Annotated in this window: 37 protein-coding genes and 1 pseudogene (1 of these 38 running past the window's edge); 22 read left to right on the forward strand and 16 right to left on the reverse strand. The window is 63.1% G+C overall.

Features of this window, described 5'->3' with window-relative positions:
- The coding region (locus AU197_RS12265) for an IS30 family transposase (RefSeq protein ID WP_064403010.1) at positions 1 to 1,166 on the reverse strand (1,166 nt) is incomplete at its 3' end.
- Between the two features lie 142 nt (positions 1,167 to 1,308).
- Between AU197_RS12265 and AU197_RS12270 the strand changes: the two genes are divergently transcribed.
- Both AU197_RS12270 and AU197_RS12275 read left to right on the forward strand, forming a co-directional pair.
- Entirely contained in the window at positions 1,309 to 2,745 is a 1,437-nt protein-coding gene (locus tag AU197_RS12270; RefSeq protein ID WP_156434391.1) for an MFS transporter, read from the forward strand.
- Complete coding sequence (locus AU197_RS12275) at positions 2,735 to 3,151, forward strand: MarR family winged helix-turn-helix transcriptional regulator (protein WP_064402982.1); 417 nt, start codon at positions 2,735 to 2,737, stop codon at positions 3,149 to 3,151. The genes AU197_RS12270 and AU197_RS12275 overlap by 11 nt, the downstream gene beginning before the upstream one ends.
- Here AU197_RS12275 and AU197_RS12280 read toward each other — a convergent pair.
- Entirely contained in the window at positions 3,148 to 4,716 is a 1,569-nt protein-coding gene (locus AU197_RS12280; RefSeq protein ID WP_082696639.1) for a phytoene desaturase family protein, read from the reverse strand. The two genes, AU197_RS12275 and AU197_RS12280, sit on opposite strands and share 4 nt — an antisense overlap.
- A complete protein-coding gene (locus AU197_RS12285; RefSeq protein ID WP_064402984.1) occupies positions 4,713 to 4,961 on the reverse strand; it encodes a DUF2630 family protein in 249 nt (82 codons plus the stop codon). The genes AU197_RS12280 and AU197_RS12285 overlap by 4 nt, the downstream gene beginning before the upstream one ends.
- A gap of 30 nt (positions 4,962 to 4,991) precedes the next feature.
- Between AU197_RS12285 and AU197_RS12290 the strand changes: the two genes are divergently transcribed.
- Positions 4,992 to 5,366: an FKBP-type peptidyl-prolyl cis-trans isomerase gene (locus AU197_RS12290; RefSeq protein ID WP_064402985.1), complete on the forward strand. Its 375-nt coding sequence runs from the start codon at positions 4,992 to 4,994 to the stop codon at positions 5,364 to 5,366.
- 1 nt (position 5,367) lies between these two features.
- Here the strand turns inward: AU197_RS12290 and AU197_RS12295 are convergent, their stop codons facing one another.
- The 6 genes from AU197_RS12295 to AU197_RS12320 all read right to left on the reverse strand — a co-directional run bounded on the left by AU197_RS12295 (position 5,368) and on the right by AU197_RS12320 (position 10,820).
- Positions 5,368 to 6,711: a HAMP domain-containing sensor histidine kinase gene (locus AU197_RS12295; RefSeq protein ID WP_064402986.1), complete on the reverse strand. Its 1,344-nt coding sequence runs from the start codon at positions 6,709 to 6,711 to the stop codon at positions 5,368 to 5,370.
- The gene (gene prrA, locus AU197_RS12300) at positions 6,711 to 7,424 is read right to left on the reverse strand and encodes a two-component system response regulator PrrA (protein WP_064396416.1); all 714 of its coding nucleotides are present in this window, start codon (positions 7,422 to 7,424) and stop codon (positions 6,711 to 6,713) included. The genes AU197_RS12295 and prrA overlap by 1 nt, the downstream gene beginning before the upstream one ends.
- A gap of 88 nt (positions 7,425 to 7,512) precedes the next feature.
- Entirely contained in the window at positions 7,513 to 8,307 is a 795-nt protein-coding gene (locus AU197_RS12305) for a hypothetical protein (protein WP_156434392.1), read from the reverse strand.
- Between the two features lie 64 nt (positions 8,308 to 8,371).
- The gene (locus tag AU197_RS12310; protein WP_064402988.1) at positions 8,372 to 8,860 is read right to left on the reverse strand and encodes a DUF6197 family protein; all 489 of its coding nucleotides are present in this window, start codon (positions 8,858 to 8,860) and stop codon (positions 8,372 to 8,374) included.
- A gap of 23 nt (positions 8,861 to 8,883) precedes the next feature.
- On the reverse strand, positions 8,884 to 9,528 hold the full coding sequence (locus AU197_RS12315; protein ID WP_064402989.1) for a response regulator transcription factor: 645 nt from the start codon (positions 9,526 to 9,528) through the stop codon (positions 8,884 to 8,886).
- A complete protein-coding gene (locus AU197_RS12320; RefSeq protein WP_064402990.1) occupies positions 9,516 to 10,820 on the reverse strand; it encodes a sensor histidine kinase in 1,305 nt (434 codons plus the stop codon). Before AU197_RS12320 ends, AU197_RS12315 begins: the two co-directional genes overlap by 13 nt.
- Before the next feature lie 587 nt (positions 10,821 to 11,407).
- Here AU197_RS12320 and AU197_RS26270 point away from each other — a divergent pair.
- The 5 genes from AU197_RS26270 to AU197_RS26015 all read left to right on the forward strand — a co-directional run bounded on the left by AU197_RS26270 (position 11,408) and on the right by AU197_RS26015 (position 18,649).
- Positions 11,408 to 11,635 (forward strand): hypothetical protein, encoded by a 228-nt coding sequence (locus AU197_RS26270; RefSeq protein WP_156434393.1) that lies wholly within the window; start codon positions 11,408 to 11,410, stop codon positions 11,633 to 11,635.
- 326 nt (positions 11,636 to 11,961) lie between these two features.
- Positions 11,962 to 12,357 (forward strand): MmpS family transport accessory protein, encoded by a 396-nt coding sequence (locus AU197_RS12325; RefSeq protein WP_231744908.1) that lies wholly within the window; start codon positions 11,962 to 11,964, stop codon positions 12,355 to 12,357.
- Positions 12,354 to 15,236 (forward strand): MMPL/RND family transporter, encoded by a 2,883-nt coding sequence (locus AU197_RS12330; RefSeq protein WP_064402992.1) that lies wholly within the window; start codon positions 12,354 to 12,356, stop codon positions 15,234 to 15,236. The genes AU197_RS12325 and AU197_RS12330 overlap by 4 nt, the downstream gene beginning before the upstream one ends.
- A 40-nt stretch (positions 15,237 to 15,276) precedes the next feature.
- Positions 15,277 to 18,153: an MMPL/RND family transporter gene (locus AU197_RS12335; protein ID WP_064402993.1), complete on the forward strand. Its 2,877-nt coding sequence runs from the start codon at positions 15,277 to 15,279 to the stop codon at positions 18,151 to 18,153.
- 157 nt (positions 18,154 to 18,310) lie between these two features.
- A complete protein-coding gene (locus AU197_RS26015; protein WP_082696641.1) occupies positions 18,311 to 18,649 on the forward strand; it encodes a hemophore-related protein in 339 nt (112 codons plus the stop codon).
- A gap of 116 nt (positions 18,650 to 18,765) precedes the next feature.
- Here the strand turns inward: AU197_RS26015 and AU197_RS12340 are convergent, their stop codons facing one another.
- On the reverse strand, positions 18,766 to 20,505 hold the full coding sequence (locus tag AU197_RS12340; protein WP_064402994.1) for an AMP-binding protein: 1,740 nt from the start codon (positions 20,503 to 20,505) through the stop codon (positions 18,766 to 18,768).
- Between the two features lie 356 nt (positions 20,506 to 20,861).
- On the opposite strand from AU197_RS12340, the pseudogene pks2 (AU197_RS12345) reads away from it, so the two are divergent.
- Positions 20,862 to 27,086 (forward strand): annotated as a pseudogene (pks2, locus tag AU197_RS12345) (sulfolipid-1 biosynthesis phthioceranic/hydroxyphthioceranic acid synthase); the annotation flags it as partial.
- A gap of 1,607 nt (positions 27,087 to 28,693) precedes the next feature.
- On the opposite strand, the gene pks2 (AU197_RS12350) reads toward pks2 (AU197_RS12345), so the two are convergent.
- Positions 28,694 to 34,912 carry a sulfolipid-1 biosynthesis phthioceranic/hydroxyphthioceranic acid synthase gene (gene pks2 / locus AU197_RS12350; protein ID WP_231744911.1) on the reverse strand — a complete coding sequence of 2,073 codons (6,219 nt, stop codon included), beginning with the start codon at positions 34,910 to 34,912 and terminating at the stop codon, positions 28,694 to 28,696.
- A gap of 75 nt (positions 34,913 to 34,987) precedes the next feature.
- Between pks2 (AU197_RS12350) and AU197_RS26770 the strand changes: the two genes are divergently transcribed.
- Entirely contained in the window at positions 34,988 to 35,113 is a 126-nt protein-coding gene (locus tag AU197_RS26770; protein ID WP_286145560.1) for a hypothetical protein, read from the forward strand.
- A gap of 302 nt (positions 35,114 to 35,415) precedes the next feature.
- The gene (locus AU197_RS12355) at positions 35,416 to 37,155 is read left to right on the forward strand and encodes an AMP-binding protein (protein ID WP_064402995.1); all 1,740 of its coding nucleotides are present in this window, start codon (positions 35,416 to 35,418) and stop codon (positions 37,153 to 37,155) included.
- A gap of 40 nt (positions 37,156 to 37,195) precedes the next feature.
- Here AU197_RS12355 and AU197_RS12360 read toward each other — a convergent pair whose 3' ends face one another.
- Complete coding sequence (locus tag AU197_RS12360; protein ID WP_156434394.1) at positions 37,196 to 37,960, reverse strand: aspartyl/asparaginyl beta-hydroxylase domain-containing protein; 765 nt, start codon at positions 37,958 to 37,960, stop codon at positions 37,196 to 37,198.
- Between the two features lie 269 nt (positions 37,961 to 38,229).
- Here AU197_RS12360 and AU197_RS12365 point away from each other — a divergent pair, with 269 nt between their 5' ends.
- Positions 38,230 to 39,498 (forward strand): glycosyltransferase, encoded by a 1,269-nt coding sequence (locus AU197_RS12365; protein WP_064402996.1) that lies wholly within the window; start codon positions 38,230 to 38,232, stop codon positions 39,496 to 39,498.
- A 445-nt stretch (positions 39,499 to 39,943) separates the two neighbouring features.
- Positions 39,944 to 40,552 (forward strand): methyltransferase domain-containing protein, encoded by a 609-nt coding sequence (locus AU197_RS12370; RefSeq protein ID WP_064402997.1) that lies wholly within the window; start codon positions 39,944 to 39,946, stop codon positions 40,550 to 40,552.
- Between the two features lie 492 nt (positions 40,553 to 41,044).
- On the opposite strand, the gene AU197_RS12375 is transcribed toward AU197_RS12370, so the two are convergent.
- Positions 41,045 to 42,427: a hypothetical protein gene (locus AU197_RS12375; protein ID WP_064402998.1), complete on the reverse strand. Its 1,383-nt coding sequence runs from the start codon at positions 42,425 to 42,427 to the stop codon at positions 41,045 to 41,047.
- 547 nt (positions 42,428 to 42,974) lie between these two features.
- Between AU197_RS12375 and AU197_RS12380 the strand changes: the two genes are divergently transcribed.
- The 3 genes from AU197_RS12380 to AU197_RS12390 all read left to right on the forward strand — a co-directional run bounded on the left by AU197_RS12380 (position 42,975) and on the right by AU197_RS12390 (position 46,247).
- Positions 42,975 to 43,910 carry a sulfotransferase family protein gene (locus AU197_RS12380; protein ID WP_197415527.1) on the forward strand — a complete coding sequence of 312 codons (936 nt, stop codon included), beginning with the start codon at positions 42,975 to 42,977 and terminating at the stop codon, positions 43,908 to 43,910.
- 753 nt (positions 43,911 to 44,663) lie between these two features.
- Positions 44,664 to 45,356: a rhamnosyl O-methyltransferase gene (locus AU197_RS12385; RefSeq protein WP_064403000.1), complete on the forward strand. Its 693-nt coding sequence runs from the start codon at positions 44,664 to 44,666 to the stop codon at positions 45,354 to 45,356.
- A 141-nt stretch (positions 45,357 to 45,497) separates the two neighbouring features.
- Positions 45,498 to 46,247, forward strand: a complete 750-nt coding sequence (locus AU197_RS12390) for an O-methyltransferase (protein WP_156434395.1) — start codon at positions 45,498 to 45,500, stop codon at positions 46,245 to 46,247.
- A 72-nt stretch (positions 46,248 to 46,319) separates the two neighbouring features.
- Here AU197_RS12390 and AU197_RS12395 read toward each other — a convergent pair whose 3' ends face one another.
- Both AU197_RS12395 and AU197_RS12400 read right to left on the reverse strand, forming a co-directional pair.
- Positions 46,320 to 47,903: an MFS transporter gene (locus AU197_RS12395; RefSeq protein WP_082696644.1), complete on the reverse strand. Its 1,584-nt coding sequence runs from the start codon at positions 47,901 to 47,903 to the stop codon at positions 46,320 to 46,322.
- Between the two features lie 14 nt (positions 47,904 to 47,917).
- The gene (locus tag AU197_RS12400; RefSeq protein WP_197415526.1) at positions 47,918 to 48,988 is read right to left on the reverse strand and encodes an IS110 family RNA-guided transposase; all 1,071 of its coding nucleotides are present in this window, start codon (positions 48,986 to 48,988) and stop codon (positions 47,918 to 47,920) included.
- Between the two features lie 580 nt (positions 48,989 to 49,568).
- On the opposite strand from AU197_RS12400, the gene AU197_RS12405 reads away from it, so the two are divergent.
- The 5 genes from AU197_RS12405 to AU197_RS12425 all read left to right on the forward strand — a co-directional run bounded on the left by AU197_RS12405 (position 49,569) and on the right by AU197_RS12425 (position 55,658).
- A complete protein-coding gene (locus AU197_RS12405) occupies positions 49,569 to 50,372 on the forward strand; it encodes a TylF/MycF/NovP-related O-methyltransferase (protein ID WP_197415528.1) in 804 nt (267 codons plus the stop codon).
- 49 nt (positions 50,373 to 50,421) lie between these two features.
- Entirely contained in the window at positions 50,422 to 51,690 is a 1,269-nt protein-coding gene (locus AU197_RS12410) for a glycosyltransferase (RefSeq protein ID WP_064403002.1), read from the forward strand.
- A 178-nt stretch (positions 51,691 to 51,868) separates the two neighbouring features.
- Positions 51,869 to 52,834, forward strand: a complete 966-nt coding sequence (locus AU197_RS12415) for an FkbM family methyltransferase (RefSeq protein WP_231744912.1) — start codon at positions 51,869 to 51,871, stop codon at positions 52,832 to 52,834.
- A gap of 460 nt (positions 52,835 to 53,294) precedes the next feature.
- Positions 53,295 to 54,557, forward strand: coding sequence for a glycosyltransferase (locus AU197_RS12420; protein ID WP_064403017.1), 1,263 nt, complete (start codon positions 53,295 to 53,297; stop codon positions 54,555 to 54,557).
- A 93-nt stretch (positions 54,558 to 54,650) separates the two neighbouring features.
- Positions 54,651 to 55,658: a Gfo/Idh/MocA family protein gene (locus AU197_RS12425; protein ID WP_502687876.1), complete on the forward strand. Its 1,008-nt coding sequence runs from the start codon at positions 54,651 to 54,653 to the stop codon at positions 55,656 to 55,658.
- Positions 55,659 to 55,699: 41 nt separating this feature from the next.
- Here AU197_RS12425 and AU197_RS12430 read toward each other — a convergent pair whose 3' ends face one another.
- Positions 55,700 to 57,340 carry a GMC oxidoreductase gene (locus AU197_RS12430; RefSeq protein ID WP_064403005.1) on the reverse strand — a complete coding sequence of 547 codons (1,641 nt, stop codon included), beginning with the start codon at positions 57,338 to 57,340 and terminating at the stop codon, positions 55,700 to 55,702.
- A gap of 159 nt (positions 57,341 to 57,499) precedes the next feature.
- Here AU197_RS12430 and AU197_RS12435 point away from each other — a divergent pair, with 159 nt between their 5' ends.
- Positions 57,500 to 57,671, forward strand: partial view of a glycosyltransferase gene (locus AU197_RS12435; RefSeq protein WP_064403006.1) — the start only. It continues 1,097 nt past the right edge of the window; 172 of the gene's 1,269 nt are visible here — the first part of the coding sequence; its start codon is at positions 57,500 to 57,502; its stop codon lies off the right edge, out of view.

The raw sequence follows: 57,671 nt of genomic DNA on the forward strand, positions 1-57,671 counted from the left end.
GCGGGGGTGTCGAGGTTCAGGGTGGGTCGGGGTCGTTTGTTGAGGGTGTCTTGGATGCGTTGCAGATCGGCCTTGGAATGCACGCGCAGGTCGGTGCCCTTTTCGAACCAGAACCGTAGGAGCCGGTTGGTGTTCTCGTTGCTGCCACGCTGCCAGGGCGAATGGGGATCGCAGAAGTAGACCGGTGCCTGCAGTTGCAGGCTGATGTCTTGCCAGCCGGCCATCTCTGAGCCGCGGTCCCAGGTGATGGTGCGGCGCAGCGCAGCCGGCAGCTGGCTCATCGCCGCGATCATCGCGGTGGCCACCGATTCGGCGGTGTGATCGTTGGGCAGGTGCAGCAAGATGGTGAACCGGGTACTGCGCTCGACCAGCGTGCCGATCGCACTGCCACAGCCGCTGCCCAAGATGAGGTCGCCTTCCCAGTGCCCGGGTACGGCCCGATCATCGACTTCCGGGGGACGCTTGCTGATGGTGAGCACATCGCTAAACGGTGGGCGTCGCGGCGCGGCATCGCGTGATTTACGTGCCATACGTTTGGTCGAGAGCCGCTTGTGCAGATCAGCGCGCAGCTGCCCGCGGCCTTGGACGTAGAGGCACTTGTAGATGGTTTCGTGACTCACCCGTGCCAGCCTGTCATCGCGGTGATCGCGGGCCAACACGTCGGCGATCAGCTTGGGGCTCCACCCCTGGTCCATCCACGTGTGGACCTGGGCGCACAACCTGACGTCGTTGAGCTTGAACCCTTTAGGCCGCTTGGCGTTGTGCGCTGCACGGCTGTGCGCCATGCGGGCGTGGTAGTCCCCATCAGCATTGCGGTTGCGGCGCCTTTCGCGCCACACAGTGCTGCGATCACGGTCGATCTGCTCGGCAATGGCAGCATCGCTGAGCCCGGCATCAAGGCCACGCATGATCGCGATGCGCTCATCCAAACTCAGGCGATGTCCTTTACCGCCTGGCCCATCAGGATCACCTGGATCAACCACGCCATGGCCAGCACGATTGTTACCCCTCACTAGCTGCATCGCTCCAGCTTCGCGCCACCACAACGTCGCCGCGGTCGTTGACACGCCCATCTCCCGGGCTGCACGCTCCACTCCCACGCCCTGACACACCCGATCAAACAACTCCCGACGCGTCGACCGCGGATGCGGATAACCACTTGGCATATGCAACCTCCAAATCCAGGGATGTTGCACTGACCGTATGAATCCGCGGCGCCCGGAGCGTGACGTAACCCCACACTCGACGTCGCGTATCTCACTGCCAGCTGCCTTGCCGGCCGAACAGTTGTAGTTTCACAATTGTTGGGTGAACGAAACCGTCGTCCGGTCAATGAGCGCTCGGCGCAAGGCCATCATCCTGGTGACTTGCTGCCTGAGCCTGCTGATCGTGTCGATGGACGCGACGATCGTCAACGTCGCGATCCCCAACATCCGCGCCGACCTCAACGCCACCGGGTCCCAGCTGCAATGGGTGATCGACATCTACACGCTGGTGTTGGCGTCGTTGCTGCTGCTGTCCGGTGCGGCCGCCGACCGGTTCGGTCGGCGAGGCACATTCCAACTCGGGCTGACGGTGTTCGCGGTCGCGTCGCTGCTGTGCAGCCTGGCGCCGAACATCGAGACGCTGATCGCCGCGCGCTTCCTGCAGGCGATCGGTGGCTCGATGATGAACCCGGTCGCGATGTCGATCATCACGCAGGTGTTCACCGGGCGGGTGGAACGAGCCCGGGCCATCGGAATCTGGGGCGGGGTCGTGGGCATCTCGATGGCCGCGGGGCCGATCGTCGGTGGTGTGCTCATCGAGTGGATCAATTGGCGCGCGGTGTTCTGGATCAATCTGCCGATCTGCGCGTTGGCGATTCTGCTGACGGTCATCTTCGTTCCGAGATCCAAGTCGCTGACGATGCGCGACGTCGATCCGGTCGGACAGGCCCTCGGCATGGCGTTCCTGTTCGGGCTCGTCTTCGTACTCATCGAGGGCCCGGTCATGGGGTGGACAGACGCTCGTACAGTCGCCGTGGCGGTCGGCGCGGTCGCCGCCTTCGTCGGCTTCCTGGCTTATGAGGCGCGTCGGCGGGATCCGTTCATCGATTTGAGGTTCTTCCGGAGTATCCCGTTCGCATCGGCGACGATGATCGCGGTGTGCGCGTTCGCGTCGTGGGGTGCCTTCCTGTTCATGATGTCGCTGTATCTGCAGGACGAGCGCGGCTTCTCGGCGTTCCACACCGGGTTGATCTATCTGCCGATAGCCGTTGGCGCGCTGGTGTTTTCACCGTTGTCGGGCCGGATGGTCGGGCGGTTCGGGGCTCGGCCGTCACTGTTGATCGCTGGGACACTGATCACGGCGGCGACGGTCATGCTCGCTCAGCTGTCGGCGACGACGCCGGTGTGGCAGCTGCTCGTGATCTTCGCGGTCTTCGGCATCGGGTTCTCGATGGTCAACGCGCCGGTGACGAACGCGGCGGTCAGCGGCATGCCGACCGACCGGGCGGGCGCCGCGTCGGCGATCGCGTCGACCAGCAGGCAGGTCGGCGTGAGTATCGGTGTGGCGCTGTGTGGTTCGGTTGCGGGCGGCGCGCTGGCAGCGACGGGTCCCGGCTTCGCGCAGGCCGCCCGACCGCTGTGGCTGATCTGCGCTGTGCTCGGGGTGGTGATCATCATCCTCGGCTTCTACTCGACCTCCGGACGAGCGTTGCGGTCGGCCGATCGGCTGGAACCGTTGGTGGCGCCCGATGTCCGGTAATCGAGCGGCCGACGAGGCGTGGCGAGCGATGGCTGCCTTCGTCATCGAGAACCACGACAGCTGGAAGCGGGCGGTCGTCGAGCAGTCCGGTCTGCCGTTCAGCAGAGTGCGCATCTTGCGGCGGTTGAGCCGACGGCCGATGACGGTCAAGGAGTTGGCGCACGCGGCGACCATCGACGCGCCGGCCGCCACCGTCGCGGTCAACGACCTGGAAGGGCGCGGCTTGGTGGTGCGTCAGGTGGATCCGGCCAATCGCCGGTGCAAGCGGGTATCGCTCACCGATGCCGGACGCGCCATGGTGGCCAAGATCGACGCGATCGAGGACCCGGCGCCGGAAGCCATGGCGAATCTGGACCAAGCTGAAATCATGGCGCTTCGTCGCATTGTGACCAAGATGCGCTCTTAGCTTTCCAACACCGCCATCGCGGCATTGTGGCCGCCGATCCCCGAGACTCCGCCACCACGACGTGATCCCGACCCGCACAGGAGGATTCGGTCATGCGCGGTCGCCACACCCCAGCGTCGAGCCGGAGTGTCGAGCGGCTCGTCGTCCTCGGCGAACGGCCACGTCAGCCCACCGTGAAAGATGTGCCCACCAGTCATACCGAGCGAGTGCTCGAGGTCGACCGTCATCTTCGCCTCAATGCACAGCCGGCCCGCCGAGTCCTCCATCAGGACATCGTGAATGGGTTCGGCCAGAACGGAATTCAATGAACTGAGCACCGCCGATGTCAATGTGTCCCGCATTCGGTCGGGGTCACCTGACGACACCAGGTGGTGAGGAGTGTGCAGACCGAAGACCGTCAGCGTCTGCGCACCGGCAGCGCGCAGTTCATCGGACAGAATCGACGGGTCGGTCAGCGAGTGACAGTAGATCTCGCACGGCAGCGGGTCCGGTACCGCGCCGTCGACAGCTCGCAGATATGCCGAGTCCAACTGGCTGAACATTTCGTTGATGTGAAACGTCCCGCCGAATGCCTGCTCCGGTGTGACGGTCTGGTCGCGCAACCGCGGTAGGCGCCGCAGCATCAGGTTCACCTTGACCTGCGCACCCGGCGTCGACTCCGACGGCTGCTCACCCAGCAAGCCCACCAACACCGTGGGCGTCACGTTGGCCAGTACCACCTCCCCGCGTACGGAGTGGTCGATGCCATCGCAGTGGTACCGCACTTCACCCTCTGGGTCGAGAGCGTATACCTCAGTGCCGCAGGTTATTTCGGCACCATAGCCGGTGGCGGCAGCAGCCAGCGCACCGGTGACGGCGCCCATCCCCCCGATCGGTACGTCCCAGTCGCCGGTTCCGCCGCCAAGCAGGTGGTAGAGAAAGCAGACGTTCTGAATCAGTGACGGGTCATCGAGGCGGGCGAAGGTTCCGATCAACGCGTCGGTGGCCATCACACCGCGCACGACGTCGTTGTCGACGGCGGAGGAGATCGCGTGCCCGATCGGCTCGTCGACCATCGACCGCCACGCGGTCTCATCACCGACGAGATGTCGCGCCTCGCTGCGGCGGGGCAACGGTTCCAGCAGCGTCGGCCAAATTTGCTCGACGAGGCCACCACACCGGCGGTAGAACTCGGCGAATCGCGGCCCATCGTCGGCCGCGCCGATCGCACCGAACGTTGACGTGGGACCGATCAGCAGTCCAGTGCGTCCGCCGGTCGCTGGATCGGGCGTGTAGGACGAGTAGCGACGACGCACCAAGCGCACCCGCGCGCCGAGGTCGTCGATGATCCGTCGGGGCAACAGGCTGACGAGGTAGGAGTACCGCGACAAGCGGGCGTCGACTCCCTCAAAGGCGTGCGCGGACACCGCCGCACCGCCGACATGGTCGAGGCGCTCCAGTACCCGTACCCGACGGCCCGCCTTGGCCAGGTAGGCAGCCGCAACGAGCCCGTTGTGCCCGCCGCCGACGACGATGACGTCGTATGTCGCCGCCGGAGCGGCTCCGGCGGCGTAACGCGAACTCAGTTGAGGTAGCCCTCGACCTCGTCCGGCGGACGCACTTCGGCTTCCCGCGGGTCACCGCCGGTCTCCCGCAGAGCCCGCCGCTGCCGCAAGAGATCCCAGCACTGGTCGAGCTGCACCTCGACGGCCTTGAGCCGCTTGTGCTCCTCGGACTCGTCGATCTCGCGGTTCTGAAGCTTGGCCCGCAGGTCCTGCTCCTCGGCGACCAGCCGGTTGACCTGGTCGAGAATGTCTTGGTCTTTGGTCACAGCACCAGTCTGCCCGACTACCGTGAGTGCGTGACTTCAAGTTCAGGGCAGAAGCCCGAGATCGAATTCCCCGACGGTCCTCCGCCAACCGAGTTGGTGATCACGGACCTGGTCGTCGGCGACGGAGCTGAAGCGGTGCCCGGCGGCAACGTTGAGGTGCACTACGTCGGCGTGGAATATGACACCGGCGAGGAATTCGACAGCTCGTGGAACCGTGGCGAGTCGATCGGATTTCCGCTGCGTGGCCTCATCCAGGGTTGGCAGGACGGTATTCCGGGGATGAAGGTCGGCGGTCGTCGACAGCTGGTGATCCCGCCGGAGCAGGCCTACGGTCCCGCCGGCGGTGGGCACCGGCTGTCCGGCAAGACGTTGATATTTGTCATCGACCTGTTGGCGACGCGCTAGCTCATTGGTGGCCGGGCAAGCGCAGCAGCAGGCGAGCGCCACCGAGCGGGCTCTCCTCCAAAGAGGCTGTGCCGCGATGCAGTTCGGCCTGTTGGGCCACCAAAGCCAGGCCGAGCCCTGAGCCCGACACCGACGCCGTCGATCCGCGAGAGAACCGTTCGAACACGATCGAGCGCTCCTCCTCGGGGATGCCGACGCCGTCGTCATCGATCGCGATCTCCACACCCGCCCGTGAGCTGACCGCCGACAGTTGAACGCGTGTCGCGCCGCCGTGTTTCACCGCGTTGGCAATTGCGTTGTCGACCGCCAACCGCAGACCTGCGGGCAGGCCCACGATGATCACCGTCGGCGCAGGCACCAACGACACCTCCAGGTCCGGGTAGACCCGCATCGCGTCATGGGCGGCTCGGTCCAGCAACTCCGTGATGTCGACGGGCACGTGGTCGTCGGCGGTCGACAGTTCACCCTGCGCCAGCCGTTCCAGCGCGCCGAGTGTCGCCTCGATGCGCGACTGCGTGCGGATCACGTCGTTGACCACCTCTTTGCGTTGGTCCTCTGGCAGGTCGAGGGTGGACAGCACCTCGAGGTTGGTCCGCATCGCAGTCAACGGCGTGCGCAGTTCGTGGGCGGAGACCGAGGCGAAGTCGCGCGCCGACGCCAGCGCGGCCTTGGTCCGGTCCTGTTCCTTCCACACGCGTTCGACCAGGCCCTTCACCGCCTCGGCGATCTCGACGGCCTCAGTCGCGCCCCGCACCTCGACGTCGGGGTCCTCGTCGCCGGCGTCGATCTGACGGGTTTGTTGCGCCAGGCTCTTGAGCGGGCGCACTGCGAACGCGGCCAGTACCCATCCGAACACCGAGGCGGCGCCGACGGCGAACACGCAGATGATGATCACTCTTCGGTGCAGGTTGTTGGTGTCGGCGATGGTGGCGTCGTAGGTGGCGCCGACGGCCACCGACATCGGCCCGGGGTAGTAGGGGATGTCGACGGTGCGGACCCGATAGCGCACGCCGTCGACGTAGGTGTCGGCGTATCCGGGTTCGAGCTGGGGGAGTACGACATCGGAGTTGGACGTCACCTCGTCACCGCGGTGCACGGTGATGACCGCGTCCTGGTTGGTCGGCGACTTCGGTATCTCGTCCAGACCCCGCGGTAGGAACGGGATCGCGAAGCCGGCGGCTTCGTCGAGCCGGCGGTCGAGGCGTTCCTTGCGGTCGTTGGTGATGCCGACCCAGACGACCGTTCCCACGATGACGACGACGATCGCCGCGCCGATCGCGGTGGCCAGCGCGACGCGGGTGCGCAGCGAGGGAGTTCGGCGGAAGATCCGCGAGAGCACAGACATCACTGAGTTCGGAGCACGAATCCCACTCCGCGAACGGTGTGCAGGAGCCGGGGAGCACCGCCTGCTTCGAGCTTGCGGCGCAGGTAGCCGATGAAGACGTCGACGACGTTGGTGTCGGCGGCGAAGTCGTAGCCCCAGACGAGCTCAAGCAGCTGTGCGCGCGACAGCACGGCCGTCTTGTGCTCGGCCAGCACCGCGAGCAGGTCGAATTCGCGTTTGGTCAGGTCGACGTCGACGCCGTTGACGCGGGCTCGGCGACCCGGAATGTCGACCTCCAGAGGTCCGACCTGGATGGTTTCCGAGGAGAAGGTGGCGGTGGACCCGCGCCTGCGCAGCAGCGCCTTCACGCGGGCCACCAGCTCCTGCAGCACGAACGGTTTGACCAGGTAGTCGTCGGCTCCGGCCTCCAGACCGGCGACCCGGTCGTCGACCGAGCTTCGCGCGGAGAGCACGCATACCGGTACGTCGTTGTCCATTGCGCGCAGCGCGGTGACCACACTGACTCCGTCGAGCACGGGCATGTTGATGTCCAGGACGATCGCGTCCGGTCGGGTCTCGGTGGCGCTGCGCAGCGCCTCCGCGCCGTCGACTGCGGTGGCCACGTCGAACCCGGACAGCCGCAGGCCGCGCTCGAGCGAGGCCAGCACATCGGGATCGTCGTCGACCACGAGAACGCGGGGTGAGGCTCCGCCACTGTCTGTACCACTGGCCATGTAGCCAATCTTGCCTGATTGATGGGCTCAAGCGGGGGAGGCGGTGCAGATGCTTTCGGGACGGCGCACCACGTTGGAGCCGAGCACCTCAGCGCGTTTCGATGACTTGTACGTTGCCGCTTTCTGAGCGAGCTGTGACTACAGGGGCGCCCGCGTCGGTGGTTGTCGCCACAGTCACCCTCGTCTCGCCATCTGGGGGGCCGGATCGGGTGCGCACACGATACGGCTCCGAGCGGGGCATCCCCACAGTTACGTTGCCGCTGGCGATCGCTTCAGTCGTGCGTGGCGCCGCACGGAATTCCACGGAAATGTTTCCGGATTTCGCGGTGGCCGTGAATGATTCGGAAACGGCAATCCTAGTACTGGTGTTGACGTCACCACGGCGGACGTCTACATCTATCAGACGAGCCGATCCACCGAGCGTGACGGTGCCGTCATCGCTCTTCGCGACCAGCTGATCGAGGTCGGCCTCGGAGGTCAGCGTGCCGGCCGAGTGGTTGACCGTCACGCTCAAGAGCCGTCCGACATCTGGCGGCAGGACAACTTTGATCTCGCCGGTGGCGTTGAACCAGAGGAACTCGGAACCGCTGTCGCGCAGGGTGAGCCGGCTGCGGTCCGCCTCGACGGTGACCGCCAGCGGCGGATCGTCGGCCCTTGTCACCATGCGGAGGTCGACGCGTGGCGCTGGGGCCTCGTCCTCGGTAATGAGGCGGACGGCTACGGGAACGTTGCCAGTGTCGATGGTCAGCTGTCGCAGGTCGGTCGGCAGCACAGCGGTATCGGTGATTAGGCGGCTGCCGCTGAGCCCGATTGCCAGAACACCGAGTCCGGCCAGCGTTCCGAGTAAGACCAGTGCTGCGATGACGACGAGGACGACGCGCATCGCGGTACGGCGGCCGCCCGACATTACGAATGGCGGCTGGCAACGACGCCGATCCTGATCACGGCTACTTCTGCTCCTGCGCATCGAGGTGAGCCGCGGCGCGCTTGAGGATCAGAACCGCGTCCGCCCTGGTGGTGTACGCGTCGTCGTTATAGGCCTGCAGGCTCGGCCAGGCCCGAGCGGCGACGGAATTTGCCAGGCGAAGTACCAGGCATTCCAGCCGCTCCACCTGCTCGAGCGCCGCGTAGGACTGCGTGGCGTGCCAGTAGCCCGACGCCGCGCGCAGGGCCCCACCGAGACAGTAACTGCACGGGGACGCTGCGGGCTCGGTGCGCACGACATAGCCACCCCGACCGACATGCTCGGCGCGCACCCGCACCCATTCGCCCGGTGAGTCTGCGTCGGCGCGCAACTCAGCTCCTTCCGCGTCGCGGCAGTAGGTGCCCTGGGTCCACCCGTTTTCGGCCTCGATGAGCCCCAGCGCCTCTTCGATCACCTCTCGGTCGGTCTTCGGCGGCGTCGTCTGAGCGGTTAGGCGGGAGATCGTTGTCATGATTCGTAGTCCTATCTTATGGGTCACGACTCGAGGTAGCGCAGAACAGCGAGGACACGGCGGTTTTCGGTGTCATCGGGCGCCAGCCCCAATTTGGTGAAGATGTTGGCGATGTGTTTCTCGGCGGAACCCGTCGACATATGCAGGGTCGTTGCGATCGACGAGTTGGTCCGTCCTTCGGCCATCAGCTGCAATACCTCGGTTTCGCGGGGGGTGAGCTGATCAAGCGCGCTGCGGCGATGCGATCGCGCGAGGATCTGGGACACCACCTCGGGGTCGAGCAGTGTTCCACCGCCGCCGACGACCGTGACCGCGTCCAGGAACGCCGGTACGTCGGCGACGCGGTCTTTGAGCAGATAGCCGAAGCCGCGGGTGTCCGTCGTGATCAAATCGGCGGCGTAGCGCTCCTCGACGTAATGCGACAACACCAGCACGGGTGACTCGGGATTCTGGCTCCGCAGCAGCGCGGCGGCGCGGATCCCCTCGTCCGTGAACGTCGGTGGCATCCGCACGTCGACGATCACAAGATCAGGGCGAGTATCGTTGACCAGGCAAAGCAGGTTCGTCGCATCAGACACGCCCGCTATCACCTCGTGTCCGGCGTCGGTGAGGATGCGTTCAATGCCGGCGCGCAGCAACGCCGAGTCCTCGGCGATCACGATCCGCACGGCAAGACCGCTGTGACTGTTGTCGGCCCGTTGGGCGGGCTGGAAACCATGAACGTGCCGCGCGCCGCCCGTACCCGCTCGGCCAGCCCCCGCAGTCCGGTGGCGGTCGCGCTGTCGGTGATCTGCGCACCGCCGCGGCCGTCATCGAATACGGAGACACGGAGCTTGTTTTCGGCCTCGTCGAGTCGCACCGTGACGGCGGCCCGCGATGCGTGTGCATGCTTTGCGGTATTAGTGAGTGCCTCGGCGACGACGAAGTAGGCGACTGATTCGGTCTCAGCGGGGATGCGCCCGGGTAGGTCGATGTTCAGCGTTGTAGGCACCCCGGTGTTCTGGGCGCGCTGCACGACCGAGGAGAGCGCGGCGTCCAGGCCCCGGTCGGAGAGGATCGTCGGTGCGATGCCGCGTACGACGTTACGTAGTTCCACCAGAGCGGTTTTCGCATCTTCGTGTGCCTCGGCAATCAAAGCACTGGCGGCGGAGGGGTCGGAGTCGAGCTTGGTTTGAGCCAGGCCGATGGTCATCGCCAGCGACACAAGCCGTGGTTGCACGCTGTCGTGCAGGTCGCGTTCGATGCGGTGCCGCTCGGTCTGGGCCGATGACACCGCGCCCAGCCTGGCGTCGGCGAGCGCATCCAACTCGTGCTGCAAAATCGCGGTTGGCGACGTCGAGAGCAGCAACAGATCGATCTTGGCGTCGAGGGCGGGCGCGAACACCATGATCGCGGCGGCGAACGCAAACGCGATCGAGGCCAACGGCCAGGTCAGCGCGGGCGGAATGTAGGTTAGTCCGGCGGTGTCGCTGTGGTTTGTGGCGGTCGCGGCGGCCGGTGCAAGGAATGCGAACGCCAGCAAGAGGAACGCCAGAGCGACCGCTGCGACGTCGTAGACCATGCGAAGAAAGTGGTGTGCACAGCCCTTCCAGAATGGAGCGCTGCTTATGTCCAACCACAGCTGGTGGAGCCACCCCTGAAGGCCTGTGTTGTGGGATCTTTTTCGGGGCGGTACCGGGATATTCAAGCCGAAGACGGTCTCAGTGCGTATGCGCTCGAGCCATGCGACGCCGCGCATCAGGTACACGAACACGACGACGGCGAGCGCGAAGCCGATCAGCGACGGTATGGCTGAGATGCCGACGAGGAGGATCGCGATCGGCACCCACACCCAAACCACGGCGATCGCAGCGCCTGCGATCATTGACGTACTGGGCATGAAACCGATGCGAAGGCGCGTGGGCCACGTGCTCGCGCCAGTCATGAGCGGCACGGCATCTTGACCCGTCACAGCGACCATATTCACAACGTACGGAACGCTGCGACGAGGCAACATGCCGTTTACCGGACAAAATAGTGGGGGTTAACCCCCTTACAGATTGATTAGCGCCCCTCTAGTGTGCTGGTTCAGGACGTCGGTGCAACGGCGATGAGACGTCCGAGCCCGCGGCCGTATTGGTGATTGGATTAGCCGGATGACGTCGTGATAACCCGCGCCTCGGCGCCGAAGGTGGCAGATGCGCCTAATCCAATGCGCAACATTGGGTATCCGAGATACCGGCATCGGGTTTTCGAACGGCCATACGAAGTGAAGAAACTGATTTCTTGAGTTGATCGCGGAATTAATGGGCTCGGAAATTGCGCTGTACAACCGCCAATTCCTGTCCCCTACCGCGTGATGACTGGTCAATTATCGCCGTGGCCGACACGATGTAGCGTCCAGGTGCTGGGCTCGGCCAAGTCAGGCATCGTATTCCTGCACAAACCAGTGGAAGGCTTCCACGCGCGAGAGCTCGGGTCCGTCCGCGTGAACGACCGAGGTGAGAGCGGAAGCTTTAGACGAAAAGCGAAGTCGCGCAACGATATTGATGTAGAGGAGGACTCTGGTTGGCCATCATCAGCGAACCGGCGCGCAGCCACCCCAACCGAGTTCAACATTTGCCGTCCGGCGACCGGTTGGCCAGATTTTCCGAAGGCCGTAACAGATCGGTCAGTTCGTTCGATCGGCGCGAGCGGACGGCGATCGTTCAATTGGCCGCACTTCGCTCTGTTACTGACGAGCACGTCCGAAAGTTCGCTGCTCGGCCGAACGACTTGAACATCGCGCACGATTGATTTGCGGGCGATGCACAACGTGGGTACCGTGCGTTTACGCATAAGCTATGCATTACGATCCCATATCGCGTTGGGAACGAGTGGATTAGGGAGGCCACGGCCATGCTTTACTCGTCACGTTCGGGTAGTGCTCCCCGAGGCGCTGTACGTTTGCGGTGATCCCGCACGGTATCCTCGGATGCTTGCCGCATCCGAGTTGTCGCCGTCTGGCGAGTCGCCGCCGATGTGTAGTTGCATGTTCGAGCGGTTGACATGGCGACGGGCGTGGGAACGGATGAAGGGGATTCGCGATTTTCAGGGTTCTGAAGCGGCTGTGGATTCCGCTCATGATATTGGTGGTGCTCGCCGCCGGAGGCTTTACGGTGTCTCGGCTGCAGGGCCTCTTCGGCTCGGAGAATCGTCCCTCGTATGCCGATACCCAGCGTGAGGAGAGTCAGCCCTACGACCCCAAGTACATGCAGTACGAGGTGTTCGGGCCCCCAGGAACGGTAGCGACTATCAGTTATTTCGACGTCGACGCCGAACCGCGGCTTGTCGAGGGAGCCAGTCTGCCGTGGTCGTTGAGATTTCCGATCACCGAGGCGGCGGGAGTGGGCAACATCGCCGCCCAAGGCAATAGCGGCAGCATCGGCTGCCGCATCGTCGTGGACGACGAGGTCAAGGCCGAAAGGATCAGGCAGGGCGTAAACCCGTTCACCTTTTGCCTGTTGACGGCCGCATGAGCGCTCACCACACCACCGACCGTCCTCCGTTCATCGCGCGGTGGGTCTATCGGCTCTCGGTGCCCATCATCCTTGCGTGGGTGGCGATTGCCGTCGCCCTGACTGTCGCCGTCCCCCCACTCGAGAAGGTCCAGGAAGAGCACGCGATCTCGGTCGAGCCGCCGAAGGCGCCGTCGATCGAGGCGACGCAGCGGATGAACGAGCACTTCGAGGAAGCCAAGACCGGCAGTGTGGCCATGATCGTCTTGGAGGGGCAGCAACCTCTTGGCGAGGATGCACACCGCTACTACGACGAGTTGATTCGTCAACTGAGGGCCGATCCGGCCCACGTGCTCCACGTGCAGGACTTTTGGGGTGATCCCCTTACATCAGCTGCCGCGCAAAGCGGCGACGGCAAAGCCGCATACGTCCAGCTCAACCTCAATGGCACCGGCGGGGAAGCGTTATCCAACGAATCCGTGGAAGCCGTGCGGGACATCGTGGAGCGGACGCCGGCGCCGCCGGGGGTCCAAGCGTTCGTCACGGGTCCATCGGCGTTCGCCGCGGATTTGGGCCCCGCGGGCAACAGGTCGATCGGCATGGTCACGCTGGTCAGCCTCATGGTGATCTGCACAATGTTGCTCTTCTTCTTCCGTTCGGTCGTAACCGTCGTATTCGTGCTGCTCATGGTGGGCATGCAGGTGCAGCTGGTCCGCGGAGCCGTCGCACTTCTCGGCGATCTCGAGTACATCGGCCTTACGACATTCGTCATCAACCTGCTAGTAGCGCTCGCGATCGCAATCGGAACGGATTACGGCATATTCTTCGTCGGGCGGTATCACGAGGCGCGTCAGGCCGGCGAAGACCGGGAAACGGCCTTCTACACCACCTACCGCAGTGTCGCCAAGGTGGTCTTAGCGTCCGGCATGACCATCGCCGGAGCGGTTTTCTGCCTGAGCTTCGCCCGGCTACCCATTTTTCAAACATTGGGTGTTCCGACAGCCTTGGGCATGGTGGTTGCGGTTGCGGTGGCGCTCACGCTTATTCCGGCCGTCCTTGCCATAGGTAGCCGATTCGGACTGTTCGAGCCCAGGCGGAAGATCGCGGTATATAGATGGCGGCGGTTAGGTACGGCAATCGTCCGGTGGCCGGCGCCCATTCTCGCCGCAACCATTGCGGTCGCTCTGATCGGGTTGTTGGCGCTGCCAGCGTATCAACCCAGCTATAACGATCAGGAGTATATACCCGACGATATCCCGGCGAATGTGGGATTTGCGGCCGCTCAGCGACATTTTCCACAGTCTTTGATGATGGCTCCCGACATTCTTTTGATCGAGTCCGATCACGATATGCGAAATCCGGCCGACTTCCTGGTGTTGAATAAATTGGCCAAAGGCGTCTTGGCCGTGCCCGGCGTTGCCAGGGTCCAAAGCGTGACCCGCCCGGGCGGAGAACCGCTGAAACACACAACGATTCCGTACCTGCTCAGCATGACCCAGGCCTCGCAGGTGCAGTTGCTGCCATTTCAAAAAGCTCGCATGGATGACATGCTCCGCCAGGCCGACGATCTGGGCGAAACCATAGCCATGATGCGTCGCATGTACGGCATCATGCAACAACTCGTCGCCACTACTCAGGATCTGGTTACCCAAACGCACGAGTTGGAATCCATTACCAATGAACTGCGTGATCGCATTGCCAATTTCGACGACTGGTTCAGGCCGATTCGCAATTACTTCTACTGGGAGCCGCACTGCTTCAACATTCCCATCTGTTGGGCGCTCAGATCCGTCTTTGACACAATCGACGGTATCGACCAGATAACCGTCGAAATGCGGGATCTCGTCGAGAATCTCGATCAGCTGGCCGCGCTCATGCCGCAGCTTCTCGAGCAGTTCCCGGCGATGATCGAGAGCATGGAGAATGCACGGACCATGGTGTTGAGCATGCACAGCACCATGTCCGGGATGCTCCTCCAAATGGAAGAGGGCAGCGAAAATGCCACTGCGATGGGCAAGGCCTTCGACGCCGCCCAAAACGACGACTCCTTCTACTTACCTCCGGACGTCTTCGAAAACGAGGACTTCAAACGGGTCATGGACATCTTCCTTTCACCAGACGGGAAGGCGGCTCGAATGCTTATTTCGCAACGGGGTGATCCCGCTACGCCGGAGGGGATCTCGCGGGTCGAGCCGATCAAGACTGCTGCCGAGGAGGCGCTCAAGGGGACCCCTCTTGAAAGTGCCGACATCTATCTCGCCGGCACTGCAGCAGGCGTGAAAGACCTGGTGGATGGCTCCACGTACGACCTTTTGATTGCCGGTGTGGCGGCACTCTGTCTTGTCTTCAGCATCATGCTGATCATTACGCGAAGCTTCATCGCTGCCCTCGTCATCGTGGGTACGGTGACGCTATCGCTGGGCACCGCCTTCGGGCTCTCCGTGCTCATCTGGCAGCACATCCTGGGCATGCAAATCCACTGGGTGGTTCTCGCGATGTCCGTGATTGTCTTGTTGGCAGTCGGTTCTGACTACAACCTCCTGTTGGTGTCCCGGATGAAAGAGGAAGTAAGTGCCGGATTGAACACGGGCATCATCCGGGCGATGGGCGGTAGTGGCAAGGTGGTGACGGCTGCCGGTTTGGTGTTCGCCTTCACCATGTTGTCGATGTTGGTGAGTGAGCTTCGCACGTTGGGACAATTGGGTTCAACGATCGGACTCGGGCTGCTGTTCGACACGTTGGTTGTTCGCGCCTTCATGACGCCATCGATCGCCGCGCTCCTGGGACGTTGGTTCTGGTGGCCGCAGCGGATTCGCCCGCGGCCTGCCAGTAGTATGCTGCGGCCGACCGGTCCTCGTCCGCTGGTACGTTCCCTCCTGCTGAGGCAGGAAGAGCGTTAATTCCAATGATCGCCTTTACCTTCGGTCTCCTGAAGGCCGCATGAGTACCGAGCAGACGAGCAGCCGCCCGCCATTTGTCGCGCGGATGATCTATCGGCTGTCGGTGCCGATCATCCTTGGGTGGTTGGTGATCATCGCCGTCCTGACGTTCGCCGTTCCATGGCTGGAACAGGTAGGGCGAGAACACTCCGTATCGCTGGTTCCCCACGACGCGCCGTCGTTCCAGACGATGCAGCGCATGGGCCAGGTATTCGGCGAGTCCGATTCGGACAGCGTGGCGATGATCGTCTTGGAGGGTCAGCAACCGCTCGGCGAGGATGCGCACCGCTACTACGACGAGTTGATCCGCCAGTTGAAAGCCGACACGACGCACGTGCAACACGTGCAGGACTACTGGGGCGATCCCCTCACCGCGACGGGGGTGCAGAGCGCCGACGGTAAGGCTGCCTATGTCCAGGTAAGTCTCTCCGGAAACCAAGGCGAAGCCTTGGCGAATGAGTCGGTGGCGGCCGTCCGAGACATTGTGGAACGAACGCCGGCGCCGCCCGGAGTGCAGGCGTATGTGACGGGCCCCGCGCCGCTGGTAACAGATATGAACCATGCCGGCGACAAATCCATCATCAAGATCACCATCGTCACCGTCGCGGTGATCATCGTGATGTTGCTGTTTGTGTACCGCTCTGTCGTCACCGCCATTCTCTTGCTGGCCATCGTGGGAATACAAGTGCAAGCGGCCCGAGGAGTCGTCGCATTTCTCGGCGATCAAGAAGTCATCGGTCTTTCGACGTTTGCCGTCAACATGCTGGTCTCGCTGGGCATTGCGATCGGAACGGATTACGGAATATTTTTCATCGGGCGCTATCATGAGGCGCGTCAAGCCGGCGAGGACCGAGAAACTGCCCTCTATACGACCTATAGTAGCGTTGCCAAGGTGGTTCTCGCTTCGGGCATGACCATTGCCGGAGCAATTCTATGCCTGAGTTTCACCCGTTTGCCCTATTTCCAAACGATGGGCATTCCCACTGCGGTGGGAATGGTGGTGGCGGTCGCCGTGGCCCTCACGCTGATTCCGGCTGCTCTCGCGGTCGGCAGCCGGTTCGGGGTCTTCGAGCCCAAGCGGAAAATCATGGTCCGTCGATGGCGCCGGGTGGGTACGGCGATCGTTCGGTGGCCCACGCCGATTCTGGCCACTGCCTGCGTGGTCGCGTTCGTTGGACTGCTGGCATTGCCGGGATATAAGACGAGCTACAACGATCGGCTCTATGTTCCTCAGGATATTCCGGCCAACGTGGGGAACGCTGCTGCCGAGCGACACTTTTCGCCATCTCGAATGACGCCCGACTTACTCTTGCTCGAGTCCGATCACGACATGCGCAATCCGGCCGATTTCCTGGTATTGCATAAATTGGCACGGGCTATCTTCGCCGTCCCAGGCGTCTCTAGGGTGCAGGGCATAACGCGGCCCGAGGGCACCCCGATCGAACGCACGTCGATACCGTTTCAAATCAGTCTGCGAAACGCCAGCATGATGCAAATGCTGCCGTTTCAGAAGGACCAAATGAACGACATGCTCGATCAGGCCGAAGTGATGGCGGACATGATCAACATTTCGGAGCGCATATATGAGCTGATGAAGCAGCTGTCAGAGCTTTCGAACCGATCGCTCGCGCAAACCAAGGAGTTGGCAGCGCTTTCCGATGAGTTGCGGGATCATGTAGCGAATTTCGACGACTTCTTCCGGCCGATCCGCAATTACTTCTACTGGGAACCGCATTGCTTCAATATACCGATCTGTTGGGCGATCAGATCTATCTTTGACGGCCTCGACGGTGCAGACCGAATCAGCGCAAAGCTGCGAGTGTTGATCGAACACGTAGAACAACTCAATTTCCTCCAGTCGCAGCTTCTCACCCAGTTCCCGGCGATGATCGCGAGCCTGAAGACCATGCGGACCATGATGCTGACCATGCACAGCACCATGTCGGGCGTCATCTTGATGGTGGAAGAGAGTACCGGTGAGGCCACCGCAATGGGCCGGGCCTACGACGCCGCCCAAAACGACGACACCTTCTACTTGCCGCCGGAAGTCTTCGAGAACGAGGATTTCAAACGCGCCATGAACTTGTTCTTCTCACCGGACGGCAAGGCTGTCCGCATGATCATTTCACACCGAGGTGATCCCGGTTCCCCGGAGGCCATCGCGCGGGTCGACGCTATAAGAACGGCAGCCGAAGAAGCGCTGAAGGTGACTCCCTTGGAGGACGCCAAGGTATCTCTGGCCGGCACCGCGCCGACATATAAGGACTTGCGCGACGGCTCTTTCTATGACCTCTTGATCGCTGGAGTTGCCGCGCTCTGTCTCATTTTCATCATCATGCTGATCATCACGCGAAGCTTCATCGCTGCTCTGGTGATTGTGGGCACGGTGGCGCTGTCGCTTGGCGCGGCGTTCGGGCTCTCTGTGCTCATCTGGCAGCACATTCTCGGTATCGATTTGCACTGGCTGGTGCTTGCGATGTCGGTGATTGTCCTGCTGGCGGTGGGTTCTGACTACAACCTTCTGCTGGTGTCCCGGATGAAGGAGGAAATAGGTGCCGGATTGAACACCGGCATCATCCGGGCGATGGGCGGTAGTGGCAAGGTGGTGACGGCTGCGGGTTTGGTGTTCGCGTTCACCATGTTGTCGATGGTGGTCAGCGACCTGCGCATCATCGGACAGGTGGGCTCGACCATCGGGTTGGGGCTGCTGTTCGACACGTTGGTGGTTCGAGCGTTCATGACGCCTTCAATCGCTGCGCTACTGGGACGCTGGTTCTGGTGGCCGCAACGGATTCGCCCGCGGCCCGCCAGTACCATGCTCCGGCCCACAGGACCACGTCCGCTGGTGCGTCGCCTTCTACGCGGACAAGAACAATGACCGATGTGCTCATACGGCGGTCGGAATCGAAACCGCGGCACGGTTGTCGGACCTGTACGCTTGGACGAGGTTAGGACTGGGAATAAGGTCGGAGTAACGATTCGATTCGGTATGACGACAAAGTCAGTGTTAGTCAGCCGCAGGGAGGGATTTCTTCATGATCAAAGTAGCGTTGACCAGACTGGCTGTCGGCGTTGGCGGTCTCGCATTGACGCTGGCCGCTGGGGCCGGGGTTGCGTCGGCAAGCCCTAATTTGGGACCCGCTGTCAACACCACCTGCAGTTACCCACAGTTGGTGTCGGCACTAAACGCTCAGAGCCCCGAGGCTAGCGCGGCGTTCGCCAAAGCTCCGGCGCTGCAGGCTGGCTTGCGCACGTTCCTTGCATCCCCGCCGGTTCAGCGGGAGCGGATAGCCGCACAGATCGCGGGCGCGCCATGGGCTCAGCCGTACCTGGGATCCATCGAGGCAGCCTTCAACACCTGTCAGAACTTCTGATCGGTCCAGAGCTATAGGCCTGCTCCTGCGGCGCAGGAGCAGGCCTGCTTTTTCTTGGCGCAGGCTCCGTGTGGCGCCACGCTTACGATCTGTCATCGATGGGCGACCGGGATCGCTTAGGCGTCGAGTCTTGCGAATTGGTCGTGTCGGTAGTGTTCGACGCAGGTTGATCGGCGCACCTTGCCGCTTGTGGTGATCGGAATCGAGCCAGGCGCGACCAGCACCAGGTCTGCGACGCTGAGGCTGTGCGAGTTCGAGATCGCTGAGGTGACTTCGCGCTTGAGGAGGGCGAACTTCTGCACGGCGTCCTCCTCGGAGTCGCCTCGCTTCTTGACTTCCATGACCACGACGAGCTGCTCCATGCCCCCATCGGGAACGGCTATCGCCGCGACCCGGCCGCCGGTGATCTCCTGGATCGTGGCCTCGATGTCGTCGGGAGAATGGTTACGTCCGTAGACGATCAAGAGGTCCTTGATGCGCCCGACGATGAACAATCTTCCCTCGAAAATGAAGCCGCGGTCTCCGGTCCGGAGCCACGGCCCTTGCGGTGTTCCCGCCGACGGCTCGACCAGCACCGCCTTGAAGGTGTGCTCAGTCTCTTCGGGTTTGTGCCAATAACCCGAAGCCACGTTGTCGCCGTAGACCCAGATTTCGCCGGCCGTTCCCTCCGCACATTCGGTCCGGGTGTCGGAATCGACGATGCGCACCAGGGGTGAATTGGGCAGCGGATAGCTGACCAGTGGTGTGCCGCTGCCGCTGGGGCACCGCTTCGCGTGCCCGGCGGACAGTTTGTCCGAATCGAAGTCGACGATCTCTACCGGGCCATCGGCTCTGCTGGTCGCCACGTACACCGTCGCCTCGGCGAGCCCATAGGAGGGCCGCACCGCCGAGTCGCGAAGATTGAAGCGCGCGAACCGCTCGGTGAAACGCTTGAGTGTTGCGGGGTGCACCCGCTCGGCACCGCTGAGGATGTATTGCACACCTGCCAGGTCACGCCCGGCCATGTCGGCGTCTGAGGTCTTGCGTACCGCCAATTCGAAAGCAAAGTTCGGCGCCGCCGAAAAAGCGGAAGGATTGGTTGCCAGCAATTCCATCCAGCGTGCAGGGCGCTGCAGGAACGCAACCGGGCTCGTGAGCACAGCCGGGAGCCCGAGGAGAATCGGCGCGCAAACTCCCAGCACCAACCCCATGTCGTGATAGAACGGCAGCCACGACACAAAAGTGGTGTCTAATGGTGCAACGCCGCCGTGCTGTGGAAAATAGCCGGACAACAGCTGTTTGAAATTTGCTCGAAGGTTCCTGTAGGAGATCATCACCCCGGCCGGGTTCCGGGTCGATCCGGACGTGTACTGCAAATACGCGGTGACTGGAGGATCATTGTCCCTGTCGTCGGATCGCACTGAAGCCTCCAGATCAAGCAAATCAATCTCGATCACCCATGGATCTGGCTCCCCACGGTGCGGCGAAACGTGTGAGGTCACCTCGCTTACAACGCCGGAGGTTGTGAGAATCGCAGTGGGGCACGCATCACGCAGCACCGAGTCGACACGCTCATCGCTGACCCCACCGAGTGGGACCGACAGCGGAACCGCGATCAATCCGGCCTGTAGCGCGCCCAAAAGGGCGACTATGTAATCTAGGCCCTGCGGCGCCAGTATGACCACGCGATCATCCGGTGATGCGCAAAGCCTGAGTTCGCTTGCGACGTTCAGCGATCGCCGATACAACTGCAACCATGTGAGACTTTCGGCAACGCCCGTCCAATCATGGTCGTAGTCGACAAAAGTGAATGCCAAATCATCGGGCTGCAGACTGCAGCGCTCGCGCAACAAAGCCGGAATGGACCTCTCAAGCACCGATTGAGGCTACCGCGCCCGTCCTCGTTCAACATGAAATTATCGCTCTCGGAGACCCTCGGCCGCCCCGCTGAGCAGCGGTCGGTCAAGCAAAGCGCGAGATGAGAAGGCCCATGGTCGGATGGGCGCGAATCGGCCGTGGTGATTACTTGCAGCGAGAGCTGGACGAAAGACGCATCCATCGGCAGTATTCGATTGAGTTCAGACAACGATCATCGAATTGTCGCGTAACCATTTTGCCCCGAATCGCATCAACGGTTGGGTAGCCTTGTCAGGTGCTTGATTCATTGGCACGCGGGGGGTCAGCTTTCGCGAATTCTTCGCGTGCACCTGTCATTCCGGTTGCTGTCATCGGCATGGCCTGTCGGCTTCCTGGTGGTATCGACTCCCCTGAGAAGCTGTGGGAGGCGTTGGCACGGGGCGATGACCTGGTGACCGAAGTTCCACGCGACCGTTGGAACGCCGAGGAATACTATGACCCCGAGCCGGGTGTGCCCGGCAGGTCGGCGTCGAAGTGGGGCGCGTTCCTCGATGACGTGGCCGGTTTCGACCCCGAGTTCTTCGGTATCAACGAGCGCGAGGCCACAGCGCTTGATCCGCAGCATCGGTTGCTGCTCGAAACCTCATGGGAAGCCATGGAGCACGCCGGTCTCGTCCCGGCGTCGGTGACCGAGTCGCGGACCGGGGTGTTCATCGGCCTGACGCATTACGACTATCAACTCGTGGCGGCCGGTTCCGAAGCTATGGAGAAGCCGTACGGATTCCAAGGCAACATCTTCAGCATGGCGTCTGGGCGGATCGCCTACGCCCTGGGACTGCGTGGTCCCGCATTGACGGTGGACACCGCGTGTTCTTCAAGCCTGACCGCGGTGCATTTGGCTAGTCGCAGTCTGGACGACGGCGAGAGTGACATGGCCTTGGCAGGCGGCGCTTTCGTGATGCTGGATCCACGGAAGTTTGTCGCAGGCACCGCCGAGGGCCATCTGTCTCCGACGGGACGCTGTCGTGCGTTCGACGTGGGGGCCGACGGGTACGTGTGTGGCGAGGCTTCTGCAGTGGTGTTGCTCAAACGGTTGCCGGATGCGTTGCGTGATGGTGACCGGATCTTGGCTGTCGTTCGGGGTACGGCGGCCAACCAGGATGGTCACACCGTGAATATCTCGACGCCCTCGGTGAACGCGCAGGCGACCGTTTATCGGGCGGCTTTGGCCGCAGCGGGCGTGGACGCCGGGAGTGTCGGCATGGTCGAGGCGCATGGCCCCGGCACCCCGGTGGGCGATCCCATCGAATTCGCCAGCTTGACTGAGATATACGGCATCGACGGCCCCTGTGCGTTGGCGTCGGTGAAGACCAACTTCGGTCATGCCCAGTCGGCGGCGGGTGTGCTCGGACTGCTGAAAGTGGTCCTCGCCCTGCAGCATGGCGCTGTGCCGCGAAATCTGCACTTCACTCGTCTGCCAGAGGAACTAGCCCGAATAGACACCAAACTCTTTGTACCGCAACAGACTACGCCGTGGCCGACTAACGGTACGACGCCCCGGCGGGCGGCGGTATCGTCATATGGGCTCTCGGGGACCAATGTCCATGCCATAGTGGAGCAAGCTCCGGAAGCGACTGCCGTGGATAACTCGGCTCGAGCGGCGGCGCCGGCACCACAGCTCTTTGCGCTGTCGTCCACATCGGCCGATGAGTTGCGCCGCACCGCTTCCCGGCTGGCCGACTGGATGCAAGCACGCGACGGCGTGGCATTGCCGGACCTGGCTTACACGCTGGCGCGCCGGCGCGCGCACCGCCCGGTGCGGACCGCCGTCATCGCAAGCAGTCAACCGGAACTCGTTCAGGCTTTGCGCCAGGTCGCCGGCAACGACACTCCCTATCAGGCTGCGGTCGGACGCGATGATCGGGGTCCGGTGTGGGTGTTTTCCGGTCAGGGGTCGCAATGGGGGGCGATGGGTGTGCAGCTGCTGGCGACTGAGCCGGTATTCGCTGCCACGGTTGCGCAAGCGGAGCCCCTGATCGCCCGTGAATCCGGGTTTTCGGTCACCGCTGCGATGTCGGCGCCGGAGGTCGTTACCGGTATCGAGCGGGTCCAGCCCACGCTGTTCATCATTCAGGTCGCGTTGGCGGCCACAATGAAGAGCTATGGGGTGCGCCCGGGCGCGGTCATTGGGCATTCGCTGGGCGAGGTCGCGGCAGCCGTTGTCAGCGGAGCGCTGACGCTCGAGGACGGCGTCCGCGTTATCTGTCGCCGCTCGCGGCTGATGTCCCGAATCGCCGGTGCCGGTGCAATGGCGTCTGTGGAATTGCCTGCCAAGCAGGTCCTTTCGGAATTGGCAGTGAACGAAATCAAAGACGTCGTGGTGGCGATCGTGGCCTCACCGGAGTCCACGGTGATCGGTGGTGCCGCCCAGACGGTCCGCGATCTGGTCGCGGCCTGGGATCAGCGTGATGTGATGGCCCGTGAGATCGCAGTCGATGTCGCATCGCATTCGCCTCAAGTCGAGCCGATCCTCGACGAGCTGACCGACGTGCTGGCAGAGCTGCAACCGACGACTCCGAAAGTTCCGTTCTATTCGGCGACCCAGTTCGATCCGCGCGAAGAGACGCTGTGCGACAGCGGGTACTGGGTGGACAATCTGCGCCAAACGGTGCGATTCGCTGGGGCCGTGCGGGCCGCTTTGGAGGACGGATATCGGGTCTTCGCGGAGTTGGCGCCCCATCCGTTGCTTACCCATGCGATCGAGCAGACCGCACGTAGTCTCGGCCTGCCGATGGCCGCTCTGGCCGGTATGCGCCGTGAACAACCGCTGCCACACGGGCTGTGCGGTCTGGTGGCAGATCTGCATAGTGCCGGCGCCGCGGTCGATTACTCGGTGCTGTATCCGACTGGGCGACTGGTGGATGCGCCCTTGCCGACGTGGACGCACCGTCGGCTGTGGCTGAGCCGCAACGGCCAGGAAGCTCGAACACATGACGGGTGCACTGTGTCGGTACACCCGCTGCTGGGTGAACATGTGCACTTGCACGAAGAACCGGAGCGCCACGTCTGGCAGGGCGACGTCGGTACCGATGCCCAGCCGTGGCTGGGCGATCACCGGATCCGCGATGTAGCAGTGCTTCCGGGGGCGGCATTTTGCGAAATGGCGTTGTCGGCAGCGCGCACTGTGCTGGGAGAGGCGGCCGAGGTTCGTGACCTTCGCTTCGAGCAGGCGGCGCTCTTGGATGGGCGGGGCACGATCAGCGCTTCAGCATCGGTCGCGTCGCCGGGGGTGGTCGATTTCGCTGTGGAAACCGCACAGGGGGACGAGTGTGTTCGGCACGCCACGGCCGTGCTGCACGCAGTAGCGGACGGACAGGCTCCTGCGCACGACCTGGCCGCGTTGCTCTCCGCACATCCTTGCCGGGAAGACGGTGCTGAATTGCGCGAGCGCTTGGCGCGCAGCAGTATTCAGTACGGTCCCGCGTTCACGGGTCTGACTGCGGTGCACACCGGAGACACGGAATCCGGAACCGTGCTGGGCGAGCTCATGCTGCCCCGGGAGATCCGCTCGCAACGAGATGCTTTCGGTGTGCATCCCGCGCTGCTGGATGCGTGTTTCCAGTCCGTTGCGGCTCACCCCGACGTCCGGACTCTGGGCGAAGATGTGCTGGCATTGCCACTGGGCGTGCGCCGCCTGCGCTTCTACACCGATGCCCGCGGCGCCCACTACTGCTTCACGCGGGTGACCAAAGCCGACGCTTGTGGCATCGAGGCCGACATCGACTTGCTCGATGAACGCGGAACGGTGCTGATTTCCGTGGAGGGCCTGCGATTGGGCACCGATGTGAGCCCGGACAGCCTTAAAGATCGAATTCTGTGTGAGCGGCTGTTGACGATCGAGTGGCGGCAGCGGCAGTTGCCTGAGTTTTCTGCGGCGAATGCCGGCACCTGGTTATTGATCAGCATCGCCGACAAGGACGTGATGGCTACCGCGTTGACCGATGCACTGAAAAGCCTTGGTGCGCAGTGCGCCATGCTGGCCTGGGAAACGGACGCCGACGTCACCACACAGGCGAAAGAGCTCGGAGGTCGACTGCGTGTCGATGGATTCACCGGTGTGGTGGTCCTCACGGGGTTCGAGAGCGGCGACGCCAGCCAGTCCCCTCGGCTGGGGCGCGACCATGTGCGGCAGTTGGTGCATATCGCGCGCGAACTGGCCGAGGTCCCGACTGAGTCGCCTCGCCTGTATGTAGTGACGCGCAACGCCCAAACCGTGGTCGCCGGTGACGTTGCCAACTTGGAACATGCTGGGCTGCGTGGCTTGACGCGGGTCATAGGCGTGGAGCATCCGCACTTGCACGCGACCCAGATCGATGCGGATCACGCAATGGGTGCCGAGCAGTTGGCGAAGCAACTGGTCAGCGGCTCCGACGAAGACGAGACCGCCTGGCGCGACGGCCAGTGGTATGTCGCGCGGTTGGTCCCGACTCCACTGGCGCCAGAGGAGCGACGAACCTCTGTCGCCGACCATGAGTGTGACGGAATGCGCATGCAGGTCCGTACACCAGGGGACCTGGAAACACTGGAATTTGTCGGCTGCGACCGGATTCCGCCCGGCCCAGGACAGATCGAGGTTGCCGTCAGCGCATCGAGTGTCAACTTCGCCGATGTGCTGATCGCGTTCGGCCGTTACCCCGCCTTCGAGGGAAGACTGCCACAGCTCGGCACCGACTTCGCCGGGGTCGTAACAGCGGTCGGCCCCGGCGTAGTCGACGACCAGGTGGGTGATCGTGTCGGCGGTCTATCCGCCGATGGTTGTTGGGCCACCTTCCTGACCTGTGATGCGCAGCTGGCCGTGACGCTGCCGACTGCACTCTCCGAAGGACAGGCGGCCGCGGTGACCACCGCGACCGCCACCGCTTACCACGGTCTGCACGATCTCGCCGGCATCAAGAGCGGCGACAAGGTGCTGATCCATTCCGGCACCGGGGGCGTGGGGCAGGCGGCGATTGCCATCGCCCGCAACGCAGGCGCCGAGATCTTCGCCACCGCGGGCAGCGAACAGCGTCGGCAACTGTTGCGCGACATGGGTATTGAGCATGTCTACGACTCGCGCAGCATCGAGTTCGCCGAGGAAATCCGCCGGGACACCCACGGCTACGGTGTCGACATCGTGCTCAACTCGGTCAGTGGTGCCGCGCAGCGCGCCGGCATCGAACTGCTCGCGTTCGGTGGACGGTTCATCGAGATCGGCAAGCGTGACATCTATGGCCATACCCGGTTGGCACTCTTCCCCTTCCGGCGGAACCTCGCGTTCTACGGCGTCGATCTCGGGTTGCTGTCGAGCAGCCACCCTCAGCGACTACGCGGTCTATTGAGCACGGTGTATCAGCTCACCGCGGACGGTGTGCTTCCGATTCCGCAGGCCACGCACTACCGGTTGGCCGACGCGGCAACCGCACTTCGGCTGATGAGCGGCGCTCAGCACACCGGAAAATTGGTGCTCGACATTTCGCGCACCGGGGCCAGCCGCGTGATGGTGCCACCAGCACAGGCTCACATCTTCCGCAGCGACGGCGCCTATATCGTCACCGGCGGGCTGGGCGGCCTGGGGCTGTTCCTCGCCGAAAAGATGGCAGCGGCGGGCTGCGGTCGCATCGTGCTCAACTCCCGCTCCGAACCCGACCAGGAGACGCTGCAAATCGTCGCACGCATCCGCGCGATTGGCGCTGACGTCGTGGTGGAGTGCGGCGACATCGCCGAAGTCGGCACCGCACAGCGGGTGGTGGCCACCGCGACCGCCACCGGCCTACCGGTGCGCGGAGTGTTGCACGCGGCGGCGGTGGTGGAGGATGCCACCTTGGCCAACATCACCGACGAGGTCATCGAGCGCGATTGGGCGCCAAAGGTTTACGGTGCGTGGAACCTGCATACTGCCACCGCGGGCCAGCCTTTGGACTGGTTCTGCTCGTTCTCCTCGGCGGCCGCGCTGGTCGGTTCACCCGGGCAGGGCGCATATGCCGCGGCCAACAGCTGGTTGGACGCCTTCACCGTGTGGCGCCGCGCTCAGGGCCTGCCGGCTATCGCGATCGCCTGGGGCGCTTGGGCGAAGATCGGGCGCGCTGTCGCTTTGGCAGAGGACACCAATGTGGGGATTGGACCCGATGAAGGTGCCTACGCTTTTGACATGCTGCTCCGTCACGACCGCGCCTACACGGGCTATGCGCCATTCATGGGCACCCCGTGGTTGATAGACCTCGCCCGCTCCAGCCCATTTGCCGAAGCGTTTCGCTCCACCGGGCAAAAGGTAACGGGCGCAACACCACTGCACGTCGAGCTCAGCGAGCTACCCGCAGACGAATGGCCGATTCGGATGCGGCGCCTGATCTCCGATCAGATAAGCCTCATCCTGCGTCGCAGCATCGATCCCGACCATCCGCTCTCCGAATACGGACTCGATTCGCTGGGCTCCCTCGAGCTCCGTACCCGCATCGAAGGCGAAACCGGAATACGAATCACTCCGAGAGAATTCGCTACCACCAACACAATTCGTGATCTGGCGGAACTCCTGTGCCAAAGGTTGGCCACCGCGCAAGCTGTCTCACCTACCGGCCGCGCATCCGACGGTGAATCGCGCCCCTCGCCCATGCCCGACAGCCGGCATCGGGGACCGGATTCCGACGGCCCCGCATCCGACGGTGATGCGCGGTCCTTGCCCATACCCACCAGACGGGAAGCGGGCAGGGAGTTAGCCGTCCGCGAGTCCAATGGTCATGCGCGGCCGGACAATCGGCTCACGTTGCTGGACCACGCCTTTTTCACAGGCCAGCGCGCCACCGGCCACCAGGAAGTCATGCAGGTCCTATGGGTTTATGAGCACCCTATTGATCTTGATGGGCTGAGGCGCTTCCACCACAATCTCGGTCACGGATTGCTGGGACGACGCATCGAACATTCGCCGCTGCCGTTCGCTCGGCATCGGTGGGTCGCGTACCGCGAGACGGTGGACATCGATTTCGCTGATTGCGCACGGCCACGCAGTGAACTCAGCGATTGGGTTGATGAGCAAGCACTGATGCCGACTGATCCGGAATCGGTGTCAGGCTGGCATCTCGGCGTACTTCCCCTGACTGACGGCTCGACTGCGGTCAGCCTGGTGGTTTCTCACTCCCTGCTCGACGGCCTCGGGCTCGCCGTCGCAATCGCGGATGCGGTCCTGGGCAATGTTCGCGATCTCGGCCTCCCACCGCCTCGTTCACGCACACGACTGAGGGCGGTGGCAGAGGATGCCCGACAATCAGTGCAGGACGTACCAGAGATCAGACAGGCGCTTGTCGCGGTAGCCCAATTGGTCGGTCGCCACCGACGTGATTTGGTCGCGGCAGCAAGAGCGGCCCGCCGTCAACGGCGCGACGTTCTTCGATCGTCGGCGGCGCGGCCGGTCGCACCTTCTGCAAGCGACGGCGATGAGGCCGTCGTCATGCCGAGTATCACCATCTACGTTGACGTGCAAAGTTGGGATGCGCGGGCCAAAGCGCTCGGTGGAACGAGTGACACGCTGGTCGCCGGGTTGGCGCTGAAGCTTGCCGAGCGGATGGGGCGCCGACGTGCCAGCGATGGGGCCGTCACCCTGCAGCTGCCCATGAGTAACCGCGCCGAGGGCGATACGCGCGCGATCGCACTGTCGTTCGCGCGCTTCAGCATCGACCCGAACCGTTTTGAGACAGACCTGCGAGATGTCCGCGCCGCCATGGATGAAGCATTGAGTACTCTGCGCGCGACGCCAGAGGTGTCCTACGATGTGATGCCTCCAGAGGCGCTCGGAATCATCTGGCTGACCCAGCTCGCGCCGAAGCGGGCAGTGAGTCGACTGTCGGACTTGGTGATCGGTGATCCTGATCTCCCGGTGTTTTGTTCGAATCTCGGGGACTTCGGCACGCTGATGTGCCGCGTCGATGGCACCGACGCCGAGTACGTCACCACACGGGGGGCCAGCAATGTGACGCGACAGTGGCTCGAGCGGGCGGGCGGCCTGATGAGTCTGCAGTCCGGGCGCATCGGTGACAAGATCGGCGTCAGCGTCGTCGCCTACCAGCCGGGCGCTCCGAACACAAAGTCCGCTTTGCGTGAGCTGGCTGCACGCACGCTGGCTGAACTCGATCTGACTGGCCGGATCGACTGACGGAATCGTCGTCGCCGTTCGACCGCTTAGCTATCCTCTGCGGGCGCCAGCTTTTCGGATAGCAGAACCGCGAGGTCGCGGACTGTGGTGGCCCCGATGTCGCTGGCAGTAAGGCGTATTCCGGTCTCGTTCTCGAGGCGGGTTCGTAGCTCGAGTGCGCCCAGCGAGTCGACGCCGTACTCGGCCAGCGGGCGGTCGGGATCGATGCTGCGACGAAGGATCACACTGATCTGGTCGGAGATCAGCCGCCGCAGCCGGGCTGGCCACTCGTCGACCGGCAGCTCGTCGAGTTCTGTGCGCAGTTTGCCGGCAACCGCCGTGCTGTGCCCGGTCGACAGAAATGCCTCGGCGAATGGGCTGCGTTCAGCGAAGGAAGTCAACCGCGGGACTCCGCTGTAGGGCGCGTATGCGGTGTGGCCGCGGTCGTGACGCAGTAGCGCCTCGAACGCGTAGGCGCCTTCATCGGGAGTGATGGCCGCATCGACACCCTCTGCCAGGGCGGTCGCACCCCCCACATTCGCCCAGCCGCCCCAGGCGATCGCGATGGACGGCAGGCCTTGAGCTCGGCGCCACAGGCTGAAGGTATCCAGCCAGCTGTTGGCCGCGGCGTAGGCACCCTGTGCGGGCGAACCCACCAGGGCCGCCGCGGAGGAGAACGAGCAGAACCAGTCCACCGGCTCACCGGCGGTGGCAGTGTGCAAGTTCCATGCACCGTAGACCTTCGGCGCCCAATGACGTTCGATGAGTTCGTCGGTCAGCGCGGACAAGGTGGCGTCGTCCACCACCGCCGCGAGATGCAACACACCGCGGACCGGAAGTCCGGTGGCGGTCGCGGCGGCGACCAGCCGCTGTGCGGTGCCGGCGTCGGCGATGTCGCCGCACTCCACGACGACGTCGGCCCCCGTCGCGCGAATGCGCTCGATGGCCTGCAGCGTCTCCTGATCAGGTTCGGATGGGGACGAGAGCACGATACGACCGCAGCCCCCGCGCGCCATCTTCTCGGCCAAGAACAACCCCAACGTGCTCATTCCGCCGGTGACGAGGTAGGCGCCGTCGCGGCGGAACACCTGCATCCGGGCCGGCGGAATCACTGCGCGGCTCGGGCCGGCGTGACGGATGTCGAGCACCAACCTTCCGGCGTGCTGAGCGCCGCTCATCAGCCGAAGAGCGGTTGCGGCATCGGTCAACCGGTATTGGGTCGGCTGAAGTATCGGCAGTTCACCGCTGCCGACCAATCGATATACCGTGTGCAGCAGATCGCGGATCCGGTCCGGGTGGCTGCGAGTCATCAGGGCAAGGTCGAGGCTGTAGAACGCGAGGTTGCGTCGGAATGCGGAGAGCCCCCATCGGGTGTCGTCGTAGAGGTCTCGGTTGCCGATCTCGACGAATCGTCCACCCAAGGCCAATAGGTCGACACCCGCGCGCCGAGCGGCACCGGTGGCCGAGTTGAGGACGATGTCGACACCGTAGCCGCCGGTGTCGCGGCGGATTGCCTCGGCAAACTCGATGCTGCGCGAGTCGTAGACATGCTCAATACCCATGTCGCGCAACAGTTGCCGACGCTCTTCGCTGCCCGCGGTAGCGAAAATTTCGGCGCCTGCGTTGCGGGCGATCGCGATCGCCGCCTGCCCCACGCCCCCGGTCGCGGAGTGAATCAACACTTTGTCGCCGGACCCGATCCTCGCCAAGTCGTGCAAGCCGTACCAGGCGGTGGCATGCGCTGTGGTCACCGCGGCTGTCTCGTCCTCGGACAAACCGGCCGGTCGCGGGACTGCGAGACGCGCGTCGCAGGTGAGGAACGTGCCCCAACAACCGTCGGCGGACAGACCACCGACATGACCTCCGACGTGGTGGTCGGCTACGCCGGGACCGACCGCCGTCACCACGCCGGCAAAATCCATGCCCAACTGCGGCGGAGCCCCTTCGTAGCTTGGAAGTCGGCCCATGGCGTGGAGCGCATCGGCGAAGTTGATGCTCGATGCGCCGACGGCGACCTCGATCTGACCTGGCCCGGGCGGAACCCGGTCGACCGCAACGAGTTCCAGTGTTTCCATGTCACCGGGTGTGCGGATCTGCAGGCGCATCCCGTCACGCTCAGGGGCGGCGAGGATCGTCCGCCGCTCGTCGGGGCGTAGCGGAGCGGGCGACAACCGAGCGACGTACCACTGGCCGTCGCGCCAGGCGGTCTCGTCTTCGTCGGAGCCGCTGAGAAGTTGTTGAGCCAACTGCTGCGCATCCGTGGTTTCGTCTACATCGATCTGCACGGGGCGCAAGTGCGACTGTTCAGCACCGATCACGCGTATCAGGCCACGCAGGCCCGCCTGCTCGAGATTGGCCACATCACCCGGTACCACGGTTTGTGCGCCGCGCGTGACGACGTACAGGTAAGGCAACACGACAGGGGTCGCGGCCAATCCGCGGGTGAGATGTACCAAGTGCTGCACATAGTCCCGTCCCAGCCGGGCGGACTGCTCGTCGGCGGCACTGCGCTGCGGTCCAGTGAGGACTACCACACCGGTGAATCCACCCGTGCGCAAATGATTTTCAAGCTCGTCTCTGTTGGTGGCCACCCCGCCATCGGATGCCCAGGTCATCGCAGTGCACCGTGCGCCATGGCTTTTCAATGCCTCGGCCAACGCGGTGGACATCACATCGGTGTCGGTCATGCCGATCAACAGCCAAGTGCCGGTGTCAGCGTGTGGGATGTCGGGCAGCCGTCGCTGCCGCCATTCGATGGTCAGCAGCCGTTCGCCAAGCACCCGCTCCTTGCGGGTCTCCTCGGACGTACGGGTGCCCAATTGCAGGCCCTCCACGGAAATCAGCACTGCCCCATGCTCGTCGAGCAAGTCCAGGTCGGCCTCGACCACGGAAGCGTCGACTTTGATTATCCGCGTATAGCAGTAACGGGCACTTGCGCCAACGCTGTAGGCGCGCAGGCGACGAAGTGCCAATGGCAAGGCGAGCGCATCTTCGTCAATGGCTTGAACGTCGAGATGGGCCGCAACGGACTGGAAACACGCGTCGAGCACTGCGGGATGGACGACGTAAGCATCTCGTTGCGAGCGGACCTGGCGGGGCGGTGCGACCTGGGCCAGGGCGGTGACCGTTTGACCCTCGCCGGTGTATACGGCCCCGAGACCGGTGAACGCCGGCCCGTACTGAATCCCCTTCTCCTCCAAGCGCTTGCGCACCTCGGCGCCCTCTTCGCGACATGTGTGTGTACCTTGAAGCGCAGCCATGTCATGCATCGCAGGCTGCCCATCCGCCACGCCGTGCAGTACGGCCGTGGCGTGCCGTACGCGCTCTTCACCCTGGCTGGTTTCGACAGTGAAATCGACCACCCCCGGCGATGCGACCGATGCTGAGGCATTGATCGTGCCCTGTCCATCCATGAGCGCCGCCTGCTCGAAGCGAAGGTCACGAACCTCGGCCGTCTCGCCCAGCACAGTGCGCGCTGCCGCCAACGCCATTTCGCAGAACGCCGCCCCCGGAAGCACTGCTACATCGCGGATCCGGTGATCGCCCAGCCACGGCTGGCCATCGGTGCCGACGTCGCCCTGCCAGACGTGGCGCTCCGGTTCCTCCGGCACACGCACATGGGCGCCCAACAGGGGATGCACTGAAATAGTGGATCCGCCGCCTGTCGGCGATTCCTGGTTTTCGGGTCGCAACCACAGCCGACGGTGCGTCCACGTCGGCAGCGGGGCATCCACCAGCCGCCCGGTCGGGCAGAGTGCGGAGAAGTCGACCGCGGCGCCGGCACTGTGTATATCTGCAATGAAGCCACGCAACCCGTGCCTCAGCTGTTCACGGCGGATGGCGGGCAGGGCGACCGGTGGAAGGTCGAGGCTGCCAGCGGTCTGCTCGACCGCATGCGTAAGCAAGGGGTCGAGATCCAGCTCGGCGAATACGCGATAGCCGTCCTCCAATGCGGCCCGCACCGCCGCGGCGAATCGCACCGTTTGGCGCAGATTGTCCGCCCAATACCTGCTGTCGCACACCGGCTCTTCACGCGGGTCGAACTGGGTCGCCGAGTAGAACGGAATTTCCGGTGTCACCGGGCGCAGCTCTGCCAGCACGTCGGCCAACTCGGTGCGGATCGGATCGACTTCAGGCGAGTGCACGGCGACATCGGTGGCGAGCTCGTGAGCTACCACGTCACGCTCCTGCCACGCCGCGACCAGCTCGCGAACCGTCGGGGCGGCGCCGCCGATCACGGTGGACTGCGGCGATTCGACCATTGCCACCGCGACGTCTTTGACGCGGCGCATCGTCAACTCCGAAAGAACTTGTTTTGCAGGCAATTCGAGCGACGCCATCGCGCCGGTACCGGCGACGCGGGACATCAGCTGCGAGCGGCGGCATACGACACGCACTCCGTCTTCGAGCGAGAGCGCGCCCGCCACGACAGCCGCTGCGGTCTCTCCCAACGAATGCCCGATCACCGCGCCCGGAATGGCTCCGTATGCCTTCATGGTGGCCGCGACCGCGACCTGCATGGTGAACAGAGTCGGGCGAGCAAGCTCGATCCCGGTGATGACTCCTGGCGCCGACATCGCCTCGGTTACTGAGAATCCGGACTCACGGGCGATCAGCGGCTCGATTTGCGCGACCGTTGCGGCAAACACCGGTTCAGTCGCCAACAGCTGCTGGCAGTCAGCCGCCGACGGCGACCCCTGCCCCGAGAACATCCACACCGGTCTGCGATCGTCTTGTCCGACCGCCGGCTGATATGGGGCGTCGCCGGAGGCGACCGCGTGCAACGCCTCGGTGAGGTCGGGCCGGCTGCTCGCAATGACGGCCGTGCGAACCGGGCGGTGCCCGCGCCGACGGGCCAAGGTGTAGGCCAGATCGGACAATTCGACATCGTCGTGTGCTTGCAGCCAGTCGGCCAGCCGGCCGGCGGTGCGGCGCAGTTCCTCGGCAGATGTTGCCGACAGCGGGAATAGTAGTGCCCCAGAGGGTATTTCGGTTTCTCCGCTGTGGTGAGCTTCTGGGGCTTGCTCCAGAATCGCGTGAGCATTGGTTCCCGACGCTCCGTACGACGAGACCGCCGCGCGGCGCGGATGCTGGCCGTTGGTCGGCCAGTCTATGAGTTCTTGTGGCACAGCGAGTTTCGTGGCGATGCGGGCAAGTTCGTCGGGCAGGGCAGTGAAATGCAGATTCGGCGGAACCGTCCCGTGTCCCAACGCGAGGATCGTCTTCATCAGCCCGAGCACTCCGGAAGCCGATTGGGTATGTCCGAAGTTCGTCTTGACGGAAGTCAGCGCACAGTGGCCCTCGAGGCCGTATACCTCGGCCAGACTGGCGAATTCGACGGAATCGCCTGCCGGGACGCCGGTGCCATGCGCCTCTACCATGCCAATGGTTCGAGCTTCGACGCCCGCAGCGGCCAGCGCCGCCCGGTACACGGCGGTCTGGGCGTTCGGCGATGGTGTAAAGATATTCGGGCTATGACCGTCTTGGTTGACGGCCGTGCCTCGTACAACAGCCAGAATTCGGTCACCATCGCGCAGGGCATCGGGCAAGCGCTTCAGTAACACGACCGCGCTAGCCTCGCCATACGCGTATCCGTCGGCCGCGACGTCGAACGCGTGGCAGCCTCCGGTGGGGGACAGCTGACCCTGCGCTGTCGCCGACACGTACTTGCGCGGGTCCAGCATCACGAAGGCCCCGCCCGCCAGCGCCAAGTCGCTCTCGCCGTCGTTCAGGCTGCGACAGGCCAAGTGCACCGCGGTCAGGCTGGAAGAATCTGCGGTGTCCAACGTCAGGGCGGGACCGCGCAGGCCCAGTGTGTAGGCGATCCGCCCCGATGCCAGGCTGAACGTGTTGCCTGGAAAACCGTAGGGCCCCTCCATGGCGCGGGAATTGGCGTTCAGCAGTTGATAGTCGGAATCAGTCAGTCCAACGAACACGCCCGTCCGCGAATCGGCCACCGTCTCGCGGGCGAGACCGGCGCGCTCAATGGCCTCCCAGGAGGTCTCCAACAGCAGACGCTGCTGTGGATCGAGCGGAGTCGCCTCGTCCTCGCCGATCCCGAAGAACTCCGAGTCGAAGCCGGCGACATCTTCCAGGAATGCGCCCCACTTCGATACCGATCTGCCCGGCAGACCTGGCTCAGGGTCGTAGTATTCGTCGGCATCCCAGCGATCGCGCGGAATCTCGGTCACCATGTCTTCGCCGCGCACCAAGGCCTCCCACAGTTGCTCAGGGGAGTCGATTCCGCCGGGCAGCCGGCAGGCCATGCCGATGACAGCGACGGGGGTGACAGATCCGTTGTTCACAGTGTGCGAGGAATTCGCTGAAGATGAGTGTTCTGCATGATCATCGCCGCGCTGGATGAAACCATTCTGACTCCTCACAGCAACGACAATAGCCTTGCCCGCTGGTCGCGCAGGCCGCAGCGCTTCCTCGAAGATCGAGGATGCCGACACTTCATCAATTGACGCACGGGTCCATGTCGCACACTTTCACGCACGTGACCGGCCTGCTGGGCAGCGGCGAAGCGGAATATCGACGCACCGATAGCCATACGCGAAGTTGCAGACCGTCGCCCAATCGCAATTGTGCCCGGGCTAGTGCAGAGCAGGCGCAGTGACGTTTTATGTCGATGACAACCGCTGCGCCGGTTCGCCGCCGCCTCCGGCTCGGGTTCAGAACCATCACATCGCCCGACTACCGGTCGGCTGAGGACAGCCGACTGCACCTTTCAACGTGCATCGGCGACGGCCACGGTAACCTCAGACGAATGGTTGAGACGTCGGTCCCCACTCTGCTGCGTGAGCGTGCCAGTCTGCAGCCCGATGAGTTGGCATTCACGTTCGTCGATTACGACCAGGACTTCGCCGGCATACCCGAAAGCCTGACGTGGCACCAGTTGTATCGGCGAGCGCTGAACGTCGCACGCGAACTCAGGCTTTGCGCATCACCGGGCGATCGCGCGGTGATACTGGCACCGCAGGGGCTGGATTACATCGTCGCCTTTCTGGGCGCGCTACAGGCCGGACTGATCGCGGTTCCGCTGTCGGTCCCACTCGGTGGGGTCAGCGACGAGCGTGTCGACTCGGTGCTGCGTGATGCGGCGGCGGCCGTGGTCGTCACTACCTCGTCAGTCGTGGGAGCGGTGGCCTCGCATGTCACTCCGCAGCCGGGTGAACCGGCTCCCTCAGTCATCGAAGTCGACTTGTTGAATCTGGACGCTCCGGCACGCTTGGATGTCCGAGAGGAAGACTTTCCGGCAACAGCGTATTTGCAGTACACGTCTGGATCGACCCGGCGCCCGGCCGGGGTGATGATTTCCTATACCAACCTTGTGGTCAATTTCGACCAGTTGATGTCCGGCTATTTTCCCAACACCGATGGCATTGCGCCCATGGACAGCACAATTGTGTCCTGGTTACCCTTTTATCACGACATGGGGTTGGTGCTGGGAGTTTGCGCGCCGATCCTTGGAGGATATCGCGGCGTGCTCACGAGCCCAGTCGCGTTCCTGCAACGCCCTGCACGCTGGATGGAATTGCTGGCAACCAATCCTTCCGCTTTTTCGGCGGCGCCGAACTTTGCTTTCGAATTGGCGGTACGCAAGACCTCAGACGCCGACATGGCCGGGCGTGACCTGGCAGGTGTGCAATACATCCTCAGCGGTGCCGAGCGGGTGCACCCCGCAACACTCAAGCGTTTCACCGAGCGGTTCGCGCGCTTCAATCTTCGCGACTCGGCGGTGCGGCCCTCCTATGGGCTCGCCGAGGCGACGGTGTACGTGGCGACCAGCAGAGCCGATGGCCCGGTAGAGATCGTCGACTTCGATTCGGACAAACTGTCCGCCGGGCACGCGAAGCGGTGCCCCAGCGGCAGCGGCACACCACTGGTCAGTTATCCGCTGCCCAATGCCCCCCTGGTGCGCATCGTCGACTCCGACACCCGGACCGAATGTGCGGAGGGAACGGCCGGCGAAATCTGGGTCTACGGCGACAACGTCGCGTCGGGTTATTGGCACAAACCCGAAGAGACCGAGCACACCTTCAAAGCGGTGCTTGCCGAGCCGTCGGCGGGGACACCGCAAGGGCCGTGGCTCAGGACCGGAGATCGGGGCTTTATCTTCGAGGGGAAACTGTTCATCGTCGGGCGCATCAAGGACCTCTTGATCGTCTACGGGCGTAACCATTCTCCCGACGACATCGAGGCCACGATCCAGGAGATCACCGGAGGCCGGGTCGCCGCGATAGCCGTTCCCGACGGGGGCGTGGAGCAACTCGTCGTGGTCATGGAAGTCAAGAAACGAGGCGACTCCGAGGAGGACGCCGTGGAGAAGTTCGCCCTCGTCAAGCGTGACGTCACCTCGGCGATCTCGAACTCGCACGGCCTCAGCGTCGCAGACCTGGTGTTGGTCCCGCCTGGTTCGATACCGATCACCACCAGCGGCAAGGTGCGCCGATCAGCCTGTGTCGAACAATACCGACACGGCCAATTCGCCCGACTCGACGCCTAGCAATAACCCGCCGGTCCGTCACCGTTGAACCAACGCGTAGTCAGCTCGCGGCAGCACCTTGGTTGACGACCGCCTCGAAGCGCTTCTCCCAGCGGAAATAGCTGCCGAGGTTCCCGAGCACGAAGGGTGAGAGCGCGATCGCCCAAGTCATCGCGGAGTTCACCAGATTCGCCGGAAAGCGCATGGGCCGCATCATGTCGACGAAGAGGACCACCCGGACGCCGTCGGTCCGGTTCCAAGCCTCGTGCTCGAAGGTGTCGTCGAAGATCATCACCCGGCCCTCTTCCCAATGACGGGTCTGAGTTCCGACTCGGATGCCGCACATCTCGGCCGGCTCAGGCACGCGCAGAGCGAGATGGAGGCGGAGCACGCCCTTGTAAGGACCGCGGTGCGGCGGGAGCTCCTTGCCCGGCGCGAGAATTGAGAAGAACGCGGTCTTCATGCCCGGTATCTTCTTGAGAAGTGTTGCCGTTTCCGGGCAACGTTGGCAATTCGGTTTCGCCTTGATCCCGTAGGCGTAGAAGAAGAAGGTCTTCCAGCCGTCGTCTTGCGAAAGGGCCTTCTGGTCCTTCGAGATGTCCTGAAAGTTCGGCATGTGCGCCGCATACGGCAAGAGCGCATCCAGCTCGGCACGGACCTTGTGCCAGTCAGCCTCGACCGCCTCAACCCAGGGAAAGTCTCTGACGTCAAAGAACTCACGGTCGCCGAATATCGAACACCGGGTGTAAAGACGGTAGAGCGCGCTGAAAAAGGCCATCGCAAGACGTCCGAGTGTTCGCGCGAAGAACCCTTGCGTCTTCTCCATGCTGCCCCCTTTGCCAAGCGTCGAAGTTATCATTCGCGGCAACAGGGGTGCAACGCGCCCATGCCTTGCCTGCCGCTGTAGTTCGTCTGCAACGACGCGCTTTTCCGGACCGCCGCCGACGCTCACAAGGTGCAGTCGCAGGCCAGCGGACGTCAATTTGCAGGTGGATGACCGCGCAGCTTCTCACGCGGCTGCCGGGCGCATCGCCGACGGCTCGATCAACCCGTCATCACACAACCGGCAAGGTGGTGAAAGGCTAAAATCTCCGCGTGAGATTTGCGTTGGCAAGCTATGGAAGTCGGGGCGATATCGAGCCCTGCGCCGCTGTCGGCCGCGAATTGCAGCGTCGGGGACACGAAGTTCGCATGGCTGCCCCACCGGACATGGTCAGCTTCGTCGAGTCGGCTGGTCTTCCGGCCTTCGCCTACGGGCTGGACACCAAGGCGTGGCTCGAAGTGCACCGCGACCTTTGGACGCGAATCTTTCGCAATATCTGGAAGATTCAGGATCTGATGAGGCTGGTACGGGAAGTGAGGGAGCCCATTGACCGGTGTTGGGAGGAGATCAGCAGCACGCTGATGTCGCTCGCCGACGGCGCCGATCTGCTCTTCACCGGTCTCAGTTTTGAGCAACCCGCTGCCAATGTCGCAGAGCATTACAACATTCCGCTGGCGACCCTGCACTACCACCCGGCGCGGGTCAATGGCCAACTCATGCCTTTCCTACCGGCACCGCTGGGTCGCTCCGTAATTAGGGTGGACGAGTGGCTAGGGTGGCGCGTCTCGAAAAGGGTCGAGGATGCGCAGCGCCGTGAATTGGGTCTACCGAAGGCCACCGGTCCGGCTTCGCGCCGGATTGCCGAACGCGGATCGGTTGAGATCCAGGCCTATGACGTCGCCTGTTTCCCTGGGCTGGCGGCCGAGTGGGCGAAATGGGAGGGCCAGCGGCCGTTTGTCGGGGCGCTGACGCTGGAATTGCCGACTGAGGCCGACGCGGACGTCACCGCCTGGATCGGCGCGGGAACGCCGCCGATTTTCTTTGGCTTTGGCAGCATCCCGGTCCAGACTCCGGCCGACACGGTGGCCATGATCGCCGCCGCGTGCGCGCAGTTGGGCGAGCGGGCGTTGATAGGTGCCGGATGGAGTGACTTCAGTGACGTCGCGTCGTTCGAGCACGTCAAGGTGGTGAGGGCGGTGAATTACGCGGCGATCTTTCCGGATTGCCGCGCGGTCGTGCACCACGGTGCCGCGGGCACCACGGCCGCGGGTCTGCGCGCGGGGGTTCCGACACTGATCCTCTGGACGTTGCCGGACCAGTCGTTCTGGGGAGCTCGACTCAAACGGTTGGGGGTGGGCATCGCCCGGCGCTTTTCGAGCACCACCCAGGAATCACTGGTCAAAGACCTGCGCACAATCCTCGCCCCGGACTACGTCGCGCGCGCCCGCGAGTTCGCTACCCGGATGACCAAACCGGCCGAAAGCGTTGCGGCCGCCGCCGATCAGGTGGAAGCGGCAGCTCGCCTGGGGCGTGTCGGCTGATCGCGAAGGCCCAGTGTCCGAATCGCCGGTGCCCGGGTGACGAGGAACTCGCCGCCAAGCCTTCCACCAAGAGCGCTTGCTTGCGTGAAAAGCGTTGTCTCACAAGGGGTTAAGTTACTTCTCGATCGGTTACGGCATGCGGGCGAGTCGATCTAGCCGGCCGGTTCGGTGATCCGTGCAAGCACCATGTTTCGAAACCGGTTGTCATCCCTCGCTGCCGACGCGAACGCTGATATGCGAACGGGGGCGATCACTGTGGACGGCGCAGATATCAACGAGTTGAGTGTTGACTTCATTGACCACTGATGTTTTTCTCTGCTGAAGGATTGATACCCGGCGCTCAACCTGCTGTATCCACCATTTGGGTGTCAAGCTATGTCCGCTTGGTATCAAGCTATCTCCGCGGAGGCGGTGTGGTCCGATTGCCCATGACGAGGGGAAATGTGTGACATTGATAGACCGCCTAAGAGAGTCCGCCCGGGGTCTGGGACCGGCGATCGGCATCTATATCACCCAGCACCACTGGGCGCGAACCGTCATGGCCCGAGAAACCCACGAACTCGTCCAAAGGCTAAACCCCGCCTCGCTTGATGCGCTGGAGATATCGGGTGGCTATTGGGGCTACATTGAACAGTTCCGCACTTATCGTAGTGTGCACTATCCGGACTTTGACATCTGCGCCGGAACCCTCGACGAGCAATTCGACCTCATCCTCGCCGAACAGGTGTGGGAGCATCTATTGTGGCCCTACCGTGCCGCCCGCAACGTTCATGCCATGCTGAGACCCGGCGGCCATTTCCTCGTTACCACACCTTTCCTCATTAAGATCCACGGCGACGACTTGTTTCCCGACTGCTCACGCTGGACAGAAGTCGGCATCAAATATTTCCTCGCCGAAAGCGGCTTCGACATCGACAAGATCCAGACCGGGTCGTGGGGCAACCGGGCTTGCGTGAAAGCTAATTTCAACCGCTGGGCATGGAGATGGCCGTGGCGCTCCCTTCGAAACGAAGTTGATTTCCCTGTCACAGTGTGGGCGCTCGCGCAGAAATAGGAACCTACGCTCGACTTGACCCAGTCTGAACTTGCATCGTTGGCAGAATCTTGATGAACGCGCATCGTGAAGATCGGCGGTAGCGTCGTGGCTGCAGCCCGTGATTGTTCGTGCCCCTTGATGTGGCTGGAGCGGTACCGGCGGACGGTGCGACTGTACTTTGATGCTTCAACCGGTTTGGGCCTCAACCCAGTCGTTGACGCCCGTCGCGGCTAGCACAATGCTCACATGAGACTCGATCGCTAGAAGATGTGATAGCGGATCGGTGCCACGCGATGTGCTCGGCCACCAACGCAACCTAGATCCCGACTTAGCGCCCGAGGTCGGGACTCCATCGCCCAAGTCAGTCGGCACCACGCCCACGCCCGACCACAAGCCGAGCCGGACCAGATAGGTGCAGAATCGCCGGGCCTCAATCTGTTTGGCTGCTTTGACCCTTGCCTACAGCAGAGGGCTGCGGCATTGTCACGGTTGAGGCGCGTGGATGATGGGTTAGTCGATGTCGCCGGTGAGTTCGAAGTCAGCCAGAGTGTCCGCAGCCAGCTCACGCAATGCGGCCTTTGTGTTGATGGCGCCCGGTTCGTAGGCGAGGACGGTAATGCCGGTCGTGCCGCGGGTACGCCAAGCCTGCAGTCTCATCAGCCCGCCTGTACGCTCAAGCCACTGTCGCGTCGTGTGGTGCCAGACCGCTCGTGCGGTGCCGTACTCGGCCTCGGTGCCATCGAGGCGGAACAGAATCGAGCCGTGATCGCCGAGATTGGAGCAGAACACCGGGCGATCGGGATCGGCGAGCGCCGCATCGGCAGCCCGTCTCATCGCCCACCCCGCCCTGAACGGTGCCAGCCACAGAAACTGTCGCGCGGGATCTGGCGTGTCCCGCAGCGTGCTCAGCGCGTCTTTGACAGCCGTGCGGACGTCCCGCAAGTCCTTCGTGACGTGCGTCGGATCGATGCTGGCGCGCGCAATCGCCATCGCGTTCGCCCGTGTATCGCCCTCGGTGCGTTCGCTGATCGGAAGTTGAAGGGTGACCGCACCGTCGCTGGCACGTCGACGTCCGATGCGGTCGGCGAGTTTGACGGCCACCGCAGCGACCAGTGTGTTCCGTGTTCCGCCCAGCGCCTTGGCGCGGGCATCCCAATCGTTGAGGTCGACGTGGATGGTGATGGCCGGTACGACGACTTCCTCATCCGCGCCACGTTCATTATGGCCGTCACCTCCAGGTAATTCGGCGGATGAAGCTCGTGATGGGGCACGGTTACGCCAGTAACGAGGAGCCATTCTTAGCCCGGCGCCAACCGTCCGCCCGATTTCGCGTGCGTCCCGCGCGGTATCTCGGGCATCGTGTAGCACCGCGCGCAGTCGCGTGCGTGAACCCGGCGGTGGAAGGCCCAGGTCACGCGTGTGGCCCAGAAGCGCCTCGATTACGGCGACGCTGAGCCCGAGTCCGTCGACGAGGTAATGGGATACCACCAAGCTGACCGCGGTCGAGCCGTCCGTAAAGTGTTGGACGCCAAGATGCCAGCCGGGTCCCAGCTCTGGATCAGTCGGCACTTGAGCGCGTTCGTCAGCCCAGTCACTGACTTCTGCGCGGGGACGGGCGCGCTCGGCGAAATCGATGTCCGATGGTCCTCGGTCGAGGACCCACCGATGCCGGAAAAACGGCACCGGCGAACGTTCGACGCGCCGTCCTAGTAACCCGTAGCCAAGATTGTGATGAAAGCGCCTCAGCGCTTCGAAGTCGAGTGGATGTTCATAAACCCACACGAGTTGGATGGCCACCTTCTCGCCGGTGGCGCGCTGCCATGAGAAGAAGGCGTGGTCCAACAATGCGAGCCGGTTGTCCGGCGCACCTTCAGGGCGTATCCGGGCTGGCACCGATCAACCTCCGAGGACAGGGATCGATTCGCCCGCAACCACGGCGCCCATCGGGGCGGAAACCGTGCCCCGGAGGAAGACGCTGCTAGCGGCACCGCGGGCTCGAATGGGGGCGAACCATTGCATCACACCAGGGTAGCCCATTCGGTTTGCCGGGCTGGCTGGCACGGACCGTTGGGCTGCCGGACGGCGCGCCGAGGCTCTGGCTTACGCCGGTGTTCAGCTTCGTGACGTGGAGCGGCGAAAATGTCACCGTCCATATCGAGGTGCGTGGGTGTGGTTGCCCCGCATGAAACGGTGCGGCGGTTCATGCGACTTGTCGCGTCGGAGCAACTGAGGAGTCTGCGCGCGCGATTCGTTTGCCGTGCCGGGTCATCGTCTATCCTGCCGCCATGAGCAACATCCGACGGAAAGCCGCGAAGCCTGTACCGGGATCCACCTGCTTCCCTCAGACTTCGGCGCAGGTCCACGTGCGCGCCGCAACTGGTGCGGAGCTGTGCCGGTGAACCCGCCCGAAGGAAGCAGCACCGGTATCCGACCGGTCGCTCTGTTCGTGTTAGGCATGCCCCGGTCTGGAACGTCTGCGCTCACGCGAGTTCTGTCGCTGTGCGGTGGTGCGCTTCCTACCGGGTTGCACGGCGCCGTCTCGGACAATCCACGCGGTCGTTGGGAGCCGCGCGCATCACTGCTTCTTAACGACGCAATCCTGCGCCGCCACCGCAGTGGTGCCTTCGATCCCACGCTGCGCCTGCAGGAAGAAGGCGTATTGGACGCCAACAAGAACCCCGCGTACATGGACAAAATCAAGGCGTATCTCACCACGTTGCCGGCCGCCCCGCTTGTCGTCATAAAGGATCTGCAGATAAATCTGTTGTCCGGCATGTGGTTTGAGGCTGCGCGGATGGTCGGATTCGACACAGCGGCGTTGATTGCGGTGCGCCACCCCGAGGAAGCCATCGCGTCACTTGTCGCGGGTGGTAGCGGTGGTGGAGCCTCCCCCGAACTCGCGAGTGCCCTATGGCTGAAACAGACTCTGCTAACCGAGAGACACACGCGCGAAGTGCCGCGGTTATTCGTCGAATACGCGAATCTCCTCGACGACTGGCGCCGGGAGATAACGCGAATTTCTTCGGCGCTCCGGATCGACCTCGCCACTCGGGATGAAGGCGCAATCGAGGAATTTCTGACACCGGATCTTCGCCACCACCAGCAACACAGCGGGCCGGTAACTGAGCCTTTCGGCACGGACTGGTTTTTCACAGTCTACGGAGCACTGCGCGCTGCCGCCCAAGACGAGGCGATGGATCAGCCTGCGCTGGATCGCGTTTTCGAGGCGTATCGGGCGAGCGAGCATGTTTTTCGAACGGCGTTCGAGGAGTTCCGCAGCATCCACAATCGGAACCGACTTATTCCGCCTTTAATTGCGAGGCTAGGTCTCGAGGCGGTCGCGATGGCTCACCGTCGCCGCGGGACTTGGGCTTAGCACTACTTGCCGAACCGGTAGTTGAGATCGCGGCGACTGAACGTGCGCCGAGGGCAGAAAACGACCACTCAAGTTTCGTGCGCGTTCGACGACGCCTTGGGTCTGGATTCGCCACGCTTGAAGATCCGACTTTGGCGCCCATCACGCCGCGGAACTCCTAGCAATCGCGGTTCAGTTCGGTTTGACCCCGAGCCCACCGCCGAGGCGCTTTCCTCGTCCCAAATCGGGGTGCGCGGCCGTGCGCAATGCGTTCATTAGCTTCTATCACCTGGCGAACAGACCCTCAGCAACAAGGTCGCCGAGAACCCCGCGAGTTCTTCACATACCATCATCGGCACCGGCAGTCGCATCGTTCGTACGGTCGGCACGTGGCCGACAGCACCTGCGTGGGCGGAAACCAAGCCATCGACTGCCGGCCCGGGTGGTATGCGCCCATACTTCGGCGTCTCATCCAGTGCCAACATCGCTCGCACCGTGTTCCGCGAGATGTCCAACGGCGTTGCGATCAACTTCGTTGCCAACCCTCCGCTCGCCGAACCTGCGCGGACCCCAGCCATCCCTCCACTGACAAAACCTCCTTCTTGTCTTGGCCTGCACGCGGCTACTTTGGACGAAGAGTCAAATCCGCGCACCGACACCCTGGTCAGTTTCCAGTCGCGAGTGTTCGGCACACTGCATAGACATGAGTTTCCGGGATGTGAACATTGTTGGAGGCGGCGCCCGGGCCGTTACGGGACATGAACGGGAGATTAGATGGGTTTCATGCGGCAAACCGCCAGTGCCCTGGCGGGGATGATCTACCGGCCGGGCGACGACATACCGGTCGAATACCACAAGTGGTATTACGGGACGCATTCTTGGGACGACATCACATGGATGGGAGTGCCCTGCTGGAAATCAGTCTCCGACATGTGGAACTACCAGGAAATCCTGTGGGCTTTGAAACCGTCATTGGTCATCGAGTTCGGCAGCTACCAGGGTGGATCGGCGATGTTTTTTGCCGCCATGATGCGCGAGATCGGCGGGACTTTCAAAGTCTTCTCCGTGGACGTCACCCACAAGAACCTGAACGAGCGGGCGCGCCGCGACCCTGATGTGCTGTTCATGGAATCGTCTTCGGCCGCACCGGAGGTGGCCGACCGTATCCGTGAACTACAGGCAGATTTCCCTGGGCCCGTCTTCACGATTCTGGACAGCGACCACTCCTGCGACCACGTGCTCGCTGAAATGCGCCTCCTACGACCGTTGCTGAAGGCCGGCGACTATCTGATTGTGGAGGACTCCAACATCAACGGCCACCCTGTGTTGCCGGGATTCGGGCCGGGACCGTTCGAAGCCATCGAAGCGTACGAAGCCGAGTATCCCGATGACTACGAGCATGACAAAAAACGTGAGAACAAGTTCGGGTGGACGATGGCCACCAATGGCTTCTTGATCCGCCGGTGAATTGCAACGGCCGCATGTGATTGTCCAGCCGTCCACGGTGCGCTGCCTCGGCGCTGGGACGCGGGATGTCAGCAGAGATGAAACTTTCATCCTGCTACACGGCCCCGCACCCGCATGCCGCGTAGCATCGCAGTGGTGTGTGTGATCACCAAGCCAGTGAACTCGATCAAGTCTCTCGTATCGAACGGGATCAGGTCTTTTGTGCTGTACGTGAACAGCGCTGGCCCAGCGGTAATCGGCCGACTCGAATACCGGTTGAAATCAGCACAGGACAGTTGGGGCAGCCCGATGAACGGGCAGACCGGACGGGTAGAACTCTGTCGGCAGATCTTCGCGGAACTGCCACCTACGGCGATCGTAGAGACCGGCACCTTCATAGGGAACACCACAGAGTTCTTCGCCGAGTTCGGCGTTCCGGTTTACACGGCGGAGTTGAAGCCGCGCTTTCACGCCTTGGCCGAACTTCGTTTCCGTTCAGTCAGCGACCGCGTGCACGTCGTGCTGGCGGATAGCCGCGCCTTGTTGCGCCGATTGTCCACCGACCCCTTGTTCCCGAAGGATGGGGTGTTCTTCTACCTTGACGCGCACTGGTATTCAGACCTGCCGTTGGCGGAAGAGATCGACATAATATTCGGCACTTGGGACCGGTCAGTGATCATGATCGACGACTTCGAGGTTCCTGGCGACTCGTATAACCACGACGACTACGGGCCCGGTGCCGTCCTGAATGCCGGGTATCTCGACTCCATGCGCCGCACCGACATGTCCATGTTCTATCCGTCTTTGCCGGCCGACCAAGAGACCGGCGCCAGGCGTGGCTGCGTTGTGTTGTGCAACGATCCTGACACGCATGAACGCCTCAGTAGCCTGGAGTATCTACGGTCGGTCTGACTCTCGCCTTAGCTCTGGGGTTCGTGAAGGCTGCGGTCGACCGACTCTCCGAGATTCGTTCCGACGGTGAGTCTAGGCGACAGATTCCTGAGGGTCGGAACCATTGTTGACTTCATCTGCATGAGCCACCTGCTGCGCGCTGTAGCCAATGAACGGCACCACCAGGCCGACTAAGAGAACTACCCCGGCCAACAAGAGCAATCCGTAGGTCATGCCTTGGTCCAGAGCATCCAACTGAGCCGCGTTCATGTTTGAGGTCGGGCCAGCAATACCGCCCCGCGATAGCGTCCGCGATGTCACGGCGGCTTGGATGACTGCCAGTACCAATGGGCCACCGAGATTCTGCAGCATGAGCGCAATCGCGGCGGTAGGGCCGATCCGGTCGACGCCCACGCTGGCGATCATCGATAGACGGAGCGGGACGTTGGCCAAGCCGATACCAATCGCGGCGGCGATAAGCGGCAACACCAGATTCGGGAAGTACGGAGCACCGCGGGTGAGCGTTGAGCCGTAAAACATGGCGGCCAACATGAGGATGCCGCCGCTGATCATCACCACTCGTGGGGAGAACCACCGCACCAGGCGCGACGACGCGCCCGCGCCAAGGGCCACCGCGATGGCGAACGGGATGAAGCCAACGCTTGCTTGGAGCGCGCTATAGCCCATGATGTCCTGCACATAAATGCCGATCAGCACGGTTAAGGTGAACAGTACCCCGCCACCCAAGAAAGTGGCCGCGAATATGGCCAGCCGGCTTCGGTCGCAGAACAAATTGAATGGCACGATGGGATTCTCAGCTGTGCGCTCCACCACAATGAACGCCACTAGAGCCGCGAGGGCTAACACTCCTGAACCGATCGGGATGGCTGACAGCCAACCCGTTTCTGGCGCCGTCGAGAAGCCAAACACAGTGGCGACGCAAACCAATGTCGCCAGCACAGCACCGGCAGCGTCGAGCTTCACCCGCTCCTTCTGGGTTTCCCGCAGTGCGGAGTGAGCCAGGTACAGGATCAGCACTCCGAGGGGCACATTAAGCAGGAAAGCCAGTCGCCACGACACGTCGGTCAATGCCCCGCCCACGACCAGCCCCATTATCGAGCCGACACCGACCATCGCGCCGAACACCGCCATCGCTGTATTGCGCACAGGGCCCTTCGGAAAGGTGGTGGCCACCAGCGCGATGGACGTCGGTGCGACGATCGCGGCCGCCAATCCTTGCAGTAGACGGGCCACCACAAGGATCCACCCGTCCCAGGCGATGCCGCACATCGCTGACGCTATGGTGAACAGCGCGACTCCGACGATGAAGACCCGCTTGCGCCCGAAGGTGTCGCCCAGCCGACCGCCAAGCAGCATTAGCCCGCCGAAGGTCAGCACGTAGGCGGTGATCACCCAGCTTCGCCCAGCGTTCGACAGGCTTAGCTCGTTCTGAATCGTGGGAAGCGCAACGACGGCGATGGTGCCGTCCATCATGGTCAACAGCTGCATGGCGCCGATCGCGGTTACCGCCGCAACGAACCATCGCGAAGGCAACCATTTCGGCAGATACCTTCTATCGCGCGGCGTAGACGTTTGGTAGGGCACCGGGCTCTCTCGCGTCGCGCGCTCCGTCTTCGCCTGAGACGGTTCGTGCTCTCCATCTTTGAGAGGCGCCATAGGTTTCTCCTATGTCAAGCCGCTGCCGGTTGGCAAGGCTTTTGGCGGTTGGTTTGGTCGGTGCGGAGGTGGTTGAAGACGATTCGGGCGAGGCGGCGTTTGAGGCAGCGCAGGGCTTCGGAGGAGCAGTCACCTTCGGTAAGGCGGTGTCGGTAATAGGTCTGACCGGGCCCCTCGAGGCGAATCTGCGTCACGGCGATGCGATGCAGCGCGGCGTTGAGCTGACGATTGCCCGAACGGGTCATCCGAACGCGGCCAGCGGTGTTGCCTGACCACACCGGAACCGGGGCTACACCACTGTGGCGGGCGAAGGCCGCTTCACTTTTGAAACGGGCCACCCCGGCGGTCTCGCCGATGATCTTGGCCGCGGTGAGCTCGGCGCAGCCGGGCAGTGACAACAACGCCGGGGCGATCGCACGGACCCGTTCGCCGATACGTTTGGTCAACGCGTTGATCTGCTCGCTGAGCCGGGTGATGTCGGCCAGCTCATCGCGGGCCAACTCTGCGACCAACCCTGGCTGGGTCTGCAACCAGTCACCGAGTAGCCGGCGATGTTTGGCCAGATCCAGCGAGCGGGGCTTGGGCGCCCGGTCGGGATCGAGCTCGTGAACCCGCCATAACAGCCGATTGATCGTCGAGGTCCGTTGCCCGACAAGGTCTTCACGTCGGTCGACCAACAACTTCAACTCCCGCGACACCTCCTCGTGCGAGGCGACGGGCAGATCGGGTTCCCGCAGAAAAGCCCGCGCCACGGCCAATGCATCGATGGGATCAGACTTACCCCGCGTGCGCGCCGACGCCCGGGTCTGGGCCATCAACTTCGGCGGCACCCGCACCACCCTCTGACCCGCGGTGAGCAGATCGCGTTCCAGTCGCGCCGACAGGTGCCGGCAATCTTCGATCGCCCACACCAGCTCGATTCCGAACTGGGTGCGCGCCCACCGCACGGCCTGTAGATGCCCGTCGGTCGTGGCTTTCACCACCTTCTCGCCGAGCTTGCGGCCGACCTCATCGACGGCAACAAGGGTATGAGTGCGCTTGTGAACATCGGCTCCAACAACAACCATGGTGGTTGCCTCCTTCACTGTGAGGTGACGGTTGGGCCGGTCGGCGGACACATCTCAGTGGGGGCGGATGCCACGCTCCTATCAAGTCACGCCGGCCGGTCCTTCACACCTGGTGCCGACAAAACCCATGACCGCCAACCCGAAGGCGGCAACGACCCTAAGAGCCAGACACCAGGTGATCAGAATCCAACCACCGCAACAAGCGGCACGATCACCCTGACACTGAGGTCGACCCTATATCACTCCCAAAAGGTTAGCTGCATCCCAACGGACGAGCATGGGACGGCATTGACATCTCTGCCAGTGCCGCCACCACTGGTGACCGATTCGGTCCGCTCGTCCTCGGCATGCACTTTGAGCTCGAAGGCCCGTCCTCGCTGATATAAGGGGCATCGACGAGCCGTGAGGGTGCGGCGTCCGACTCCATACACGCCGCTGCGGTAGATAGGCGGGGTCGAGTGCTATTCACCCGAACCCCTACATATTAGGTTAGAAGGAGGTGTTGGGTGATTTTGCTGGGCTCTGGGGACAGGGCCACGAAAGAAGTCTAGACTCATCGCCGGCAGTATTAGCACGCGAGATGGAGGCAGTCTTGACGGTGACCGATCGCGATGTGCGATCTCTCTACCTCGACCTGATCCGACGCAACCTCACACGATACGGAATGCACGAGCGAATGCCCGCGCGCTGGCCACTGCGGCGACGCCTTCTTCTCAAGGCCGCTAACGCTGTCCTCCCCATGCTCAACCGTACGAGCCCATTCTCTCCGAATAAGCGCGACTTGGGCCTGGATTGGCCCGCTGAAGCTGAGACGATGATCGGCATGCAGAGGCTCACGAGCCTGCAGGAGTGCGTCGAAACGGTTCTAGAAGAAGACATTCCCGGCGATCTGGTCGAGTGTGGGGTGTGGCGAGGCGGCGCCTGCATCCTGATGCGCGCTGTCCTGGTGGCCTACGGAGACGAGACGCGATCCGTGTGGTTAGCAGATTCGTTCGCGGGCCTGCCACGTCCGGACACCGCTAATTACAAGGCGGACAAAGGACTTCGGCTCGACCTCTTCGCGGGCATACTTGGGGTGCCGGAATCAGAAGTCAGAGCGAACTTCGAGCGCTACGGGCTCCTAGATGAGCGGGTCCGCTTTCTGCCGGGCTGGTTCAAGGACACCCTGCATGATGCCCCGATTGATCGCATCGCCGTATTGCGACTCGACGGCGATCTCTACGAATCAACCATGCAAGCGCTCGACGCGCTCTATCCGAAATTGTCCCCCGGGGGATTCTGCATCATTGATGACTACTCCATTCCAGCCTGTCGGCAAGCCGTTGCGGATTACCGTGCGAAACACGGAGTGTCCGGGGAGATCACTGACATAGATGGGACTGGTGTGTTTTGGCGCAAATGATCAAACGACTGGTCAGGGTCCCCACACCGATAAGGCTAGACTCTCGGCGATGAAGATCGTGCTAGCAAGCTACGGGACTCGCGGCGAAGTGGAGCCCGGCGTCGCGCTCGGCCGCGAACTGCTGCGCAGAGGACACGACGTACGCATGGCCGTCCCCCCTAACCTGATCAGCTTGGCCGAGTCGGCTGGGGTAGCGGCGGTCCCGTACGGGTTGGATACGCGGGCGCCGCTGGAAGCAGTGCGCAAATTGTTTACGTTGTTCTTTCGCAAACCCTGGAGATTTCGGGAGCTGCGCAGCTTGTGGCTGGAGAACCGGGAGTTCGGTAACCAGTGCTGGAACGAAACAAGCACCGAACTGATGTCGCTGACCGACGGTGCCGACCTGCTGGTCACCGTCGTGGGACCCGAGCCGGCCGCCGCCAACATCGCGGAATATTACGATATTCCGTTTGCCACCCTGCATCCCATCCCGATGCGAATAAACGGACAGGTCGTGCCATTCCTGCCCGCGGGCTTGAGTCGTTACGTGATGACGCTATCCGAGTGGCTGGCTTGGCGTGTGGAGAAGAAGCTCGATGACCCACATCGCCAACAGTTGGGTCTACAGGAAGCGACTGGCCCCGCGTCGCGACGGATCGCAAAGCGCGGATCCCTAGAAATCCAAGCCTACGATGAGGCGTGCTTCCCTGGGCTAGCAGCCGAATGGGCGAAATGGAATGGCCAGCGGCCATTTGTCGGTGCGTTGACTCTGGAGCTGCCGACGGTGGCCGATAACGAAGTGGCGGCATGGATAGCGGCAGGAAAACCGCCAATTTACTTCGGCTTTGGCAGCATACCCGTCAAGGCCCCTGCCGCGACGCTCGCGATGATCGGCGAGGCCTGTGCCGAGTTAGGAGAGCGAGCGTTAGTTTGCGCCGGTTGGAGCGACTTAACCGGGATTGGTCATCCCGACCACGTCAAGGTGGTGGGCGCGGTGAGTCATGCGGAAATCTTTCCTGCCTGCCGTGCAGTCGTTCACCACGGTGGTGCAGGTACCACCGCCGCAGGTCTGCGCGCCGGAGTGCCCACGTTGATCCTATGGACGTTGGGCGATCAACCGCTGTGGGGAGATCGGGTCAAACGACTGAAGGTTGGCACCGCGCGGCGCCTATCGACCACCACGCGGAAATCGCTCGTTGCGGACCTGCGTACGGTCCTGGCCCCGGATTACGTCACCCGAGCTCGCGAATTCGCCTCCCGCATGACCAAACCTGCGGAAAGCGTTACGAACGCGGCCGATCTCGTGGAGAATCTTGCTCGATCGAGACGTGTTGGCTGACCGACGGGCGGTGGACCACGGAGCCGATCGCACGGGGCCGAGCGTCGCCGCAGTCCTCGGCGTGGGTCAACAGGACCACATCTGACCGCAGACTCGCCGTGGATGACGATATGACCGACCAGTGGCTCCCGCGTTCGTGTGATACTTGTCCCGTCGTCAGGATGGCTGAGTGGTGGAAATGATGGAGGCGCGGATCATTGCGCTCTGTCGGTGGTATATACGTTTTCTGCGCACCGACAAAGAAAGCGTTGGTCTCACCGAGCAATGGGCGCGCAAGGTCCTACTTATCTTGCCGTTCTATGCAGTGTCTTTCTTTCTGTACCTCCGCGTGGCATTGCGGGGACCACTGATCCTTGATTGCACCACCGAAGACGGTATACGCGTTCGCTGTCGGCCACCAGATCTCATCCAGATGTACCTATATCTGTTCGGCACCTGGGAGCCTGATATGGCGGCATTCATGCGGCGCCGATTGCGACTGGGCGACACCTTCATCGACGTCGGTGCGAACATCGGGTGCGTAAGTGCATTGGCCAGCAGATTGGTCGGTCCCAGCGGAATCGTAGTCGCGATTGAGCCCTCTCCTCCGGTCATAGCCGCGTTGCAGGAAACCGTGTCACTCAACGGCCTGACGAATGTCCGCGTGGTGACCGCCGCGGTGTCAGACCGCGAGGATGATCTACCGCTGTTCGCGGGGCCAAGCTCCAACATCGGCCTGACGACGACCGTCGCCCATGGCGGACTTCGCGAACAGGGCCTAGTACGGGCAGCACCGCTCGGTTCGCTCGTGAGCCAAGCCGAACTGGCGACCGCGCGACTAATCAAGATCGACGTGGAAGGCGCGGAAGACCGCGTGCTCGCCGGGATGCTAGCGCTCGTCGACGCGCTCGCCGCTGACGCGGAATTGGTGGTCGAGTTGTCACCGAGTTGGTGGAGCGATAAGACGCTGCGCCCAATTGACGTGTTACGACCCTTCCTCGACAGAGGCTTTCACGTCTACTTGCTGCCGAACGAATACTGGCCGTGGCGTTACCTATGGCCGAGGAACGTCAGCGCGCCACAGCGGCTTCGCGACTTAACAGTCCTGCAGCGCGTGACTCGGCTCGACATCGTGCTATCGCGCTGCGACACCGATGCGCTGTGACGTGAAACGTCGGCGCGTGCCGCACCACACGGCGAATCATTCGGCGCGCACGGCTCCGCCAATCAGCCAGCCTGCCCGAAGCAGGCACTTCGATGAGTTCTCCCGCGAATGCCATACTGGCATGCCGCCTTTGGTGCCGCGGCCTCGGTGATGCACAACTGTGGCGGTCGTTTAGCTGCAGTGTGCTTCAGGCCCCCCTAAGCTGAAATGCGGAAATCCGAAGGTCGCTGAGTCCTTCAGCCTCTGTAGTCAATCGCGGCAGGATCAGCTGCACTTCGCCACCGGCCTCAACCACATCATCCCCGCCCTGCGTGTGGTGACAGCAATAAAGCCGCTTGACTGAGTGACTCGCGTCTGCGACGGCTAGAGCGCATGACCACATTGTTCGTCGGGGTTCAGACGAAGATCCGTAACCCACCTCTACAGCGTTCCCCACGCAGATATGACTAGAATCCCCGTGATGAAATTCGTGCTCGCATTTTATGGAAGTCGCGGTGATATCGAGCCTTGCGTCGCTGTCGGCCGTGAACTGCTACGGCGCGGGCACGAGGTGCGCATGGCTGTCTCGTCCGACCTGGTTGGCTTTGCCGAATCTGTCGGGCTCTCGGCGGTTGGCTACGGGCCGGATTCACGAGCCTGGCACGACTTACACAGCAACTTCATGATGCAGGTGTTCCGCAACTTCTGGAAGGTCCGGGATCTGATCAGGTTGGGGCGTCGAGACTGGGAGTTTTTCGTCCAGTTCTGGGAGGAGGCCAACGCGACCCTGACCTCCCTGGCAGACGGGGCCGACCTGGTGTTCACCGATGCGGGTTTCGACCAGCCTGTTATCAACGTCGCGGAGTTTTACGGCATTCCGTTGGCGACACTGCATACCTCCCCGCTACGGGCCAACAGCAAGTTGGCCCGGCCTTCCCCGCTGATCCGCTCTGCAATGACGATATCCAATTGGCTGGTTTCACGATTGGAGAAGAAACTCGACAACGCGCAGCGTCGTGAACTGGGCTTGCCGAAGGCCACCGGCCGAGCGTCCCGACGTATCGTCGCACGCGGGTCGCTGGAAATTCAGGCCTACGATGAGGCCTTGTTTCCCGGGCTGGCCGACGAATGTGCAAAGTGGAACGGCCAGCGGCCCTTGGTTGGTGCGCTGACGCTGCAGATGCCAGCGGAAGACGATGAGGAGGCCGCCTCCTGGATAGCGGCGGGAAAGGCACCGATTTTCTTCGGGTTTGGCAGCACACCAGTAAAGTCCCCAGCCGAAACGCTGGCGATGATCAGCGCGGCCTGCGCACAGCTAGGCGAGCGGGCGCTGGTGTGCGCGGCCGGGACTGACTACAGTGGCGTGCCGCCTTCCGAGCATGTCAAAGTCGTGCGCGCACTCAATTTCGCGTCGATCTTTCCCGCGTGCCGCGCGGTCGTGCACCACGGTGGCACTGGGACGACTGCCGCCGGTCTGCGCGCTGGAGTTCCTACGTTAATCCTTTCGACGTGGCTCGATCAGTTGGTGTGGGGAGACCGCATCAAACAACTGAAAGTGGGTACCACCCAGCCTTTTTCGAGCACAACACAGCAGTCGCTCGTTGAGGATCTGCGCACCATCTTAGCCCCGGACTACGTCGTGCGGGCTCGCGAATTCGCCGCCCGGATGACCAATCCAGCCGAAAGCGTTGCCGCCGCTGCCGATCACGTGGAAAAGGCAGCTCGCCAGGGGGTTGTGAACTGATACTGAAGGCGGATCGTCGCCATGATCGTTCCACCACGGCCGCGGCGGCTGAGCCTTTCTTGATTCGCTGAGTGCCTGCCACCGACTGCTAGCATCAGGTCCGTGTCTGGACAGGCGGCGCCGGTGCGGATCGGCATTCTGGGCGCCGCGCGCATAGCGCCATTGGCGCTGATCATGCCCGCCAGGGAAAACAACGAGGTCGTCGTGGCGGCGGTCGCGGCACGCGACGTATCCCGTGCCAGAGATTTTTCCACCAAGTACGGCATCTCCCGGATACACGACAGTTACGAGGCGCTGATCGCCGATCCAGACGTCGATGCTGTCTACATCCCGTTGCCGAACAGCTTGCACGGCCGCTGGACCCGAGCGGCGCTCACCGAAGGCAAGCACGTCCTGTGCGAAAAGCCGTTCACCGCCAACGCCGCAGAGGCCCGCGAAATCACGGAACTGGCCAAGAAGTCGGACCGGGTCGTGATGGAGGCATTCCACTACCGCTATCACCCGTTGGCGTTGCGAATGGAGGAGGTCATCGCCTCAGGGGAGCTGGGCAAGCTGCAGCGGGTGGAGTCCAGCTTCTGCTTCCCGTTGCCGAAGTTCTCCGACATCCGCTACGACTACTCCCTCGCCGGTGGTGCGACAATGGATGTCGGTTGCTATGCGGTGCACATGGTTCGTACGTTCGGTGGTTCGACTCCGGAAGTCGTTTCGGCACAGGCGAAGTTACGCGATCCCATGGTGGATCGAGCCATGACGGCGGAGTTGCGCTTTGCAGGCGGGCACACCGGTCGGGTCCGCTGCTCGATGTGGTCGTCGAACCTGCTGCAGTTGAGCGCCAAAGTGGTCGGTGACCACGGTGAATTGCGTTTGCGCGCACTGAATCCGATGGCCCCGTTCCGGCGGCTATCAATTAGATCGGCGAATGGCAAGCGGGTAGAGCGCTTCCCGACTCGCTCCTCCTACGCCTATCAGCTCGACGCCTTCGCTGCCGCGGTGTTGCGCGGGGAGCCGGTGAAGACGACGCCACAAGACGCGATCGAGAACATGATCGTCATCGATGGAATCTACCGCGCAGCGGGCCTTCCGCCCCGCGAGCCGGCTTGAACGCCGATTCCATTCGGCCCGTTGACATCTGCGAGCACAAATTAGCTGGCAAAATGCATCTGATTGACGTGGTCGGCGACCCGCAAGGCGTTCGCGGCGACAGTCAAGCTCGGGTTCAAACCGGTGCTGGAAGGGAAGAACGAACTGTCCACCACGTAGAGGTTGTCTACTTCGTGCGCTCGATTCTGCGGGTCGAGCACACTGGTTTTGGGATCGGCACCAAAGCGGCATGTGCCGCAGACGTGGCCTAGGGCCTCGTTGTCTTGAGCGCCCCGCAGGATGATCTTGCGAAACGGCTTGAATACTTCGTTCAACCGCCGCAAGAACTCGTCGCGGCGCTCGATCTCACCTGGATGCAGGCGGTACTGAATTCGCAGCCGCTGACGGCCGTTGGAGCCGGGCCGATCGCTTGGTAGGACGCGGTTGTCCAAATAGGGCAGGTCTTCCATGAGTGGTGCCAGCACCAAGCCGCCGGTGAAGAACCGCTCGTAGACGCGGCGCGCCGCCGGACTCACAAGGCGCAGCCCCGTTGCCTTCCAGCCGGGGCGGTTGGTCATCATCTCGATGGGCGGCATCGCGCCGAAAGACTGCACGGTGCCATACTTCTGACCCTCGCAGAAGTAGAAGTCGTTCAGTCCGATCTCCTTGTTCGGGGCGGTGATCCTGCTGCCGGACTGGGGCCAGATCTCGATCAGGTCGATCAGGTGACGCATCAAGTTGCGTCCCACCCAGTCCGAGCCGTTGGCCAACCCGGCCGGCCAATCACCCGAGCGGGAATTGAGCAACAACACCGGGGTGGCCAGCGCACCGGCGGCCAGCACCACAACCTTCCCCTTTAGTGCCAGCATGCCTGAACGGCTTTCGCAGATCACCTGCCGAACCTCGTTGTGGTCGGCGTCCAAGCGCACGACCCGACTTTCCGCCAGTAGGTGCGCGCCGTGTTCGGTGACGGCAGGCAGCACGCAGTTGCGAGCGGCGTCGTTCTTGCACGACTGCTGACAGAGATAGCTATGGCAGGAGGCACAACCATCGGTGTAATCACAGGCCATCGGAAGGTGGTACGGATGGAGTCCCAAGCCTGTCAGATAGTCGACCAGCCGCTGATTGTCGGGCGAAAACGGTGGCGCCGCGGGAAGACCGGCCTCGGCCGACTCCGGCCGCAGGGGATCGGGCTGGCCGCGTACCCCGAGTAGCTTCTCGGCCGCCGCATACCAGGGCCGCAACTGGTCGTAGGTGATCGGCCAGGCCTCCGGCACTGTGGACTCGCCGGGCTCGCGGAAGTCTTGGCGCGGAGTGAAATCGCGAACGAAGAATCGCTCGCAGGCCATGCCATAGATGGCCGACGACCCCCCCGTCCCGCTGCCGAGGAACGGCACGAAGCGCCGCGTGAAGCGCCGGCTGATGTCTTCGATCTCGTCCGTTGAGCGTCCCGCGCGCGCCAGGGCGTCGTGGTATGCCTCGATCGAGCGGCCTGCCCGCGGCTCGGCCACTTCCGGCAGCACAGAGCGAATCGTGCCCGGAGTGCCCGGCAGGGTGGAGCGCCCCTTTTCGACGAACAGCACAGTGCGGCCGGACCGGGCCAGCGAGTAGCCCAGCATCCCGCCCCCCATGCCGGTGCCCACGACAATCGCGTCCCACACAACGCGTTCCGCCTCACGCGCGCTCAGCTGGCCGTTAGCCAAGTTGAGCTCCTAACTGCAGACGGTTGAAGATCCCGCGGTTCGCGAACCACGCGAGTATATCTATCGCCACCACCCGCCATATCGGTCAACGAACCAGCAATAATGACGAGACCCCTGACGTCGTCCCCGTACCGGGGAAGTGGAAGGCTGAGACCTGCAATGAAGTTTGTGCTGGCGACCTATGGCACTCGCGGTGATATCGAACCTTCGGTTGCCATCGGCCGTGAACTGCTGCGCCGCGGACACGAGGTGCACATGGCCGTCCCACCCGACCTGGTTGGATTCGCCGAGTCGGCCGGGCTGACGGCGGTCGCTTACGGGCTGGAGACCC

Source organism: Mycobacterium sp. IS-1590, from assembly GCF_001500025.1.
In the GTDB taxonomy this organism is placed as follows: Bacteria; Actinomycetota; Actinomycetes; order Mycobacteriales; family Mycobacteriaceae; genus Mycobacterium.

Coding starts and splice junctions, on each gene's coding strand:
- AU197_RS26770 (WP_286145560.1), top strand. CDS start 34,988: ATGATCATCGCCGCGCTGGATGAAACCATTCTGACTCCTCACAGCAAC.
- AU197_RS12275 (WP_064402982.1), top strand. CDS start 2,735: ATGTCCGGTAATCGAGCGGCCGACGAGGCGTGGCGAGCGATGGCTGCC.
- pks2 (WP_231744911.1), bottom strand. CDS start 34,912: ATGGCCTGCCGGCTGCCCGGCGGAATCGACTCCCCTGAGCAACTGTGG.
- AU197_RS12310 (WP_064402988.1), bottom strand. CDS start 8,860: ATGACAACGATCTCCCGCCTAACCGCTCAGACGACGCCGCCGAAGACC.
- AU197_RS12335 (WP_064402993.1), top strand. CDS start 15,277: ATGAGTACCGAGCAGACGAGCAGCCGCCCGCCATTTGTCGCGCGGATG.
- AU197_RS12415 (WP_231744912.1), top strand. CDS start 51,869: ATGATGGAGGCGCGGATCATTGCGCTCTGTCGGTGGTATATACGTTTT.
- AU197_RS12385 (WP_064403000.1), top strand. CDS start 44,664: ATGGGTTTCATGCGGCAAACCGCCAGTGCCCTGGCGGGGATGATCTAC.
- AU197_RS12355 (WP_064402995.1), top strand. CDS start 35,416: ATGGTTGAGACGTCGGTCCCCACTCTGCTGCGTGAGCGTGCCAGTCTG.
- AU197_RS12330 (WP_064402992.1), top strand. CDS start 12,354: ATGAGCGCTCACCACACCACCGACCGTCCTCCGTTCATCGCGCGGTGG.
- AU197_RS12410 (WP_064403002.1), top strand. CDS start 50,422: ATGAAGATCGTGCTAGCAAGCTACGGGACTCGCGGCGAAGTGGAGCCC.
- AU197_RS12360 (WP_156434394.1), bottom strand. CDS start 37,960: ATGGAGAAGACGCAAGGGTTCTTCGCGCGAACACTCGGACGTCTTGCG.
- AU197_RS12420 (WP_064403017.1), top strand. CDS start 53,295: ATGAAATTCGTGCTCGCATTTTATGGAAGTCGCGGTGATATCGAGCCT.
- prrA (WP_064396416.1), bottom strand. CDS start 7,424: ATGGCCAGTGGTACAGACAGTGGCGGAGCCTCACCCCGCGTTCTCGTG.
- AU197_RS12295 (WP_064402986.1), bottom strand. CDS start 6,711: ATGTCTGTGCTCTCGCGGATCTTCCGCCGAACTCCCTCGCTGCGCACC.
- AU197_RS12395 (WP_082696644.1), bottom strand. CDS start 47,903: ATGGCGCCTCTCAAAGATGGAGAGCACGAACCGTCTCAGGCGAAGACG.
- AU197_RS26015 (WP_082696641.1), top strand. CDS start 18,311: ATGATCAAAGTAGCGTTGACCAGACTGGCTGTCGGCGTTGGCGGTCTC.
- AU197_RS12305 (WP_156434392.1), bottom strand. CDS start 8,307: ATGCGCGTCGTCCTCGTCGTCATCGCAGCACTGGTCTTACTCGGAACG.
- AU197_RS12325 (WP_231744908.1), top strand. CDS start 11,962: ATGATATTGGTGGTGCTCGCCGCCGGAGGCTTTACGGTGTCTCGGCTG.
- AU197_RS12320 (WP_064402990.1), bottom strand. CDS start 10,820: ATGGTCGCTGTGACGGGTCAAGATGCCGTGCCGCTCATGACTGGCGCG.